30 protein-coding genes, 2 tRNA genes and 1 pseudogene (1 of these 33 only partly in view) are annotated in these 43,016 nt (G+C 55.0%); 12 read left to right on the top strand and 21 right to left on the bottom strand.

What is annotated here, in order from left to right; translation table 11 throughout:
- Positions 1-61 precede the first annotated feature (61 nt).
- The 5 genes from V7650_RS07810 to V7650_RS07790 form a co-directional block, all read right to left on the bottom strand.
- Complete coding sequence (locus tag V7650_RS07810; RefSeq protein WP_335655689.1) at positions 62-331, bottom strand: MerR family transcriptional regulator; 270 nt, start codon at positions 329-331, stop codon at positions 62-64.
- A gap of 367 nt (positions 332-698) precedes the next feature.
- A tRNA-OTHER gene (locus V7650_RS07805) sits at positions 699-801 on the bottom strand.
- 571 nt (positions 802-1,372) lie between these two features.
- Positions 1,373-2,290, bottom strand: a complete 918-nt coding sequence (locus tag V7650_RS07800; protein ID WP_335655688.1) for a FecR family protein — start codon at positions 2,288-2,290, stop codon at positions 1,373-1,375.
- A 59-nt stretch (positions 2,291-2,349) separates the two neighbouring features.
- Positions 2,350-2,796 (bottom strand): hypothetical protein, encoded by a 447-nt coding sequence (locus V7650_RS07795; RefSeq protein ID WP_335655687.1) that lies wholly within the window; start codon positions 2,794-2,796, stop codon positions 2,350-2,352.
- An 86-nt stretch (positions 2,797-2,882) separates the two neighbouring features.
- A complete protein-coding gene (locus V7650_RS07790) occupies positions 2,883-5,171 on the bottom strand; it encodes a CHASE2 domain-containing protein (protein ID WP_335655686.1) in 2,289 nt (762 codons plus the stop codon).
- 350 nt (positions 5,172-5,521) lie between these two features.
- Between V7650_RS07790 and V7650_RS07785 the strand changes: the two genes are divergently transcribed.
- From V7650_RS07785 to V7650_RS07775, 3 genes and pseudogenes are all read left to right on the top strand, one after another.
- The gene (locus tag V7650_RS07785) at positions 5,522-6,421 is read left to right on the top strand and encodes an alpha/beta hydrolase (protein WP_335655685.1); all 900 of its coding nucleotides are present in this window, start codon (positions 5,522-5,524) and stop codon (positions 6,419-6,421) included.
- 323 nt (positions 6,422-6,744) lie between these two features.
- Complete coding sequence (locus V7650_RS07780) at positions 6,745-6,978, top strand: hypothetical protein (protein ID WP_335655684.1); 234 nt, start codon at positions 6,745-6,747, stop codon at positions 6,976-6,978.
- Positions 6,979-7,105: 127 nt separating this feature from the next.
- Positions 7,106-7,309, top strand: a pseudogene (locus tag V7650_RS07775) (integrase core domain-containing protein); the annotation flags it as partial.
- Positions 7,310-7,354: 45 nt separating this feature from the next.
- Here V7650_RS07775 and V7650_RS07770 read toward each other — a convergent pair.
- From V7650_RS07770 to V7650_RS07750, 5 genes are all read right to left on the bottom strand, one after another.
- Positions 7,355-8,389, bottom strand: coding sequence for a rod shape-determining protein (locus tag V7650_RS07770; RefSeq protein ID WP_335655683.1), 1,035 nt, complete (start codon positions 8,387-8,389; stop codon positions 7,355-7,357).
- 390 nt (positions 8,390-8,779) lie between these two features.
- The gene (locus V7650_RS07765; RefSeq protein ID WP_335655682.1) at positions 8,780-9,097 is read right to left on the bottom strand and encodes a hypothetical protein; all 318 of its coding nucleotides are present in this window, start codon (positions 9,095-9,097) and stop codon (positions 8,780-8,782) included.
- 318 nt (positions 9,098-9,415) lie between these two features.
- On the bottom strand, positions 9,416-9,667 hold the full coding sequence (locus tag V7650_RS07760; RefSeq protein WP_335655681.1) for a hypothetical protein: 252 nt from the start codon (positions 9,665-9,667) through the stop codon (positions 9,416-9,418).
- Positions 9,664-10,827, bottom strand: coding sequence for a tyrosine-type recombinase/integrase (locus V7650_RS07755; RefSeq protein WP_335655680.1), 1,164 nt, complete (start codon positions 10,825-10,827; stop codon positions 9,664-9,666). Before V7650_RS07755 ends, V7650_RS07760 begins: the two co-directional genes overlap by 4 nt.
- A gap of 207 nt (positions 10,828-11,034) precedes the next feature.
- Complete coding sequence (locus V7650_RS07750) at positions 11,035-13,647, bottom strand: DNA-primase RepB domain-containing protein (RefSeq protein ID WP_335655679.1); 2,613 nt, start codon at positions 13,645-13,647, stop codon at positions 11,035-11,037.
- Between the two features lie 600 nt (positions 13,648-14,247).
- Here V7650_RS07750 and V7650_RS07745 point away from each other — a divergent pair.
- A complete protein-coding gene (locus V7650_RS07745) occupies positions 14,248-14,880 on the top strand; it encodes a helix-turn-helix domain-containing protein (RefSeq protein ID WP_335655678.1) in 633 nt (210 codons plus the stop codon).
- 128 nt (positions 14,881-15,008) lie between these two features.
- On the opposite strand, the gene V7650_RS07740 is transcribed toward V7650_RS07745, so the two are convergent.
- Together V7650_RS07740 and V7650_RS07735 are read right to left on the bottom strand one after the other, a co-directional pair.
- A complete protein-coding gene (locus V7650_RS07740; RefSeq protein WP_335655677.1) occupies positions 15,009-15,620 on the bottom strand; it encodes a DUF4230 domain-containing protein in 612 nt (203 codons plus the stop codon).
- A 72-nt stretch (positions 15,621-15,692) separates the two neighbouring features.
- Positions 15,693-16,085 (bottom strand): hypothetical protein, encoded by a 393-nt coding sequence (locus tag V7650_RS07735; protein WP_335655676.1) that lies wholly within the window; start codon positions 16,083-16,085, stop codon positions 15,693-15,695.
- A 207-nt stretch (positions 16,086-16,292) separates the two neighbouring features.
- Between V7650_RS07735 and V7650_RS07730 the strand changes: the two genes are divergently transcribed.
- From V7650_RS07730 to V7650_RS07720, 3 genes are read left to right on the top strand one after another with little or no spacing between them, the layout of a single operon-like run.
- On the top strand, positions 16,293-18,683 hold the full coding sequence (locus tag V7650_RS07730; protein WP_335655675.1) for a type I restriction-modification system subunit M: 2,391 nt from the start codon (positions 16,293-16,295) through the stop codon (positions 18,681-18,683).
- 3 nt (positions 18,684-18,686) lie between these two features.
- Complete coding sequence (locus V7650_RS07725) at positions 18,687-19,973, top strand: restriction endonuclease subunit S (RefSeq protein ID WP_335655674.1); 1,287 nt, start codon at positions 18,687-18,689, stop codon at positions 19,971-19,973.
- A 9-nt stretch (positions 19,974-19,982) separates the two neighbouring features.
- The gene (locus tag V7650_RS07720; RefSeq protein ID WP_335655673.1) at positions 19,983-23,093 is read left to right on the top strand and encodes a type I restriction endonuclease subunit R; all 3,111 of its coding nucleotides are present in this window, start codon (positions 19,983-19,985) and stop codon (positions 23,091-23,093) included.
- Positions 23,094-23,104: 11 nt separating this feature from the next.
- Here V7650_RS07720 and V7650_RS07715 read toward each other — a convergent pair whose 3' ends face one another.
- Entirely contained in the window at positions 23,105-24,043 is a 939-nt protein-coding gene (locus V7650_RS07715; protein ID WP_335655672.1) for a 5'-nucleotidase, read from the bottom strand.
- Positions 24,044-24,489: 446 nt separating this feature from the next.
- A tRNA-Thr gene (locus V7650_RS07710) sits at positions 24,490-24,565 on the bottom strand.
- A 190-nt stretch (positions 24,566-24,755) separates the two neighbouring features.
- Here V7650_RS07710 and V7650_RS07705 point away from each other — a divergent pair.
- Entirely contained in the window at positions 24,756-26,135 is a 1,380-nt protein-coding gene (locus tag V7650_RS07705; protein WP_335655671.1) for a PAS domain-containing protein, read from the top strand.
- A 190-nt stretch (positions 26,136-26,325) separates the two neighbouring features.
- Positions 26,326-30,999 (top strand): NAD-glutamate dehydrogenase, encoded by a 4,674-nt coding sequence (locus tag V7650_RS07700; protein WP_335655670.1) that lies wholly within the window; start codon positions 26,326-26,328, stop codon positions 30,997-30,999.
- Here V7650_RS07700 and V7650_RS07695 read toward each other — a convergent pair.
- From V7650_RS07695 to sciP, 5 genes are all read right to left on the bottom strand, one after another.
- Entirely contained in the window at positions 30,996-32,252 is a 1,257-nt protein-coding gene (locus V7650_RS07695; RefSeq protein WP_335655699.1) for a DUF445 domain-containing protein, read from the bottom strand. The two genes, V7650_RS07700 and V7650_RS07695, sit on opposite strands and share 4 nt — an antisense overlap.
- A 23-nt stretch (positions 32,253-32,275) precedes the next feature.
- Complete coding sequence (locus tag V7650_RS07690; protein WP_335655669.1) at positions 32,276-35,701, bottom strand: efflux RND transporter permease subunit; 3,426 nt, start codon at positions 35,699-35,701, stop codon at positions 32,276-32,278.
- 25 nt (positions 35,702-35,726) lie between these two features.
- Positions 35,727-36,905 (bottom strand): efflux RND transporter periplasmic adaptor subunit, encoded by a 1,179-nt coding sequence (locus V7650_RS07685; RefSeq protein WP_335655668.1) that lies wholly within the window; start codon positions 36,903-36,905, stop codon positions 35,727-35,729.
- A 248-nt stretch (positions 36,906-37,153) separates the two neighbouring features.
- On the bottom strand, positions 37,154-37,417 hold the full coding sequence (locus V7650_RS07680) for a GlsB/YeaQ/YmgE family stress response membrane protein (protein WP_335655667.1): 264 nt from the start codon (positions 37,415-37,417) through the stop codon (positions 37,154-37,156).
- Between the two features lie 147 nt (positions 37,418-37,564).
- Entirely contained in the window at positions 37,565-37,864 is a 300-nt protein-coding gene (sciP, locus tag V7650_RS07675; protein ID WP_067203167.1) for a CtrA inhibitor SciP, read from the bottom strand.
- Positions 37,865-38,505: 641 nt separating this feature from the next.
- On the opposite strand from sciP, the gene mnmA reads away from it, so the two are divergent.
- On the top strand, positions 38,506-39,642 hold the full coding sequence (gene mnmA, locus V7650_RS07670) for a tRNA 2-thiouridine(34) synthase MnmA (protein ID WP_335655666.1): 1,137 nt from the start codon (positions 38,506-38,508) through the stop codon (positions 39,640-39,642).
- 336 nt (positions 39,643-39,978) lie between these two features.
- Positions 39,979-41,301, top strand: coding sequence for a cation:proton antiporter (locus V7650_RS07665; protein ID WP_335655665.1), 1,323 nt, complete (start codon positions 39,979-39,981; stop codon positions 41,299-41,301).
- A 90-nt stretch (positions 41,302-41,391) separates the two neighbouring features.
- Here V7650_RS07665 and V7650_RS07660 read toward each other — a convergent pair whose 3' ends face one another.
- Entirely contained in the window at positions 41,392-41,760 is a 369-nt protein-coding gene (locus V7650_RS07660) for a hypothetical protein (RefSeq protein WP_335655664.1), read from the bottom strand.
- A 29-nt stretch (positions 41,761-41,789) separates the two neighbouring features.
- Here V7650_RS07660 and V7650_RS07655 point away from each other — a divergent pair, with 29 nt between their 5' ends.
- Positions 41,790-42,932, top strand: a complete 1,143-nt coding sequence (locus V7650_RS07655) for a serine hydrolase domain-containing protein (protein WP_335655663.1) — start codon at positions 41,790-41,792, stop codon at positions 42,930-42,932.
- 18 nt (positions 42,933-42,950) lie between these two features.
- On the opposite strand, the gene V7650_RS07650 is transcribed toward V7650_RS07655, so the two are convergent.
- Positions 42,951-43,016, bottom strand: the final stretch of a protein-coding gene (locus tag V7650_RS07650; RefSeq protein ID WP_335655662.1) for a PhzF family phenazine biosynthesis protein. The gene runs 729 nt beyond the window's last position; the window shows 66 of its 795 coding nt (coding positions 730-795); the start codon falls outside the window, past its right edge; the stop codon is at positions 42,951-42,953.

Genomic DNA, 43,016 nt, shown 5'->3' with positions numbered 1-43,016 from the left:
CGTATCCGCTTCATTCGTCCGTCCTTTCTTGGACCGGACTCTAATCACTTCTGGAGGAGTTTTAAGGGGTCACGTCATTAGTTTTGGCTTTAGCAAAACTCCAGTCCAATTTTTTCAAGACTGTTAGCGCCACCGAGTCATAACCAGCTACAAAATCCTGATTTCCAAGAGCAAATAACTTCACTTTCTCAGCTTCTACCTCATCAAATTTGCGCCATCCTCTGGCATCCCTTCTTGGCTCAGGAACTAAACCTTGCTTCAACCATCGAATTAATGTTGTCTTATGGATGCCAGCGGAATCGGCAACGTTTTGAGTGTTAAAGGTTTTCATATATCAAGTATACGCACCTATATGCACATAGGCAATAAGCGTTTGTATTTGCAATGGCATCGCTAACTCGAGGAAGATCGATAATTAGTGATCAAAGTAGAAATTATTTACGATCCCTGTGGTTGGCTGGCTTACCAGTTGCAATCGACACTGACGGTCTGGTTTTCCAGCAGCACCATATATACAAGCAAAAATTGAAAAATAAACTAATCGCTGCCCACGCCAATGTTAGCCTGTCGGCGAAACTCAAAAGAGTACTTTGCAACACTCAAGTTGCTAACCAAAGCACCACCCACGCCATACCCACGAGTACACCCAGATTTGGGCACACTCAGCAGTAAACTTGAATTTGCTAAGCTGAGAGTAGTGGTGCCGCTTAGAGGATTCGAACCTCTGACCCCCGCATTACGAAATCTTCTCAATCAAGTGCAGCTTATGAGGATTACGATACATTACTCCATCAAGCTGGCTGGCGTGTTCGCTTTTACCCACGGAATTCCCATAGTCCGTAGTCGGCCGGTGTGGGTGTTTTCCTATTGAAAACGCTTTGGCTCATTAGATTTCCGAATTTGGCCCACGGTGGGCCGACGCCATGGCGTTGGTGAGCAGTTATATGAAGGGCCATATTGAGACGCCGCAGTTGGGCCACTAGCGGACCGGCCGGTTATGGGCAGTCAATCCAGATAGCGGACAATAATTATTGAGCTGCTACAATGGCGGCTTCCGCCCCATTAGCGGTCAATTATCAGAACCCTTCCACAACCCATTAGCGGCCATTCGTCCCAGCATAAGCATCACCAGTTTTCTCCAAACTCACTAGTTCCGTCGTCAAAAAAGTTCGTACCATGGATTTCAACCGCATGTCGAAAAACAGTTTTGTCTCGTGCATTTGCATGATCAGGAGAGCGGAAAACTGGAACCCTTGCTGATCAAGCGTATGACTTTGCAAACGAATTGATCTGAAGAATAATGTAAGCGATTTAATCGCAGATTTCCGGTATCTGCAAAGCGGCCAAAATAGCGTGGCATTCATCAAATCAATCAGGGGCTAGTGGGCCTATCACTGTCACTATCAGACGCACCATTTCCGCTGCTCACTGCGATGAGGCCGCCGATCGAAAGTGCACCGAGTAGGGCGACCAAAGTAGTCCTGGATGTTCCGTCACTCGCGCTAGTTTCTTGCGATTTAGATTTTTTACCACGCGCAGTCGCCCCTGTTGGTTGGGGTATTGTTCGCAGCGCTGCATCAAACATGGCATAAGCTGCCATCGTTAGCGAAAAAGGATCGCTCGGATTTGCGGCCGGCCCAGGAATGAAAACCGCGGACCCCGCTGTATCGAGGGTTACGGTTGTACCATTGGCGGTCACATCGATAATGCCAGGTTTTTCACCCATTTGAGCACGCTTGCCGGGTCCGCGCAACACGATTAGTGTCGCAGTTTCGGCGTCCATTTTCATTGGCGGGCGAAAACCGGTTTGTTGGGTCATGATCGCAATGGCATCCTCGCCGACCGCGCCCTCAACCATCGTGCCCCGGATACCAATCGACGAAATAGGTGTCGTCAGCGAGGTTTGTCCCGGCTTATTGCGGGTCGATTTTCCTGAGAGGAAGCGGAAGGTGCCTTTCGCAAAATTTGCACCAACGGAACTTGACCGGCTTTTGGGATCAAATATGAATTTATCAACAGTGAAGCGCGCATTAGGGCCGACAGTAAGGCTCGATTTATCGAGCAGCAACACCTGCAACATGCTGGCAGAAGCAGTGCGAATCTCGTTACGCAGCGATACCTTTTGTTTCACCTTCGCTTGTCGCTCCTCTGCCGCCTTGGTCGATTTTACCTTGACGATATTGCGAACTGCAGAGTTGACCCCAACGGTTTGACTGGTTGCCACAACGGGCATGGCCAGAAGGGATACGGAGACCGCAATTCCGGCAGCGCGCATGATGTTGCTATTCATGATATTTCCCTTAGAAAAGAGTGTCCTTCTCTCTGATGATGAGCTGATTATAGCTTGCCTCACTGGGCTGCTACCGGTCGTGTCATCGGTCCGCAGGCCTTCTCAACATCGTTCCAGTCCGCATCGGCTATGGCTGTACCTGCCAGTTTCTTGAGTTCATATTCTGCAGCCATCTGGTCGTCGAGAAGGCACATCAAAGCAATATAATATGCTCGGGCTTCGGTGGAATTCGGGTCAGCTATAAGTGCGCGTTCCAAGGTTGTCGCTGCGCCTGAAACGTCACCTTCACCTACCTGAGATCGTGCGGTGTTTATCGCGGATTCCGGCGTAGCCGAATTATCGACTAAAGCTTCAATATCAAAGACTTCGGCATCAAGACCGGCCATCTGTTGATCTTCGGTCTGGACATCTGAGTCCTGCTGGTCCGAAACCTGTGCGTGCACCGTCCCAGCGGCCATTGCCGATACCAATACTGTGGCTAGCAATCTTGCATAATTAAAGCGCATAGCTTTTTCTCCCCCAAGACAGGCAAGCGACCTGCATTATTAGCATTCGGTCATAGAGGGCACTATAAGTCAAGATGGTATTATTTCTATTTCTCGGTTGCGGTAAAAACACCATCCCAATTTTCGCCTGGTGGGTTTGCCTTAAAGGCTGCAATGCGGCTGGTGTAGTGCGCATAAGTTTTGCCAAGTCCGAACTTAGCGCAATGATCTATCAACCATCCCAGGCAAACTTCCGCCTTATCCCATTTTTGCGCGACATACGCGGACATCATTTCGCCGTGCTTTGCTTGGAAAGCGACAAATTCTGACTGACCCGCCAAACTGTCATCCCCAAGAAGAACGCTAACAACCTCAGGCGTTTCGCGCCCTACAACTCTGACGCGGTCAATTTCCAATGTCGCAAAAGACGAAATATGCCGCTGCAAATCACTGCCAATCGCAATCTGAATTCCGTAGTATTTGGTCAGACCTTCAAGCCGGGAGGCAAGATTGACCGTGTCACCAATGAGCGAATAGGACAGACGCTGCTGAGATCCCATATTTCCGACGCAGCAAGGTCCAGAATTTATTCCGATCCCGATACTAACCTCATCGGGCCACGGGACATCGTCCTGACCCTGAAACGTGATATTCAGTTGTTTTAGGCGGGCTACCATTTCCAAAGCGGCGCGGGCTGCATTTTGATGGTGTTCTGGATCATCGAGCGGAGCGTTCCAAAAAGCCAAAATAGCATCGCCAATATATTTATCGATCGTCGCTTTGCGATCTAACATGAGATCCGTCATCGGCGTGAGAAATGCGATCAGAAATTCAATAATTTCGTTCGGAGACATGTTCTCAGAAATACTCGAAAAGCTTCGGATATCGCAAAAAAGAACACTCATTGGGCGCAGTTCGCCGCCAAGATTTAGCTGACTGGGGTCATCGGCGATGCGCTTGACGAGCTCAGGCGCGAGATATCGGTCAAACGCTTTGTGAATATAGGCTCGCTGGCGCTCCTCGCGGTAATATGTGAGCACTGTTACCAGCACATAGGCAACAAGGATTGCGAGCACAGGCCAACTTGGATTAAGAAGGTAATTATACTGCGAAAACGCCAGAAAACTGCCTGCGGCAATTGCAATCATTGCAGCACCTCCAAGCAACGCACCTTTTGCGGCGCCCAGCCGGGGTAACGCGAGTACCAAAATCGCGCCAAATATTATTAGCAGTGACCTTTCTAGACCAATTGCCCAATCCGGACGGTAGAGAAATTGCTTCAAGATCATCTGTTCAGTTGCCTCCGCATGAATCATAACGCCCGGCACTGCATCACTCATCGGTGTCGATCGCAGATCACGCAGACCAATGGCGCCAGTTCCAATAAAGACAATATGGCCACCAAAAAGGCGGCCCATTTCCTGATCTGTCAGCGCGCCGGACAGGATCTTCCAAGCAGGCACAACTCGCTCAGGCACCTGCTTCGTGTAGTGCATCCAAAGTTCACCGGCATAACTGGTCGGTACTTCGATATCCGAAATTTGAAGCGCAACTAAATCGCCTGGATTACCGTTTTCTCCGCTGCCGTCGGTTGTTTTGACGACAACCGATTCCGCCTGCAGCGCTACTCGCAATGCATCCAGCGAAAGCGACGGTAACAGCGTTTTTCCCTGCCGAGCAATCAGCGGTACGCGCCGAATAACCGAATCTGCGTCGGCCCTTATGCTCAGAAACCCGCTACCCGCTGCTGCTGCTTCCAGTTGCGGTAGATTTAACACGGCGTTGCGATAATCCACCACGGAATTGGGGGTAGTGCCAGAAACAACTATGCCAGCCTTGGGAACTGCTTGCTGCCCCTCTTTCTCATTAGTCAAAAAATAACCTGTGACCGTAGGAATCGCGGCGATAACCTGACTAAATTGCCCATCGTTGTCAGGCAGCGTACGAAGTGCGTCAGCTATGCTTGGGTCGGTGCTGGCAAAGCGATCCGCCAATTGTAAAGGTGATGTCCGATCTTCTTCGGAAAACACAATATCAAAAGCAACGGCTGCAGCTCCCGCTTGACCAAGAGCAAGGGTGAGGCGCGCCAGATCGGTTCGTGGCCACGGCCATTGACCATATTGGCGGATTGTCTCGTCATCAATATCCACAACGCGCACGGCCGCGTCCTGATATATGCGAGGACTAAGCCGTTGGTAGCTATCAAATATCGAAAGGCCAAAACGGTTAAGTGTGGAGGTGAGGAGCGGTACAGGCACGGTTTGGGCAATGGCAAGAATCCCGATTGCCAACAAACCAGCTATTGTCTGGATATTGCGACTAAGCCACAGGGGTGGAAACTTCGAGCTGAACAATGTGCTTCCCCCAAACCAGCCAAGCCGTATGCTCTCTATCATATCAGAGCTCGAGCCGAACGGCTGGAATGTATCGATTAGCAGGAAAGGTCAAGGGGAGTGGCTAACCGTGTTCTGATGACAGCTTAGACGACCTTGACTCCTCATGCTCTGGAGGGCCTGTGATCTAACCCCTCATCAGCAACAGGTTTTGCACCGTCCCACGACGAGAAATTGCAAGGTCAGCTTCCTATCATTTTCTCATTGAAAGCGGACAGTCGCAAAACCACCCATTTGCGGTCATTCGAACAGATTGGATTGAGAATAAAAGCGGCTGTTCGGCAACCGACCCCATTGACGCCGCTTCCTTAGCGTATATACCGAGGCCTAAATCCTGCCGAGAAGGGAAACCGATGCGCAAATTCGGATTGGCGCTTTGCGCCGCGGCCTTCCTCCCGTCTAATTTAGTGATAGCCCAAAATATTAGCCCGCGCGAAGTCGATGCCCTTCCCGCCACTGAGCCCAATGTAATAAGCAATTATGGGACTGACCCACTCCAATTCGGCGAGTTACGCCTGCCGGCAGGGGAGGGCCCGTTTCCAGTTGTGGTAATTATTCACGGTGGCTGCTGGACCGATGGCTATGCAACGAAACAAAATACGGCGCCGATAGCCAGTGATCTGAGATCGGCAGGATTTGCCACATGGAACATCGAATATCGACAGGTTGGAAGTGCTGGTGCTGGCTGGCCTGGAACGTTCCTAGACTGGGGAAATGCGACAGATCATTTGCGGACCCTTGCCAAAGACAATGGGCTTGATCTCTCTAACGTAACGGTAGTGGGGCACTCGGCTGGAGCCCATGCCGCACTGTTTGTGGCCTCACGCTCACGGCTTCCAGTCGAAAGCGAGGTTCGCGGAGAAGATCCGCTGCCAGTAAAAGCAGTCGTGGCAATTGACGGACCAGGCGACCTGGGTCCGTTTGTGGGGCTTGATGCAACAATCTGCGGCAAGCCCGTAATCGAGCCCCTTATTGGAGGATCAATTGACACCTATCCGAGCCGTTTTTCGGAAGCCTCGCCAGCGGCCCGGCTCCCGCTTGGCGTCCGTCAGGGGCTTATCTCGTCCTCCTTGGTTTTGTCGCCGGAAGTTGCAGAAACCTATCGGGCTACAGCAACTGAGGCAGGTGATAAGGTCGATGTGAGGGTCTTTGGCGACAGCGGTCATTTTGAACCAATCGCCCCGGGCTCATCGGAATGGCGCGTCGTAAAAGAACTGATCCTTACATTTGGCGGAATAGAGAAGCAGCGGTAACGAGGCGGCTGCTCCAGAAGCCGACCTTCCGCTAGCCACCCACTTGTTGCCGTTTGGACTGATTGTGTCGGACATAAAAGCGGCAGGTCTGGAAAAGTCTCAGGAGCGGTCGGCAGTTGGTATTTTCCTAATTACTTGGCCCCCCGCTGCGAATGAAAGAAGTCGACTTTCCAGCTCCCGTTCTCGCGAACGATTACAGCTGACTCAAGCCAGCGAACCGGCTGAAGGTCGGGTGGAATCCCGGCGCTGCCAACATTTTCCCATGCGGACCACGCCACATCGCAGCTCAGTTTTGTATCTATCGGGCCTATCGACCAATTGATTTGCACACCCTGAGCGTGAGCGCTTCGAACTACATCCACAAGCTCCGTCCTTTCAAAACGCTTGCCACCATCGAACGAGTAAAAGGAGTCGGTAGTAAGGCGTTTGAAGGACGCCTCATCATCCTTGCGAAGCGCATCGAAGAAATCATGGATGGTCCGGTTGATCTCGGCCTTGGCATTAACCGGAGCGTGGCAGTTGGGCTGACGCGCATGGGTGCACCCAGTCAGCACTAACGCCGTGGCAAGCACAAGGAATGAGCTGAAGGACTTCACACTTCAAACTCGCACTCTGGGTGGCACATGTCAATGACCGCTAACCACCCTATTCTGTTGAAAAACTCGAAGTCGTCAGAACTGATGCTGGCGCCAGCATTACAACACACTCCGCCCGCACAGCTCGCTGGGCTACAAGCCGCCAGCTCCAGAAACTATCTTGCCTCGCCCTGCTGGTCTGCCCTACGCTACGCTCCGGGCCGCCCAGCAGGGCGACCTTAACCGCCGGAACTCTAACTTAAACGATTTTGTTGATCGCGCGGTTCGCTTTCGAACGGTGCAGGAGGAATGAGCGCGTCGAAACTAAGTTAGGCATTGGACGGGATAGCGGACAGCGTTATGCTGGGACCAGCACATTGGCATAAAGCGGGTCTTCCAGTGCCCGACCCGCGCCGTTGGCGACACAGGTAAGCGGATCATCCGCGATGGTGACTGCCAGTCCGGTTTTTTCGGCAATATGTTCGTCAATCCGGCCCAACAAAGCGCCGCCGCCGGTCAACACTATACCTTGGTCCATGATATCTGCTGCCAGTTCCGGCTTGATATTCTCCAATGCACTAAGCACGGCATCGCTTATCTGAGCGACCGGCTCAGCAATGGCTTCGGCGATTTCCGCTTCGGTGACGGCAATTTTTCTTGGCATGCCCGTTACAAGGTCGCGACCCTTGATATGCCTGACCTGTCCGTCGCCCGATGGACTTACCGCGCTGGCAATTTCATGCTTGACCCTTTCTGCGGTGGTTTCACCGATGGCCAGATTATGCTTGCGGCGGATATGGGAAGTGATGGCATCGTCAATCCTGTCTCCCCCGATACGTTCTGACGCGCTGTAAGCCAGCCCTTGAAGCGATAATATGGCAACCTCGGTCGTACCCCCGCCAATATCGACCACCATCGCGCCGATAGGTTGGGTTATCGGGATCCCTGCACCAATGGCAGCGGCCATAGGTTCGTCGATAAAAAATATCCGCGATCCGCCCGCATTCGAAGCTGCATCGCGAATGGCGCGGCGCTCAACGTTGGTCGAGCCGGAGGGAATGCAAACCACAATATCGAAACGCCGCAGCATCCCAGTCTTTTGCCCGTGCGCTTTATGAATGAAATGTTTGATCATCTGTTCCGCCACATCAAGATCGGCGATGACCCCGTCTCTCAGCGGGCGAATGACTTTAATATTGCTTGGTGTTTTGCCCATCATCAGCTTGGCTTCGCTTCCAACCGCGAACACCTTGGTCACGCCGTCAATGGTTTCCAGTGCGACGACAGAAGGCTCGTTGAGTACGATCCCGCGATCCCGCACATAGACGAGCGTATTGGCCGTACCTAGATCAATCGCCAAATCGAGCGACTGGAGTTTGAAAATACTACGCATAAAACAGGGATGACTTCAAAAAGGGAGACCAAATTGCCAATGTGACATGATTGCATAGATTACGTGGAAGTGGCCCGATGAACCTTTACTGTACGGCCATCAGCGCCACAATCTTTCCATTCGTTATGATTTGCTATGCTGAACAATTTGGTTCCGCAACGAATGTAGCGACTACATCAGATGATGGCGGACGTCCGCTTTTCGCCGTTGGAATCCAAAACCGGACGGTCAACTAACCACCCAGTTGCTGCCGTTAACCGACAACAAATGTAGCGAGATGCGTTGCGGCGAGAACGCCAACTATTGACCTGTTCATATATGTTTCCTTTGAATTTTCGGCAAAAAAAAAGCGCCTCAGGGACGCTGCGATTGGTATTGGTGGATGGCTAGTCAGGTTCGGCACAGGGCCAGCAGTTCGGGATCGGTAGCTGGATGGTCTTGGACGAACAGACTGATACCGAACCCGTCATCGCTGATGATGTAGACGGCTTCGAACCAGCCACCGTGATCCTCGACCCATTCCCAGGAAGGGGTGAAAGCGGGATCACCGAAGCAGGATCCGTCGACAGGGTTGACCAGCAGTGACCAGCCGAGTTCGTGTTCCGCGTCCGCTGCCGTGTCTCCTGCCTGGATGATGAGGAAGTGCGTCAGGTCGCTCAGGTCGATGCCTTCCAATGCGTTGGTGAGTTGTTGAATCCGCTCGGTCAACAGGGATCGCAGTTGGTTGGCCCAGACTGTTCTCGAAACTCCACATCCAGTTCCTTCATAAATGTGATTTCGGGATCAATAATAATGTGCTGCATGGGAGGGCTCTCCGTGTATGTATTTCCGGTCCAATAGATTGGTACATCGAAAGCGAAATGACGGCAATCCACCCACTTGTTGCCGTTCGGGTGCGAGATAAATTGGCGTACGGAATGGCAGCTTTCGGGAATGAAGGTTGGCCCTTGGAAAGCCGAAAAAAATGGGAATGGAAAAATACCCGACCTCACACAGCTTCCGCCATGCAAGATCGGGGTTGGAAAGTTAGTCTTTGACCAGGCTATAAAGCCCGTCGGCATCGACGGTCCAATACTGATCGTCGCTTCCGTCACCATGCAGTGAAAGCTTAATGCCTACATGCTGTTTGTTACACCCTAATTCCGCCAGGTTCGAAGTGATATCGGCACCGCGCCGAATACCCATTTCGATACAGGCTTTAATCAAGGTAATAACCTTGTCGTGCTTGTCACATCCGCACTCTACAAGGAAGTCATACAATTTGTTCAAGCTATTCATAGTGTTTTACCTTTCATTTCTGCGGCGCCTGCCTCGACGGCTGCAAGGAGTGTGTCATTGGCGAGATGGGCGTAGCGCATGGTCGATTGGTGATCGGCATGACCGAGCACCCTGCCGACCGCGAACAAATCGATGCCAGCATTGATCATGAAGCTCGCGGCGGAATGCCGTAAGTCATGGATCCTGACATCGCCAAGCCCAGCCGCCGTTCTTGCGGTGTCCCAAGCCCTCTTCATTTCTGTGAAGGGTTTTAATGTTTGAGGGTTGGGCACCAGATATGGACAGTCATCGAACCGAGGCAGTTCTTCGATGATGTCCAATGCCGCCTGCGAAAGCGGCACGTGTCGATGCTTGCCGGTTTTCGACATTGGTATTAGCCAATGCTTTCTATCCACATCAACGTGCCGCCATTCCGCATTGAGCAATTCCGACACCCTGGCTCCGGTCAGCAGCAATAAACTGATGATGGAGCGAAGCTGGGTGTTCTTCGATGCGCCGCAAGCGAGCAACAACCTTTTTACTTCTTCCGGCGACAGGAAGCGATTTCGAGAGTTGTTGAATTTGGCCCGCTTGATACCGCGCACCGGATTGACGGTGACCCCGGCGAGCTGCCATTGAAGCGCAAGCTCGAAGGACCGGCTGAGGGTCGCCTTGATCTTTTCAACCGTCGCGGGAGCAAGTCCTTCGCGGTCCTTTTCCGACAACCATTTGGCGATATCCCGTTGCCCTATGTCGGACAGCCGCATCTTCCCCCAGCGAGGAACGATGTGCCGCTGAACATACATGCGGGTCGTGTCGTAAGCCCTCTGATAGGTCTTGGCGTGAGCGAGGTGCTGTATGGCCAGCTCGCCATAGGTTATGACGGCCTTGGCTTCAGCCTTCGCCTGAGATGGATCGCCGACGCCCAGGACAATGGCGGCTTTCAACTCCCTGGCCTTTTTGCGGGCCTGGTCGAAGCTGATATCGCCGTAGCGGCCTATCCTATATTGCTTCTGCTTTCCGCTCTGATCGGTGTAGCGGAGATAGAATGTCCGATTTCCAGACGGCCTCACCTCGACGGTGAAGCCTTTGATCTCTGTGTCGAAAAACTCTTCCTTCGACTTGCCGGGATCGCAGTAAATCAGGTTCACGAACTGGCTGGTCAATTTCTCTTTAGGCATGATGATTTCCTTTCTTGGTTGCGATAAACCCGAACCGCAGAGGGCGGCCGGACACGCGTAGGGGTTGGGGTGCCGGGGCGGCCGCGGCGGACCTCCCGGCTTCGAATTTAGGCAAATGCGGGCAAGCGCCGGGCTGTCTGCGCCGCTTCGAGGCGTCCGATGGGTGGGCATCGTCGGCGACGAAACGGCGCAAACTGGGCAGGGTGACTATCCGCGCGGTCCCGGCTCGAGGTCATCCGGCGAAACCGGCGTTTCCGCAGCCTCCGCTTTCACCACTTTTTCCGCCATCCAGGCGAGGCGGCCGTCGGCGCGGCCCGCCACAAACCTCAGTCCGCCGACATAGCGTTTGGCATGTTTGGAAATGTACCAACCAAGCTTGTTGTTGTTGATCTTTTCACCGTTCATAATCGGCAGATCTTCCAACGCTTCCCGCAATTCCGGATTTCGGTGGTCCGCCAATTCCGCAACTTGGCGAACGGTCTTGGGCGTACTGCCGAACACCTTGTGCCAAGCCTCGAGAAGAAACCCGAGCTTCTCCCCGTCACTATCGTCTTCCACTTGGTCAAAGAGGGACTGCGCTGGATCGGGCTCGCCGAGCCAAATCAAAGGATGGCGGCAACAATCAGCCCATTCTCCATTGTAGCTGGCGATCGGCGGAACCTTCGACCTTGGTGTTCCGGCGGCCTTCCAGGCTTCGATGATAGTGAGCACCGCACTGACCATTTCCATGCGTTTCTCCCGCACCAATGCAGCCGGGTTGCCGGTAAAGCTGGTGCTGATCCGTTCCGCCGACCGGGACGCCAGCTGGATAGTGATCACCCTTCTTTTCATGTCCCGTTCCGGTTCTACGTTGATCCCCGATCCGATGATAAACACTCGGGTGGAGACCGTGGCGGTTTTACTCATCCCAAGAATACGGTCGGTAATAGCCTCGCTCGTCAGCGCGCGATTCAAGATTGCGTGCGGTTTGAAGTTCGAAATCATATCATCATATTCAATGCACGGCGGGGATGATATCAGGAGAGCAAGCACCGATTTGGTCGCTTCAGCGGCATCCAAAGGAAAACTCGCCTTCGCCGATTCACCGCCAGCGAAACCCACGATCACGCTGTTGAGATAGCTCTTTCCATCCCCGCTTTCAGGCGCCGTCGTTAAATAGGCAGGAGCGACGGGCAGATACGTCCTGACCGTGGCCGTGATGACTGCAGAAAGTGCGGCTGCCTGGTCCGTCAGAGTTTCAAACACAAATTCACAGAACAGATCTTTAAGCTTCGCGAGTGCGGCTTCGGCATCTTCACGGGATGTGCCGGGAATAACAACCTGATCCCCTTCGAAAGCCCCGTAGATGCCGGATTTTTCATCATGTCCCGGTGCCGTGACCAACGACCCATCCCCCGGCCGGTAAAAAGGGTGCCGGGCTATGGCCACAATGTTTGGCAAAAAGCTATATTTTGAAGCACCCAACAGGGTACGAACAACGCGCTCGGTCGGATCGCAAGGCCGCCATTCTTTTTCCTTGCGGACGAAAGTTGTAAACGAGCATGCGCCCGCCAGCGCCATTGTCAGCTCGGCAGAGGAGGCCGGTTCCATCCGGTAATCACCGCCGTCACCCGATTGGCGCAGTATGACGATCACGCCTCCCGACTGAAATATCCTGCCGGTACCCGACAATACATAGTCGCATGCTTTCACGACCTGATCGATCGCTCCCGCCTCCACCCGAATTTGCGGCCGGTTGCGCGCCGAAGCTGGATCGACATCAACGTAGGACGAGAGATCACTGATGCTCAATCCCTCGCCGTGCGAATGATGACATTTGAAGCCGCCCAAAGGGAAAGCCGCGCTCGGTTCAAAATGGACCGAACCGCTGTCGATCTGATCGGTATGTTCAGTAAACCAGGGACACGTAACGTCGTGGACCCCCGGACTTATCTCGCCCTTATAAAGGCCGCGCGCTTTCAATGCGGTCACCACTGGGTTTTCATCCAGGGCCGGTTGGAAAACTGCGTGTGATAGTCCAGCGGGTTGCCGCCTAGTTGCCGCTGGAACCGAGATCACATGCCCCGGCGTTGCCGGAACGTTCAGCAGTCCGAGCCCTTCGTAGAGTGCGTCCAAGCTAAATCGTTTTTCTGGTGACCATTTATCCAACTGGCATTGGAAGAGACCTTCACCGTCGTTTTGATATTTAGGTTTCCCGTTCACGGCGAAAGGTAACCGTCCCCATCTGGCTAACCCAAAGGCTCCTGGATCACCAAGACCCGCCGCCGACACAGATTCCTGCAGAGCGGCAACCACGTTTTCATCTGCAATCGGCTCGTTTAAAACGTAGCCGTATTGATAGTTTCCCGGACTGGTTAATACTGAATAAGTCGGAGGGAAGTTCTCCAAGGCAGCGATTGGAACTTTCGTGCCCACGTCGTCCAGGACGAGCGTGTGATAGTTCGTGAAAAACTCCTTTTTCGCTCGTAACCTGCCACCTTCAGCCGATCGAAATGTCGAGCAATTGAAGTAGTTGTTGGCCGTCGGCGGGCAGGCCTGATTGACGTTATCGGCCGGTTTTGCTGTCCAGCCGCCGTCCGTTGGATCGCCCGTTTTCGAGCAAACTGCCACCAGTTCACCATCGTCGAGAGAAGGGGAAATCGCGGAAATGAACTGCGCGTTTGTGTCCGGCCGCGCTGGGTCGCTGGACGGCTCGGGTAAAGGTGGCGAAACCGGCGGCGTGGCGGAATTTTCACCACTTTCGCCGCTCTTCCTCGGGCGATTTTTGAGGCGGATGGAGCCGGCGGAAAGTGTTTTGCTATTCGATTTTGAGGTTTTCATGTTTTACGGTCCTTAATTAAAAGGCTGCCGCCTGAGATCGTTTGTGGGAATTACGCCTCAGACAACAACTGGTGTTTGCTATCGCTGAGAAGTTGCTCGCAGGGTGAAGGAGGCTTGTGTAAATCTGCAATGAAACCGGGCCGCTTTGCCAACCAGATCGAATTGAAGGATTACAATGTGGAGGCGGCCGATTTCGCTCGTGAGCGTCATTGAGCGGATGCTAATGCTAGCTTTCCGCGTCGACATGAACGCAGTGCGCGAACGACTCAAAGTTTTATCGTGGTAGTAATAAGTGCGGGTAAGGCTGGCGATTTTTGAAGGTAACCGCAGCTTCCAAATTCTACTTTTGCTGATGCTGGGATTTTCTGACGTATGCTTGTCGCCATTATCAGCAGTCGGTTGCGGCGGGGGGATTAGCAGTCTGTTTTTATAAGTCATATTAGGCGTTCCTCGTTTTATGCCGAGAGTGATTTTTCTCTGGCATGGGCCGCTTTACGTTGCATATTGTTGCTGTAAATCAATTACTTACTATTCAAGCTCTAACTGAATGCAGTAACTGCATGACGAGCAAAAGCAGGGCTGCTAAGAGCATTTTTTAAATTGAAAGGACGGACATTGTCTTCTTTGCGAATCGAATCGTTGCGACTGGTTTGGCTGGAAACATTCATTGAGGTTGCCAACGCTGAGAACATCTCGGAGGCTGCGCGAAATATGAGTATCGACCAGTCAACGGTCAGCCGCTATATGAAGGCGCTGCAGACTTGGTCAGGCAAAGCATTGATTGTTCCGGGGATGAACTCCGACCCAGAGGATCCCGGTATTAATGTTGCGCTCACCGAAGATGGGCGCGAATTTCATGACATTGCCGACACAGTTATTGGTCAACTGACTGGCTTCCGGACCGAAGAAGCGCAGTGTGCAGAGCTTCTGGGCAGGATAGAGAGAATGATCTCGACGATGCGGACCGACCTTAACAGCAAGAACCCATCTGAGACCGTGCTGTCGGTTCAAAGCAAGATCGAGCAACAAACGCTTTGGCTTGCTGCGCTACACAGCAGCAGATCGCTCATTGCTGTTAAGGGTTCCTACCCCTTTTTTCGTCGGTTCTTCGCCAATTACGAAACCGTATTACAAAGGGAGCGACGCAAGCGGAAGAGGCCTAGAACAAGTTCGGCCAAGAATATTGACATGTCGCAATTCAGGGGCAAGCAGACAAGCGCGCCCTTTCGGTAGGGTCCTAGATCGCTAAACGGCTGGTCGTTAAAGTCCTCAAGCCTGTCGCGAGTGGCTGTACGTATCTCCTTGAGTGGAAGGTTTGCGCCCGAGGATTTTGCCGCCGAGCGCTTTGCCTTTTTTGACCATCAATCGAAGGTGGCAACGACCCTGACAGCTTGGAGCCCGGCCGCTCGCAACGGGATTTCAAAGAGCCGTTCGATATTCTCGATTGCTCGGCCTTTGGCGACAGCCACCATCGCTGCTTGCTGTGCTTGTTTCACCATACCTTTGCGGGCGGTGCGATACGCGAGCTTGCTCAGTTCCTGCACGGTGTCATCACTGTAACTCAGCGATCCGCCGTTGATGGTCGTGGCTTCCTCCGGCTGGAAAGCGACATCGGACAGAACCAGTTTGGGCAGCCGCACCGTGACCAGTTTCGTTTCCTCATTGTACGTGGGCGAAAGAGCGCTGAGATCCAGCCGATAGTCGACGACGGCGGGCACGATCAGTTCCTGGGTACCGTTCAGTAGCCAGTACCGCTCTCGGTGGGCCCGCACCCGAACCGTGCCCTTGTACGACCAAACCACTAGGCTGTTTTTTGCCCTCAAGCTTTCGACGGTGGCGGCGAGGATCTTTGTCGTGTCGATCTGCAGGAAGCCGGTGTGCTTCACTTCTTCGTCCAGCAGTTCCTTGGGTGCTACCCAGTAGCCGATCCCGAATATGGTCAGGGCCAGTGTCGCGATGATTGGTTTATCCATGTTGATTTCCTTTTGATTGGGCAAAAAAAAGCGCCCTGGAGGGCGCTGCGATTGGTGCTTGTTGGGGGTTCGTCAGCTGCGGCACAGGTCCAGTAGCTCGGCGTCGGTCTCGGGATGATCCTGGACAAACAACGTGATGCCGAAACCATCATCGCTCATTATGAACACGGCTTCAAACCAGCCGCCGTGATCCTCGATCCATTCCCAGGAAGGGGTGAAAGCGGGATCGCCGAAGCGTGCACCATCCACAGGATTGACCAGCAGTGACCACCCGAGTTCGTGTTCCGCATCCGCCGTCGTGTCTCCAGGCTGGATGATGAGGAAGTGCGTCAGGTCGCTCAGGTCGATGCCTTCCCAGGCGCTGGTCAGCTGATCGAACCGTTCTGACAGCAAGGCTCGCAACTGGTTATCGGCAAGCAGCGAAATAGTGCTTTTGACCGCCGTAGCTGTGCGTAGGGTTATCATGGTGTATTCCTTTCGGGCATGAAAAAGACCCCCGGAAATAGATCCGGAGGCCCGTGTTGGTGAAAGGAGATGGCGGGTGTGCCTATCTCATGTAAGATGCCCGATTTTGCGCGACCGGCCGTTATTCACTGCAATACCGCGGGTTCTTATTGCTATAACTGTTGCTCCTGTTAGTCGTACCAACTCATTATTTTGCATGGGATAACAATGGATCAAGCGGCGCATAACAAACTTGTTTCGTTTATCTGGTCGATTGCTGATGACTGCCTTCGCGATGTGTACGTTCGTGGCAAGTACAGAGACGTCATTCTGCCTATGGTGGTGCTACGCCGCCTCGACACCCTTTTGGAGCCGACAAAGGAAGCGGTACTGGCGGAGGTGGCTTTCCAGAAAGACGAAATGGCCGCAACCGAGCACGATGATGCCCCTCTAATGGCGGCGTCAGGCCATGTCTTTTACAATACTAGCAAATGGACGCTGAAGCAGCTGCACAGCACTGCCACCAACAATCAACAAATCCTGTTGGCCAATGTCGAAGACTATCTGAATGGCTACAGCGACAATGTGAAAGAGATCATCGAACGCTTCAAGCTGAGGGATCAGATCCGGCACATGGCGGCTAAAGACGTGCTTCTCGACGTTCTAGAGAAGTTCGTTTCGCCCTACATCAACCTGTCGCCTAACGCTGGCGAAGACCCGGACGGCAAGAAGCTTGGGCCGCTGACCAACTTGGGCATGGGCTATGTTTTTGAAGAGCTGATCCGCAAATTCAACGAAGAGAATAATGAAGAAGCTGGCGAGCATTTCACCCCGCGTGAAGTGATCCAGCTGATGACGCACCTGATCTTCGATCCCATTAAGGATCGGTTGCCTCCAGTGATGACCATCTACGATCCTGCTTGTGGCAGTGGCGGCATGCTGACGGAATCGCAGAACTTCATCAAAGACGTTGAAGGCCAAATCCGCGCAACGGGTGATGTCTATCTATATGGCAAAGAGATTAACGACGAGACGTACGCCATTTGTAAGTCCGACATGATGATTAAGGGCAACGACCCTGAGAATATCCGTGTCGGGTCCACACTATCTACGGATGAATTTGCCGGTAAGCGCTTTGACTTCATGCTGTCCAACCCGCCCTATGGCAAAAGCTGGGCCAGTGAGCAGAAATACATCAAAGACGGCAAGGACGTCATTGATAGCCGGTTTGAGGTAGAGTTGACGGACTATTGGGGCGAGAAAGGCACCGTTGATGCTACCCCGCGCTCCAGCGATGGCCAGCTCCTGTTCCTTATGGAAATGATCACCAAAATGAAGTCGACCAAGGACAGCGCCATCGGCTCGCGCGTCGCCTCGGTGCACAATGGCTCCAGCCTGTTCACCGGTGACGCTGGCGGCGGCGAAAGCAATATTCGTCGCTATATTATCGAGAATGATATGCTCGATACGATCATTCAGCTGCCTAACAATCTGTTCTACAATACAGGCATAACTACTTACATTTGGCTGCTCAGCAATGCGAAACCAGCCGAACGGCATGGCAAGGTCCAGTTGATTGATGCCAGTCTGTTGTTTGAGAAGCGGCGCAAGAATTTAGGCGAAAAGAACTGTGATCTCGCACCTCATAATATCAAGGAAATTACCGAGGCTTTTCTGGCCTTCAAGCCAATTGAGCGCGAAGTCGATCCCAACAACGATCCCGTTGGTATCGCGGCACAGATATTCGACAGTGAAGATTTTGGCTATCACAAGGTCACGATTGAGCGCCCCGACAGGAGGATGGCGCAGTTCAGTGCCGAACGCCTTGCCCCCTTGCGGTTCGACAAAGCCCTGTCTCCGCCGATGGAGCATTTTTATGGAGAGCATGGCGATAGCGTCTATCAAACCGGCTGGTTGAAGGAGCATGCTAAAACGATTGTGCAATGGTGCGAGGACAATGAGATTTCTCTCAACACCAAGAACAAGACCAAGCTGACGAGTACGAGATATTGGGAAAAGCTGCGCGACCTGCATGATGCCGGTGCAACTCTGATGGCCGTCATTGGCACCGCGCAATTTCGCGATTTCAATCTGTTCAAGCGCGATGTCGATGCTGCAATCAAAGCCGCAAAGCTGACGCTTTCAGCGACCGAAAAGAAGGCGATTCTGAATGCCGTCAGCTGGTATGACGAGAGCGCGGAAATCGTCCTCAAGAAGGCCATTAAGCTATCTGGTGACAAGCTCGACGAAATGCTTAAGCATCTTGGCTGTGAAGAGGCCGATCTGGCGGACTTTGGCTACTATGCCACCGGCAAAGGCGAATTTCAGACTTATGAACCGTCCAGCGAGCTGCGCGATAGCGAGAGCGTACCGCTGGCCGATGACATTCACCGCTATTTTCTGTCCGAGGTAAAGCTGCATGTGGGCGAGGCCTGGATCAATATGGACAGCGTGAAAATCGGCTATGAAATCAGCTTCAACAAATATTTCTATCGCCATAAGCCGCTACGGACGCTGGAAGATGTGGCTGCTGATATTTTGGCATTGGAGCAACGGGCGGATGGCCTGGTTGCCGACATATTAGGTGTTTCCAGCATTGCCAAGCTGTTGGGGGACTAAGCAATGCAAATTGATGAAATCCCGAAATATGAGAGCTATGAGGATAGCGGCGCTGATTGGGCACAAACACTTCCTTCAGAGTGGGCTGTCGAGAAGGCCAAATGGTTGTTCCTGAGAGCGGATCGAACCGTTCACCCTGATGATGGAATTGTAACCTGCTTTCGAGACGGCGAGGTCACGCTACGCAGCAATCGGCGGACCGATGGCTTTACCAACGCCCTTAAGGAGCATGGGTACCAAAGAATCCATGAGGGTGACTTGGTAATCCACGCGATGGATGCATTTGCCGGAGCAATCGGCGTTTCCGATTCCACAGGCAAATCTACACCTGTATATTCTGCCTGTGTCGAGCGAACTTCGAACACGCTAAACGCTTATTTTTACGCTTATTATCTGCGCAGTTTAGCGTTGTCTGGCTATCTGAAATCATTGGCAAAAGGGATACGCGAAAGATCAACTGATTTCCGTTTCGCAGATTTTGCGAAGTTAGTTTTAGCTTTCCCGCCTATCGACACACAGAACACCATCGTCCGCTTCCTCAACGAAAAGGCGGCTAAGATTGATAAGGCGATTGCGATTAAGGAGCGGCAGATTGCGCTGCTGAAGGAGCGCAAGCAAATCGTCATCCAGAATGCCGTCACCAATGGTTTAAACCCTAATGCCCCAATGAAAGACAGCGGCGTCGATTGGATCGGCCAAATCCCTATGCATTGGGAGGTTAAACCCGGACTTGTGGCTTTTACAGAAAACCGACGAAATAATGTTGGCCTACAGGAGCAGCGTGTCCTCTCGTTAAGCTACGGAAAGGTTATCATAAAGTCATTAGACAAAATGACAGGCCTCGTGCCTGAGTCTTTCGAGACTTATCAGATCGTATACCCGGATGATGTGATTATTCGCGGAACAGATTTACAGAATGATCAAAAAAGCTTGAGAACAGGGCTCGCAAAGGATCGAGGGATTATTACGAGTGCTTATATATGCCTTAGCTTAAAGAATGGCTATAATGCCGAATTTTTCCATAAGTATCTGCATGCTATGGACATTTCTAAGTCTATCTATCGTTTTGGCACCGGATTGAGACAGAATTTAAGCTATGCTGACTTTAAGCGGATGCCAATTCTAATTCCTCCCCGTGATGAGCAAGCGACCATAATACGAGATGTCTCAAAACTAGAAGAAAAGCTGGAAGACGCTATCAGTATTATGAATAAGCAAATTTTGGCTTTGCTTGAATACAAAGCAACCCTGATCAACAACGCCGTGACTGGCAAAATCAAGGTGGTGTAAAGGGGCGATATGGTTAGTCGGACAAATGAAGCGGCGTTGGAAGCCGCAATTGAGAAATGCCTGACCGGCGTCAACCGCGAAGCTATAAAGGACCAGATTGAGTGGACGCAGCTTGGAGATCAGTTGATCAGCAATCTGGTCTCTCTTGATCCCGTCAATCATGGCTTTGAAATGGGCTATTCATTCGATTTCAATGCGCAATATGCGATTGACGAACGTTTCTTCTGGCGCTTTCTGGAAACCACCCAATCCAAAGAGCTGGACAAGCTACGCCGCAATGACGCGACTGACTGGAAGCGCAAGGTGTTGGAGCGTTTCGACCGGCTGATCAAAAAACATGGGCTTTTGCATCTGCTGAAAAAGGGCTTGGCCGTCGATGATGCGTTCTTCGTGCTGATGTACCCCGCTCCACTCGCCAGTTCCAGCCAATCTGTCCATGATGATTTTGCCGCCAATATCTTCAGCGAAACGCGGCAATTGCGCTATTCCCTGGCCAATCCGGCGCAGGAAATCGACATGGCGCTGTTCCTGAACGGTATTCCACTCGCCACCATCGAACTGAAAAACGCTTGGACCGGCCAGAACGCCCGCTATCACGGTCAGAAGCAATATCGGGAAGACCGCGACACCAGCCAGCCCTTGTTGCAATTCGCCCGCTGCATTGTTCATTTAGCAGTGGATACAGACGAGGTCTATATGACCACAAAGCTCGCAGGGCCGGGCACATTTTTCCTTCCTTTCAACAAGGGCCACAATCACGGCAAGGGCAACCCGCCTAACCCAAACGGCCATAAAAGTGCTTATCTTTGGGAAGAGATTTTCACCAAGGACAGTCTTGCCAATATCATCCAGCATTTTGTCAGACTGGATGGGGCGGCCAAAGACCAGTTGAACAAGCGGACGCTGTTTTTCCCGCGCTATCAACAGCTCGACGTAGTGCGAAAGTTGATTGAGGATGCTTCGAATAATGGCGTAGGGCAGACATATCTGATCCAACATTCGGCAGGTTCCGGGAAGTCCAATTCAATCACCTGGGCAGCTTATCAGCTCATTGAAACTTATCCAGCCAGCGTCACAACGCCCGGAGCTAGAGGAATAGATCAGCCGCTGTTCGACAGCGTGATCGTAGTCACCGACCGGCGGCTGCTAGATAAACAGCTTCGTGACAACATCAAAGACTTCTCCGAGGTAAAGAACATCGTTGCCCCGGCGCATAAATCCTCAGATTTGAAAGCGGCTTTGGAAAGCGGCAAAAAGATCATCATCACCACGATCCAGAAGTTCCCCTTTATCGTTGATGGCATCTCTGATCTGACCGACAGGCGGTTTGCTGTAATCATTGATGAAGCACACAGCTCACAAAGCGGCTCTGCTGCGGGTATGATGAACCAAGCCATGGGCGGCGATGTTGATGCCGAAGACGCGCAGGATTTGATCCTGAAGGCCATGCAAGCACGAAAAATGCGGGGCAATGCCTCCTATCTCGCCTTCACCGCCACGCCGAAGGGCATTACGCTGGAGAAATTCGGGGAGAAGCAGTCCGATGGCTCATTCAAACCGTTCCACCTTTACAGCATGAAGCAGGCAATTGAGGAAGGCTTCATCCTTGACGTTCTGGCCAATTATACGACCTACAAAAGTTATTATGAGATAGCAAAATCGATTGAAGACAACCCACTGTTCGACAAGAAAAAGGCACAGAAGAAACTGCGGGCCTATGTCGAACGCAGCCAGCAGACGATAAATACCAAAGCTGAGATCATGCTGGACCATTTCATTCCAAGCGTGGTTAATGCGAAGAAGTTGAAAGGCCAAGCGCGTGGCATGGTCGTTACCCAGAATATCGAAACCGCTATCCGCTACTATAAGGCGATTGACAAAGAGCTGGAGCGGCTGGGTTACCCGTTCAAAGCGCTGGTCGCCTTTTCTGGCGAAAAAGAATTGGAAGGTATTACGTATACCGAAGCGGGGATCAACGGTGTTTCCGATGATAAAACGAAAGAGTTTTTCGACGGCCATAGCCGAGATGGCAAACCGATCATTCACAACGGGAAATCTATCGAGAACACATACCGATTGCTTATTGTGGCCAACAAATATTTAACCGGCTTTGATCAGCCGAAACTGGCAGCAATGTATGTCGATAAGAAGCTTCAGCATGTCGTGGCGGTCCAAGCTTTATCTCGCCTAAACCGCTCAGCAATGAAGTTGAACAAAAAGACCGAAGACCTTTTTATCCTAGATTTCTTCAATACAGTAGATGACATAAAGACGGCCTTTGACCCTTTCTATACGGCCACCAGCCTATCCGAAGCGACAGACGTAAATGTTCTGCACGAACTAAAATCCGCCCTAGGCGATGTGGCCGTGTACGAATGGCAAGAGGTAGAGTCATTTTCGGCAAAGTATTTCGGAAACGAGGATGCTGAACAGCTGAGCATTATCATCGATGTGGCGGCAAACCGATTTAACGACGAGCTCGAGCTCGAGAATGATGCAAAGATCGATTTCAAGATCAAGGCAAAGCAGTTCGTGAAGATTTATGGGCAAATGGCCTCAATCATGCCATTCGAAGTGGTGGAATGGGAAAAGCTTTTCTGGTTCCTGAAATTTCTTATTCCAAAGCTCAAAATTGAAGACCCTTCGAAAAAATCGCTGGATGCATTACTGGATTCGGTCGATCTCTCATCCTATGGATTGGAACGGGTAAAGCTGAACGATTCTATCATTTTGGATGCTTCAGAAACTGAGGTTGATCCGCAAAACCCCAATCCGAGAAGCGCGCATGAACCCGAAGAGGACAAAGATCCAATCGACGAAATCATCAAAAGCTTCAATGAGCGATGGTTTCAAGGCTGGAGCGCAACGCCGGAAGAACAGCGCGTAAAATTCATCAACATCATGGAAAGCATTAAAGCGCACCCTGACTTTAGCGAAAAGTATCAAGACAACCCCGATCCGCAGAATCGCGGCATAGCATTCGATAAAATGCTGAAAGAGGTCATGCTGATGCGCCGAAAAGATGAATTGGAGCTATATAAGCTCTTCGCAAACGACCCTGCATTCAAAGCGTCTTGGCAACAGAGTCTGGAACGAATGGTCAACCAGCCGCAAGCGTGAGTTAAACTGCTTTATTCTTGTAACTTCTCTTGGTTTCGAATTCCAAATGGTATGTGAACGCAGGGGGTATTTTCAGCCGCTGGTTCAAGATGCCCTAGTTGATCGTCAAAGAAAATTTGAGGTTTCAGAACATCTAGAATATTTTTCTTTTCAATCCCACCCATTAAGAATAGCTCGTCAATCTCAATGCCTTCGTGCTTCAAGGTATTCATCATTCGTTCGTGCGCCGGAGCGTTACGAGCAGTTATGATAGAGACTCGCACAGCCTTTTGAGGATCATTGGCCCGGTCTAAGCGGCGTTTCTCTATATCTTGAATGTTAGAAATTTTTTGGAGTAACGGCATCAAGGGGCCGCCTTTCAACGGTCGATCCTTGTTGGTCGTTTCATGATGGTGGAACAGTGGTAAATCCCCATCTACAAATTGACTTTCCGCTTCGTCATCGACCAAGACTCCGTCGAAATCAAAAGCAATCCGAAGTTGATTGTCGAGATCGTCATTCGATGTAACGCACGGTAAGACATATCCTGCAGGATGGCCCTCTTCGACGGCTGCCTTCACCTCATTTTTGTTTGTCGAGAGGTATAGGCAGGCTTTGACTGCCTTCATGTAGGGATATGGATCGGCTCCCGAAAGCCAAAATGCTCGAGAAATGTCTAATCCATACTCTGGCAGAGCATCCATCATTCGCAAGCCTGCTTCAGGATCATTGCGAGATAAAATCACAACCTCCACAGGCGCCTCTTCAGCAAAAATACGGTTGAGATTCAGCAACCGCTTAATAAATGGAAATGCTGCGCCAGGTGCTGGCAACTTTTTGCGATTTTCCTTTTGAAAAAGACGGAATGCTTCGACGCCCTCCTCAACGTATATCTGATGTTCATGTGCAAAATCAAAAAGGGCTGTAGAAGTAATGCCGACGACAAGTTTTTGATCTATTGGATAAGCCATTAGCATCTACCAATCTCTATAACCTTTAATAAATAGCGCTGCGGCTTTAATTTTCAATACCACGGAGAACAAAATAGGCATCAAGTCTCGACCTTCCAGCTCTCAACTGATCGAACCCCTTTCATTTATTTACAAAAACGCAAATAGCGTTTCAATTGCTGACATCAAGCAGCGCGATATAGAACTGTAGTTCGAGCCAACTGAACGACCCTCCCGCTTCAAATTACGCTTTTTGCGGGACGAATCTGTGCGCTTTGAGTGTTGGAACCTCACCCCTGTATAGCAAATGATTGCTTCCTATCCAAAGCGCCACCCACGGCATACCCACACAACACCCCCTCAACACCGGCCGGTTGGCTGTTTATTGCGCGTAAATTAGGCAATCGGAGAACACTGAGTTTTCCGCACTTTCGCTAGGAATGTCCGAAATCTGCCGCTGAGAGTGATGGTGCCGCTTAGAGGATTCGAACCTCTGACCCCCGCATTACGAATGCGATGCTCTACCAACTGAGCTAAAGCGGCATCGATAAAATGGACGAGCGCTGATGCTCTGCAATTTTACTGATCGCGCGCCATTACCAGCAGAGCAGGGCCGTGACAAGACTGCCTGATCGTTATTTCGAACGGCTGCGTTGCCGCTCGACGTTCCCGGGGCGTGGCAGGCCCGAGGCCCGAATTTACCATATATTTACCATGAGGGGTGCAAAACAGCATGGAACAGACGCAACCGCACTGGGGCAGCATGGAAAACCTACAGAATTATGGCGAAATTGGCGATCAGGACCCGACCACGGTGCCTGACTATGTCGCTTATCCCGACGACGATGGTGCGGTTGAAGCGCCGCCCTCCGTTGGGCAGGATGAACGCCGGATGCATGTGCGCGCGTATAATTTCTGGGCAGGGCTTCTGGGAGATCGGCTGTTTCCGAGCGTCGAGGATCTTTCCCCCGAAACCGACGATGATCTGGGCCCGAACAGCGTTTTGCTGGACTTCACCGATGGCATCGAAAATCCGACCATCCAGTTTCTCGGCCGCGCGCTGCGGGAAGAGTGCGACATAGATGCCTCGATGACGGCGGTGGCCGATGTGCCTGCCCGTTCGCTGCTGTCGCGGATCACCGATCATTATCTCCAAATTATCGCCAATCAGTCACCAATCGGTTTTGAGGCGGAATTCGTCAATCAGCGCGGCGTCACCATCATGTACCGGGGTATTCTGCTGCCCTTTTCGACCGATGATGAAACGATCGATTTTATCTATGGTGTGATCAACTGGAAAGAAATCGCTACGGATGCAATCCAGCAGGAGATTGAAGACGAGGTCTCCGAAGCGCTGCTATCGGCGCCGGATCGGCACATGGCGGGACCGGCCTGGGAAGACGGACCACATTCCACGAAAATCGGTGGCGACGAGCCGGCCATGCCGCTTGAGCTCACCGCGCAGGAAATCATCACCGTTGAGGATAGTCCGCATGTTGCTGATCCGGAAGAGGGAGCCAGTCTCGCCGACTGGCTGTCGGTTGCCCGTATCAGCGCGGACAATGCAGCGGATGGTGAGCAACGCAGCCGCGCTGCGCTTTATGCGGCCATCAGCCGCGCCTATGATTTCTACCTGATGACCAAAGAATATCCGGACGATTACCGGATGCTGCTCGACGATTCCGGCCTGGTGGCGCAGAAGCGCGCACCGATGACGCCAATCGTCAAGCTTGTATTTGGTGCAGGCTATGACAAAACGCGCCTCACCGAATATGCCACGGCGCTGAAATTCGCGGTGCGCAATGAAGTCGAAAAGGGCGCCTACGCGGCGTTGCTCGGCGCCTATGACGGCGGGCTGAAAGCCATCGTCCAGGCCGAACGCAAAGCGGGTCGACCCCCGGCGGCCAAGGCCAAGGCGTCGGCCATCGACGAAAAGCTGTTGGCGAAACTGCGCTCGGCACCATCCCGGCAGTTGCAGGACATCGACGCCGGAGATTCGGAATTCGTTGTACTGGTGGCGCGCCAGGGTCCGAACGGCGAATTGTCGATCGTCGGTCCGGTGCACGGCAATGACAGCCTGACCGGACAGGCGCTCCGGCATACCGACTGTTGACGATTACCGCAGCACTGCAGTGTTTCACCGGGCCTCATAGTTGCATCTGTAACGAAAATACCACTATCGGAAGTTTTTGCCGGTGCCGACGGGAAAGCGCCGGCTAGACCCTTGAGCCTGCGCGGCAATAAGAGCATAGCGTCCTGATGCTGACGAGAAATTCACTCGTCTTGATCCAATTGGGGGCGAAATGGCGGCCAACCGCAATCAGAAATCCACATTATCCGATGCCGACATCAGCAACCTGGAGCAGGCGCTAGTAGCAGCATTCCGGGAAAGTGCCTTGCCAGGCGAAAACACGGGCTTTGATGAACGCGCCTGCGAAGAGGCGGCCCGCTTCACCCTGCGTTGCGCGCAGGAACGGCAGGACAATGAAGCCAACGTGTCGTTGGAAAGCGTCAGCGGCGACCCCAATCAAAGGCATTTGCGTCTTGCGATTGTAAATGACGACATGCCGTTTCTCGTCGATTCGGTATGCGCGACCATCGCCGGCTTCGGCCTGACGATCGAACGGCTGATCCACCCGGTTATCCCCGTCGAGCGCGATACCCACGGCCAGCTCGTGCAGTTTTCCGCACAGGGAGATGACCAGAAGCGCGAATCCATCATCTATATCGAGCTGGAACGAACCGACGCGCGCGTTCGCCGGGAGCTCGTCAAGACGCTCCGCGCGAACCTCAAGGATGTGGCCGCAGCCGTCGAAGACTGGCTGAAATTGCAGGCAGTCCTGCAGAATCACGCCGAGGCGCTGCCCGAAGGAGAAGGCGCCCATTTGCTGCGGTGGTTCCTCGATCGCAACCTGACGCTGCTCGGTCACGAGATTGTCGACCGTGACGGCGACCGAACGGGACGTCTCGGCGTCACCCGGATGCGGGCACAGCCGATTCTTTCGGAGGAAAGCCGAAGGCGGGCCTTTCAATGGTTTGAAAAGGGGGGACAGGCCCCGCTGATCATCAAGTCGAATCAGCTTTCGACGGTCCATCGCCACGTCCTCATGGATCTGATCATTGTGCCAGCAACCGACGACACGGGGATCACCGGGCTGTCGATCACGTCCGGCATGTGGACCAGTGCCGCACTGGCCGCTCCGCCGGAAAACATACCGGTATTGCGGACCCAGCTCAGCCGGCTGCTGGACAAGTTCGAATTTTCCGTCGCGGGCCACGCGGGGAAAAGCCTCACCCATGCGCTGACTTCGCTGCCCCATGACCTGCTCATCACCTTCGCGCAGGATGATCTTGAAAAGCTCGCTCTCATCTCGATGTCCCTCATCGACCGTCCGCGCCCCAAGCTGCACAGCGTCATCTCGCCTCTGGCTCGTCATCTTTTTGCCTTTGTCTGGCTGCCGCGCGAGCAGCTGTCGACCGAACGGCGACAGAATGTGGAGAAAATGCTGACGGAAGCGACCGGAGCGCGAATATTGAGCTGGTCCAACACGCTGGAAGAGGGCGGGGTATCCTCGCTGCGATATACGCTCGATATGGGGGCCGATGGCAGAATTCCGGATCCCGATCTGCTCGACCAGGAGCTCGAGAACATGGTTCGGGGCTGGAAGCCGGAGGTAGAGAGAAATTTGCGGCTGGCCGGTCAGGAAAACCGGTCTGCCGTCCTCGCGCAACGCTATGCCGATTGCTTTCCCGGGACCTACCAGTCGACCTATGGAGCCTTGGAAGCGGCAAAGGATATCCTGCGGCTGTTCCGGCTGGAACGGGGCGGGCAGCGGTCGACGCGGCTCTACCGACTCGCCAGCGATGCCGATCATCTGCTGCGATTGAAAATCTATCATCTCGGCGGGGCGTTGCCGCTATCCGATGCGGTGCCGACGCTCGAAAATTTCGGCTTCACCGTGTTGGAATCGGTTCCGACCCCGCTGGATGGCGGCCGACTGGGATATATTCACGATTTCCTGCTCGAACTGCGGTCCGAAGAGCGATGCGAAAAGCTCATCGAGCGGGCGGAGGAAATTGAGGCGGCGATCACCGGCGTTCTGGAAGGCGAAGCGGAAAACGACGCCTTCAACCAGCTCATTGTTTCGGCGGGCATAGACCCTCGCTCGACGGTTTGGATGCGTGCCTGGTTCCGCTATCTCAGGCAGACGGGCCTCAGCTACGGTCTGGCCACGGTTGTTGAAGCCTTGTCGGAAGCGCCCGACGTCACATCGGCCATGATCAAGCTTTTCCGCGTTCTGCATGATCCCGATTTCGGCGGCAACCGCGAGGAATCAGCGCTTGCCGCGACCCGCGACGTCGAAGCGGCCCTGGTCAGCGTTCATGCGATCGACGATGACCGGATCCTGCGGTTGTTTCGGGCGGTTGTTGAATCGATTTTGCGGACCAATGCATTTGCCTACGGGCCCGGCGAAGCGCTGGCCTTCAAGATTGAAAGCGCAAAGATTCCCGATCTGCCGGCGCCGCTGCCCTGGCGGGAAATTTTCGTGTACAGCCCGCGGGTAGAGGGCATCCACTTGCGCGCCGGTCCGGTCGCCCGCGGCGGCTTGCGCTGGTCGGATCGCCGGGATGACTTCCGCACCGAAATATTGGGCCTGATGAAAGCCCAGCGGGTCAAGAATGCGGTGATTGTCCCGACCGGAGCGAAAGGCGGCTTTTTCGCCAAGCTGCTGCCGCCTGCCGATGATCGCGATGCGTTTCTGGCGGAGGGCATCGATGCTTACAAGATCTTCATTTCCGCACTGCTGTCGGTCACCGACAATATCGTGGAAGGCAAGGTCGTCCCGCCGGCGCGGGTCCAGCGCCTGGATGACGATGACCCCTATTTTGTCGTGGCTGCGGACAAGGGCACTGCGAGCTTCTCCGATATCGCCAACCAGATCGCTGTCGAGCGTGGTTTCTGGCTGGGCGATGCGTTCGCCAGCGGTGGCAGCAACGGCTATGACCACAAGGCGATGGGGATTACGGCGCGCGGCGCATGGGTCTCCGTGCAGCGCCATTTCGCCGAATCGGGCGTTGACGTGCAGACCGCACCCGTCCGGGTTGTCGGGGTCGGTGACATGTCGGGTGACGTATTCGGCAACGGCATGTTGCTATCGAAGAGTCTGAAGATCGTTGCGGCCTTTGATCACCGGCATATCTTCATCGATCCCGAGCCTGATCCCGCAAAAAGCTGGGTTGAGCGGAAAAGGCTGTTCGATTTGCCCCGGTCGAGTTGGGACGACTATGACAAGCAACTGATATCAAAAGGCGGAGCCGTATTCTCGCGCAGTTCCAAGACCATCAAGATTTCGAAGCAGATCGGCGAGCTGCTGGACCTGCCCCACGATGCCGACACCACCCCTTCGAAACTGATGTCCGCCATCTTGGCATGCAATGCCGATCTGCTGTGGTTTGGCGGCATTGGCACCTATGTGAAGGCTGCAGCCGAAAATCATATCGAGGTCGGCGACCCGGCCAATGACAAGATCCGGGTCAATGCCGAGCAGCTTCGCGTCAAGGTGGTCGGGGAAGGCGCGAATCTCGGCATCACCCAGGCTGCGCGGATCGCCTTTGCGGCTCGGGGCGGACGGATCAATACCGACTTTATAGACAACAGCGCGGGAGTCGATTGTTCGGACAATGAAGTCAACATCAAGATCGCGCTGAACGCGGAGCTGGTCAGCGGCAAGCTGAAGCCCGCGGCGCGCAATAGCCTCCTGGAATCGATGACCGACGATGTTGGCAGGCTGGTGCTGGAAGACAATCGTCTGCAGGCTCTTGGCCTATCGATTGCGGAAATGGGGGGCGTGAAATCTCTGCCCTGTTATGTTCGTCTTATCGACCAGTTCGAGGAGCAGGGGCAGCTGAACCGGTCGGTCGAAGGGCTCGCCAGCAACGAGGACCTGATCCGCCGCAGCCAGGAAAAGCGTGGGTTATACCGCCCGGAACTGGCGGTGCTGATCTCCACTGCCAAGCTGGCGCTGCAGGACGCGATCGAGAATAGCGATTTGGGCGATGATCCCGGCCTGAATAGCGAATTGCTTCAGGCATTTCCCGCTGCGATGCAGGAACGGCACGAATCGGCGATTCTCAACCACCAGTTGCGCCGCGAAATCATCGCCACAAAACTCGCCAACAGGATGATCAACCGGCTCGGCCTGATCGATCCATTCGAACTGGCAGAAGAAGAAGGAAGCTCGCTGGCAGAAGTCGCCCGCGCCTTCGTGATGGCGGAGCGCCTGTTTCATGCAGATGCTCTTTGGAAGGCGCTGGAGGACGCGCCGATTGCAGAAGATATCAGGATTGTGCTCTTTGACCGCCTTGCCTACGTCCTGCGCTCGCATATGGCGGATCTGATGCGGATCGGCGTATCGGACGCCCGAATAGAAGAAACCGTGGACATGCTGGCTCCGGGCGTGACCGCCCTCAATGACAATGTCGATGATCTGATAACCGCCGAAGGCAGGCTGCAAGCCGCAAATCGGATGGACGCGCTGATTGCCGATGGCGCCACCCCTGAAATTGCTGACAAAATTGCCAATATCTACAAGAATGACGGGGCGGCCGGTATCGCCTATCTCGCTCATAGCCGCGAAATAGACGCTCTGGATGTTGCCAAGGCCTTCACCCAGCTGGGCAGTCAGCTTGGTTTGGACTGGGCACAAATGACGGCGACCCGGATCAATCCCTCGGACCCCTGGGACCGCTTGCTGGTTGCCGGTCTGGCGCGCGATTTTCAGCAGATGCGGCTCGATTTTCTCCGGCGGACCAGAGGCAAGGACATGCAGCAATTCGTCAACAGCTGGGCAGACCGCAATATAGATCGCGTGGCTCAGTTCAGAAAGATCATGGATCGTGCCCAGCAGACCCCAAAGCCCTCGATAGCCATGCTGGCGCAGATCGCGGGACAGGCCCGGCTGCTGCTTTCGCGTTAGATCCAGTATCCAAGCAAATGGAGAGTAAGGCCGACGAGCCCGCCGACCAATGTGCCGTTCACGCGAATGAACTGGAGATCGCGGCCTACGGCATTTTCGACCCGGTCGGTGATCGTTTGTGTGTCCCAGCTGCGAATGGTCTCGGAGACCAGCTTCACGATATTGTCGCCGTAACTGTCGACGACGCCGATGACCGCCCGGCGACCGAACCGGTTGATCTGTCGATTCAACTGTCCGTCCTGCTGCAGGCTGTTGCCGAGTTGAACCAGCGCATCTCCGAACTGCCCGGCCAGAGCGGCGTCGGGATCGCGGGCGGCGCGTAACAGCGCTTCCCGGCCCTGTTCCCAGATGCCATCAAGCCACGAGGCGATCGCCGGATTCTCGATCATCTCGAGTTTCCATTCGTTCACTTTCTGACGAAGGGCCGGGTCCTGCCGCAGTTCAGCCGCCAGATGCGCCAGACTTTCCTCGGTTTTCGCGCGCACGGGATGCAGGGGGTCGGCCGCCATGTCGGCAAGAAGCTTGTAGAGACCGTCCAGCACTTCGTTCGCGACCCGGTCGTCGAGGCCCGTCCACCGCATCACCGCATTGGCACGGTCGGTCACGATGTTGCGGATCACCATTTCGTTGGTATCCAGCGTTCGGTAGGCCCAGCGGATCGAGGAATCGATCAGGGGCCCGTGCCGATTTTCTGCCATGACGGCTTCGAGAATCTGGCCAAGGGGTGTCGCTATGTCCAGTTTGACCGCCTGCTTTTTCACGGCGCCTTTGAACATCGTCCCTAGGCGATCCTTGTCGAGCGAAGCAATGGCATCGCCCAGCAGGCGCGAAGCGCCAAATTTCAGTCGCCCCTCGCCGCCGCTCGGCGATTGCAGGAATCGACCAATTCCCCCGGCCAGGTCGACATTTCGCATGCGCTGCGCGACCAGACGGGAAATCAGGAAATTGTCCTTGAGGAAATTTGCCAGCGTGTCGCCGATCCGGTCCTTGTTGCGGGGAATGATAGCGGTGTGCGGAATCGGTAGCCCCATGGGATGCCGAAAAAGGGCGGTTACCGCAAACCAGTCGGCCAGACCACCCACCATCGCCGCCTCGGCAAAAGCGCGCACGAAACCAATCGCCGGATGCACGTCTTCATAGCTTTTTGAAGTCACATATATGATCGCCATTAGCACCAGCATGCCGGTGGCGATGATCTTCATATCCTGCCCAGCATTGCTGGACGTGGCGGTGGAACGCGCTCCGCCACCCATGGCTGTCTGGGACGTTATGGGCTTCACTCGGCGGGTTGCACCTCTCCATCGGGCCGATCATGACGGTCATCGCCAGGCTTGTAGGTGAGCATCCGCGTGCGCAACCAGGGGCCGGCCCGGCGTTCGAATCCATCCGCTAGACTGAAGCCGGCAGGAACGATCACCAGGGTCAACAAGGTCGACACGATCAGGCCGCCGATCACGACAATGCCCATTGGCGCGCGCCAAGCCCCATCGCCCGAAAGGGAGATGGCGGTGGGTACCATGCCCGCGGTCATGGCCACGGTCGTCATCACGATGGGCTGTGCACGCTTGTGCCCGGCGTCCATGATGGCTTCGAATTTGGGTACGCCCTTCTTCATTTCCTCGATCGCAAAGTCGATCAGCAGGATGGAGTTTTTACTGACGATGCCGAGCAGCATCAGGACACCGATCAATACCGGCATTGAGAGAGATTTGCCGGTCGCCCAGACGAGGAATATGCCACCCAGCGGTGCCAGTGCAAGCGATCCCATGTTGACCAGCGGCGACATCAGCCGCTTGTAGAGCAGCACGAGGGTTGCAAAGACGAGCAATATGCCGGCGATCAGGGCGATGACAAAATTGACTGCCAGTTCCTGCTGCCATTCATCCTCGCCGAACGCTTCGTTCGATACGCCGGTGGGCAGGTTCTTCATGATCGGCAATTCGTATATCTTGCTCATCGCCTCGCCCTTGATCACATCCGGCGCCAGATCGGCTCCGACAAATGTCCGGCGGTTCTGGTTGTAGCGCTGAATGGATGTGGGGCCGGAGCCGAAGCTTACCGCGGCCACCCTGCTGAGGGGGACTGTGCCGCCGCTGGCAATGGGAATCGGTAGGTTTCTGATGGTTTCCAGATCGGATCTTGATTCGAGTGGCAACATGACCCGAATCGGAATTTGCCGGTCAGACAGCGAGAACTTGGCTGCATTCTGGTCAATCTCGCCAAGCGTGGCGATCCGGATCGTCTGGCTGAGCGAGGCCGTGGTCACGCCGAGTTGCGACGCCAGATCCATGTACGGGGTGATGATGATCTCTGGGCGGCTTAGGTCGGCCGCGATACGGGGAGCCCGCACCAGATCGATGCCCTTCATCTCTTCGACCAGCTGCGCCGCCGTCGAATCGAGCAGTTCCGGGTCGGACCCGGTGAGCATGATGGAAATGTCGCGCCCGGTACCGCCACCCCCGCTCTGCGACTGGAAGGAAATGCGTGCATCGGGTATTTTCTGGAGTTCTGGCGACAGGCTTCGCTCAAATTCGATCGAGGTTTTTTTCCGGTCTTTCTTCAGCGTCACGAATACGGTCGCATTGGTCTCCCGAACGCGGGTGAGCGCCCGCTCGACTTCGGGCTGCGCATACATGAGATTGGAAACCCGATCGGCAATCTTCTCGGTCTGCTGGAGGGTCGTGCCCGGCACCACCTCTATCTGGATGCGGCTGTTGTCTTCATTGGTGGTTGGCTGGAATTCAGCCGGCGTGATGGCAAACAGGATCACGGTCAGACCAAAGGACACCAGTCCCGCACCCATCATCCAGATGCGATGGTCATAGGCTCGCGCCCGGAACCGGCCCGACCGGTAGGCATACCAGAGAGCAAATCGCTCCCCTAGCAAGCCAACCAATCGCTTGATCAATTGCACCACGAGAAATGCCGCGACGAAGCCTACGGCGAGCCCACATGCGAGGCTCAGTATTGCCCGCAGAAAGTCGCTCGGGATGATAGCCGGAATCGCGCCGCTGATCGTCATTCCGACGATCGACGCCGTTCCGATGAATATAACGACAATCAGGGAAAACAGAACGAAGCCAATCAGATACTGCCACCAGGCGGCCTTCGCAGGTACCAGCGTCTGTCGAATGCGGTCGGCCTGGGACCGGTCCAGCACCCACTGCAGCAGACGCATGTAGCGGTCCATCCAGACTCCTTCGCCATGTTCGGCATGGCCTTGGGCCTTGAGGAAATAGGCTGCAATCATGGGCGTTATCATGCGCGCGACGGCCAGGCTCATCAGAACCGAGACCACGACCGTGATGCCGAAATTCTTGAAAAACTGACCCGAAATCCCGGGCATGAGTCCCACCGGAAGGAACACGGCGACGATGCAGAAGGAGGTGGCCACAACCGCAAGCCCGATTTCATCCGCAGCGTCGATGGACGCCTGATATGCGGATTTCCCCATACGCATATGGCGAACGATATTCTCGATCTCGACAATGGCATCATCGACAAGAACCCCCGCCACCAGACCGAGCGCGAGCAGCGAAAGAAAGTTGAGATTGAAGCCCAGCAAATCCATGAACCAGAATGTAGGGATTGCCGACAAGGGGATGGCGATGGCCGAGATGACGGTCGCACGCCAGTCGCGCAAGAAGATGAACACCACGACGACCGCCAGAATGGCGCCTTCGATCATGGCCAGCATCGAGCTTTTGTACTGCGACTTGGTATAGGTGACGCTGTTGAACAGGGGAATAAACTCGATGCCGGGGACTTCCGCCTGGATTTTATCCATGATTTCGACGGCATCATCAAAGACCGTGACATCGGACGCGCCGCGCGCTCGCGACATCGCGAAATTGACGACCTCGACCCCCTTGACCTTGCTGATCGAACTGCGTTCGCCGAAGGAGTCGCTGACTTCTGCGACGTCGCTCAACTTTACCGTTCCACCATTGCCCAGCGATATTTGCGTCTGCGACAGTTCATACGCGTCGTCAGCATTGCCGAGGACGCGCACCGATTGGCGGGTGCCTCCCACTTCTGCGCGTCCGCCGGCCGCATTTATGTTGACCTGGCGGAGGGCCGCGTTGACCTGATTGGCTGTGACGCCAAGCGCCTGCATCCGTTCGGGGCGGAGAATGACGCGGATCTCCCGGTCGACGCCGCCAAACCGGTCAACGTCTGCCATGCCGTCGACCGATAGCAGCCGCTTGGCGACTGTGTCGTCGACGAACCAGCTGAGCTGCTCGACGGTCATGTCGTCCGCTTTTACCGCAAAAAATGCGATCGGCCCGCCCACGGCATCGACCTTGGCTACTTGTGGTTCAAGGATGCCGTCGGGCAGGGATCCCCGAATCTGGTCCACTGCATTTTTTACTTCGTTGACGCTGTTGTTTACATCCGCGCCAATTTCAAATTCCACAAAGGTCCTGCTGCTGCCCTCGCTTGCGGTCGAACTGATGTTCTTCACGCCGCTGATTGACCGGACGGCCGCTTCAATTCGCTGTGTAATCTGGTTCTCGATTTCCGTCGGGGCGGCGCCAGGTTGCGAGATCGTGACATTGACCGCCGGGAACTCCACGTCGGGATTGTTGACGACGTCCATGCGGTTGAAGCTCAGCAAGCCGGCGAAGAGAAGGGCCGCGAAAAATACCAAAGGCGCGACCGGATTGCGCGTGCTCCAGGCTGAAATATTGCGAAGATTCATCGATCAGGCCTCAAATTTGCGCCAATCACGCGCCGTCCGCTTTTTTCTGGAGCTTGGGCTGAACGGTTTCGCCAGGACTCAGGAAGCCACCGGCGCGCAGAACAACCTTTTCGTTTCCGCTCAGGCCGGACGTGATGGATATACCGGCATCGGATACGGATCCCAGAACGACGTCCCGGCGAACCGCCTTGTTGTCCGGTCCGACGATATAGACGAAGCTGCCCTTGCTGTCATTTTGCAGGGCAGATTCAGGCAATACCGAGACCTCTGAGGTGCCGCTGCGAATACGGGCGCTGGCAAAGCCGCCGGGCCTCAGCGCGCTGTCATAACCCAAGGCGATCCGGGCGATGCCCTGACGCGACTGCGGATCAATAACCGGCGCTATCTGCCATATCTGGCCAGTGAGTTCCTTGGTGGTTCCGACCGGGGTAACCTGCGCGGTGATGCCCACCGACACATTGGCCAGATCGCTCTCGCCAAGGCGGGCCTGAAGTTCCATCTCTCCGTCCTGCGCCAGCAGGAACAATGTTCCGCTGCCTTGGGTTACGGTTTGTCCGGGCTCGACGTTGCGTTCGAGGACGAATCCTGCCTTGGGGGCAACGATGTCGAGGCGCGTGTTTCGCGCACGGGTTTCGTTCAGCTGAGCCTGGGCTACCCGCAAACGGGCGGCTGCCGAATCCCGGGTCGCCGTCAACCGGTCGATATCCGCCTTCGAAATAAAACCGCGGTCCACCAGCTGAGCAGCGCGGTCGAGATTCGCCTGCGCGAGATTGAGGTCCGCTCGCGATGCTCCCACCGATGCCTCTAGTCCCGCTGCCTGCTGGGATTGGACCGAGCGGTCGATGCTGGCCATGACCTGGCCCTGCTTCACCCAGTCGCCAGCGTCGACATAGACATTGGTCACGCGGCCGCCTTCACCGACCACGCTGACGGGAATTTCCCGGCGTGCGGCCAGCGTGCCCGTGGCATTGATGGTTCGAGTCACCAGCTGCTTGCCGGGTGCCATCACCGTGACGGCCGGCGCCTGGCTTGCAGTGTCGTCTTCAGCGCCCGCGCCGACAAAATAATTGTAGCCGATATAGGCGAGCAGCAAGAGCGTGACCACTGCCGCTGCGATGATCAGCCGCTTTCGTGTGGAACTCCGCGCCTCGGCGTCGTCAGCAATTGCGATATCTTCGCTGGGAATGGTGGATTCATAGTTCATCGTTTTACTCTTCAGTCCAGCTCTTATCGCAATATCAAATGGCGATACACAAAAGAATCGCTGATTTCGCCTCGATCCAGGTTTTCATCAACTGTATTAGATCAATACGGCACCAGCGGCAAGCGGGAACAGAATTTTGCCCATATTTCAAGCTGCGGTTCGATCAATGACCGACGAGAGCTGACGAAAGGGCCGATTGCCACCGAACCGGCCCTGTCGCCGCATGTTCTATTCATTCAAGTCTGGTCTTAGCGTACTCTGCCGCGCTGGATCAGGTTCAGGATCAGCAACAAGACAACCGCTCCGACAAAAGCGGTGAACAGACCTGTGATGGAAAATTGCTGAATGCTTCCGCCGAAGCCAAAATAGCCCCCGACGAAATTTCCGATGACCGAGCCGATGATACCGACAATTATGTTCAGGAAGATTCCCATGGACGCATCACGGCCCATCACCATGCTGGCAAGCCAGCCTGCGACGCCGCCAACGATCAATGCAATAATCAAACCCATATATTCCTCCTGGTTCCATGGCGCTGGAACATTCCTTACGCCTGTAAATACAAGACCATATAGGATTATCCGACGGACTAGAAGGAATAAAAAGGGCCGCTGGAGTTAGCTCCGCGGCCCCTTGATGTCTGGATTGGTACTTCTGGGTCAGTATTTCTGCTGACGCTCGTATAAATCACGATAATGCTGGATACGGGTCACGCGCAATCCGGGCATGCCTGATCGGTCAACCGCACGCTGCCAGGAAGCAAATTCTTCCAGCGACAGATCATAGCGGTCACAAACTTCGTCCACCGACAGCAATCCGCCGTTGACCGCGGCAACAACCTCGGCCTTGCGACGCACTACCCAGCGCGTGGTTCCGGGTTTCGGCAAATCATCAATGGTGAGTGGCTCACCAAGGGGCCCGACAACTTGCGCTGGTTTAATTTTTTGGTTTTCAATCATACTACCCTCAATTTTGCCTTTCGGCATTTTGCCCCGTTGCCCGTTACGTCTGGCCTTCGTAGCGGCGGAGCTTTTCGATTACCTGAACTGCCAAGGTAAACATCACGTTCATAAGTTGGATTATTTCTGCATTTTGTCTGTTTCCTGCTTTACCAAGTCCGGCCGGAAACAACCGGTCCGGAACAAGATGGAACCTTTGGAAGGGCTGCGGCCCAATTCAATCCGTCCCGCGAAATAAGCCATCCGCTCATCCAGAAAGGAAGCGCCAATTGCACCCGGGTCATCGCTGATCCGGCTTTCCGCAGCCCGAAAGACCTGTGCCGATTCACTGGATGACTGCCGCGCGATCGCTCGATTGAGCAGGGCCTTGCGTTGCGCCCGTGCGGAGCGAAGTTTTCGGCCGCCGTCAGTCGGGGACTGGCGCGGCTTTTCATGGGGGAAATTCATATCCATAGCCGCTGGTCTAGCAGCGAACATATAAGCTTATGTAAAAGGGCCGTTTACATGGCCTTAGGAGAGGTTAAGCATTTCTTCCTTGTTTCGTCGCTCGCCGTGCCAAAATGGAGCGTACAGGAACCTGAAAGAGGAAATCTTCGCTGCACTGGTGCTTTCCGGGAGATGTCTTTAAGGACGCAATCGATATGACGGATCGAATCAAGGAAAATTTTCAGCTCGGTGACGACCTGACCGGCAAGCGCATTGTCGTCGCCATGTCCGGCGGCGTCGATTCGAGCGTGGTTGCGGCTCTGGCGGCGCGGACCGGTGCGGAAACCATCGGCATCACCCTGCAGCTTTATGATCATGGCGAGGCCGTCGGTCGCGTGGGTAGCTGTTGTGCGGGGCAGGACATCCGCGACGCCCGCGCCGTGGCGGATCGGCTTGGCATCGCGCATTATGTTTTTGATCATGCCAGCCGGTTCAAGGATTCGGTGATGGATGTGTTCGCCGACGAATATATGGCGGGCCGGACGCCGATTCCCTGCGTGCAATGCAATATGGGCGTCAAGTTTACCGACCTGCTGCAACTGTCCCGCGAACTGGGAGCGGATTGCCTTGCCACGGGGCACTATGTCCGGCGTGTTGTGACACCGGAGGGTGCGCAGCTGCACCGCGCTTTGGACCCGGCCCGCGATCAGAGCTATTTTCTATTCGCGACCACCCAGGATCAGCTCGACTACTTGCGTTTCCCGCTCGGCGACATGCCCAAGACCCGGGTTCGCGAGATTGCCGAGGAGATGGGACTGGCCGTGGCGTTCAAGCCCGACAGCCAGGACATTTGCTTCGTTCCCAACGGGGACTATGCCAGCGTCGTCCGCAAATTGCGGCCGGACGCTGATGATGACGGAGAAATTGTCCATATTGATGGCCGGTCAATGGGGCGACACAAGGGTCTGATCCATTATACCGTCGGGCAGCGCAAGGGCCTGGAAATCGGCGGTCAGGCGGAGCCGCTTTATGTGATTCGGCTGGAACCGGAAGCCAAGCGCGTCGTGGTCGGCCCGAAAGCGGCCCTAGCAGTCGCTTCCGCGTCGCTGCGCGACATCAACTGGATTGGTGGCGACCATGTCGGGCCGGTCGAAGTCAAGGTCCGCTCCATGGCCAAGCCGACGCTGGCTCGTCTGGAGGGACAGGAGCTGCAATTCCACAATCCCGAATTTGGCGTTTCTCCGGGTCAGGCGGCGGTTTTCTATCACAAGGACCGGGTACTGGGAGGGGGCTGGATCGACGGCACCGCTGCCCTGGAACAGCAATGGCTGGCCGGGGTCGAAGCGCAGTGAGCCTGTGGAACGGACTCCCGTCGCCACACCTATGGGACGGTCGGTGAAAGGGGGGCGGCTCGTAGTGATCCGCCGTACCCCCGAGTTTGCCTTCAATTGACGTCGAACCGTTTGGAACGATTGTCGCGGGGAACCGCAGGCGGGTGACGCGCGTATATGCCTTGTGGAAGCCACATATCATCATGCCGGCTGCCGGACCGGCCTGAATGTTTTGCCCTCGCTCTCCCATCGGAAGATAGGCAGATTGTCTGGATCGGACGATAGCGATGGCCGACCGGGCAGGATGACTATGCTCGGTCCTTGCATTGCTGGCAAATATCATCCCGGGATCACCTCATGACGGCGGCATCACTGATCATATTGGCAGCAACAGGGGGCACCGCAACCTCCGATCCTGTCATGCAGAATGAAGTGGGGAGGGACATGGTCTCGCTCTATATTCCGCTGCTGCTGGGACTGGGTTTGCTGATTTTGATGGTGGCCTGGCTGCCCTTGGTCTTGCGCCGGCTGCCGTTGAGTCTGCCCATCATATGCTTGGCACTCGGCATGGTGATATTTTCCTGGCCCCCGTTTTCGGACTATTCCCCCCATCCCACGGAAACGCCGGTAATCATCGAAAAGGCCACGGAACTGATCGTGATTATTTCCTTGATGGGGGCGGGGCTCAAGATTTCGCGGCCCTTTGCGCGCGATGGATGGGCGCTGCCCGTCCGGCTGCTCGCGCTGACCATGCCGCTGACGATCCTCTGCCTGGCATTTCTCGGCGGCTGGCTATTGGGGCTTCCGGTGGCCACCGCCCTGCTTCTCGGCGCGTGTCTCGCGCCGACGGACCCTGTTCTGGCATCGGATGTCCAGATCGAACGCCCGGCGAATACCGACGAGGACGAGGTTCGCTTTGCCCTGACGGCCGAGGCAGGGCTGAATGATGCGCTGGCTTTTCCGTTCGTCCATCTGGCCATTGCCGCCAGCATTGCGGGTTTCGGGATGGATGTCTGGAAAGACTGGGCGATTGACGATGTCGTTGTGCGCGGCCTGGTGGGTGTCGTGGTCGGATTGATTTTGGGCACCTTGCTGGGCAAGGCCATCTACAAGCTGCCCACCGGCACCCGTCTCTCGCGCACTGGTGACGGGTTTGTTGCCCTTGGGGCGACGCTGATCGTCTACGCGTTGACCGAATTTCTCCATGGCTACGGATTTCTCGCGGTATTCCTGGCCGGGCTGAGCTTGCGCCGGGAAGCGGGTGATCATGAATATAATGTACGCCTGCATGATTTCGCCGACGAAACCGAACGATTGCTGATGATGATCCTGCTGGTCTGTTTTGGCGGGATGATCATTGGCGGCGGCCTGCTTCAGGCAATTGGCTGGCGCCACCTGCTTTTCGCACTGCTTGTGCTTCTGGTCGTTCGACCGATGGCGGGCTGGCTGAGCATGGCAGGCATAAAGCGCTCCGCAGGGGAACGGGCCATCGTCTCCTTTTTCGGCATCCGCGGTCTGGGTTCGGTCTTCTATCTCGCCTATGCGCTGAACCATGGCGAGTTTGGCGCCGGCAACGATCTGTGGCCGGTCGTGTCCCTGGTCATATTCTTGTCGATTCTGCTCCATGGCGTCGCCGTGACGCCGACCATGAGGCGACTGGACAAGGCGAAATCAGATTAGGCTCCGCGGCCTATATGCGGTGCGGCCGGCTGGACGATTATGGTCGGTGTCCGCGACTGGCAGCCATCTGGAAGATGGCAACCCGCCCCTTCATTCCTGTTCCAGCTGTGATTCGGTAAGCATCACACAGCCCCAGCCCTCGCGAAACTCGGCTGTTGCGGAAGCGATCATCAAGGCAGATGCGGTCACCCGCTTGCGCTCCTCGTCGAGGCTCAAACCGATCACTTCCATGCCGGGTTCGAAATCCTTTTCGCAATCCTTGAGGTCCCGCCCGCCGATATAGTGACAGGAACAGGCGACCCGCGCGCCATAGGCGGTGCCGACGTTCAGCTGTCCCTTTATGAAGGAAAAATTATAGGCCATGACGGCGAGCAAAATCATCAGGAAAAATGCCGCGATATACAAGGCTATCCGCCTTTTGCTCGGCTGCGAGCGCGAAGTGGTTTTTACGGTTGCCATGGCGGCGTCTATTGGTGCAACGACGCGCCATGCACAAGATTAAACTCGCAATATTGTCCGCCGTCACGATTGCCCTTTCCGGTTGCGGGGGCGCGGGGGATCCTGCGCCCGTGCCGGAGAAAAGTGCGGCGGAGCTGGCCTATATTTCAGATTCCAGCCCGATGGCCAAATCCCGGCTGGACGCGGCCATTGCACCGCTGTTCGACGACCCGGCCATGGCGGAAACGCGGGCCTTGCTGGTGATGCATCAGGGTAAGATCATCGCCGAGCGCTACGGCGATGGCTATGATGCCGACACGCGGTTCATCAGCTGGTCGATGGCGAAGAGCTTTACCGGCGTACTGATCGGTTTTCTGGTGGCAGACGGTCGCCTGGTGCTTGACGATCCCGCGCCGGTGCCGGCGTGGCAGAGAAGCGGAGATCCGCGCGGCGAAATCACGCTGCGGCAACTGCTCCAGATGTCGTCCGGGCTGGATCACACCGAAACGGACGAAGACGAAGGCAAAACAGTATTTGAGGCGGACACCAATCGCATGCTGTTCCTCGACGGTGCCCAGGACGTCGCGGGCTATGCAGAAGCCCGTCCCATGGAGGCGCGGCCGGGGGAAAAATTCGAGTATAGCACCGCCACCTGCATCATATTGTCAGACATCATAACCCGCACCCTGACCAGAAGCAGCGACCCGCAAGTCCGGCGCGATGTGACCTTGCGCTTCATCCGGGGCCGGTTGCTCGAACCCCTGGGGATGGATGGCACCTATCCGGAATTCGGGCCGAGGGGCACCTTTCTGGGCGGCAGCTTCCTCCACGCGACCGCGCGCGACTATGCCCGGTTTGGAGAGTTTCTGCGGCACAGGGGAGCGCGAAAGGGTGCGCAGCATCTGCCAGTCAGCTGGGTGCGGTTCATGACGACATCGTCGGAAAACGATCCGGCCTATGGTGGCCATATCTGGCTGAACAAGAAGCGTCCGGACGGCCGCAACCAAGTGCTGTTTCCGGACAACGGTCCCGACACCATATTCGCGGCGCTCGGTCACCTGGGTCAGCAGATTGTGGTATCGCCGGAGCAGCAGCTCACGGTGGTTCGGCTCGGCAAGACTCAGGACGATGTGCTGGCGCCGATGAGCGCGCAGATCGGCCGGATCATGGCGCTGTTCCCGGTGAGGGGCTAGTCTTTCAAGGGCGGAGCGCTACAGGCGAAACAAGCCTTCGACCACCGTCACGCATGTCCCGCCTAGCCAGGCGCGGTCCCCGTC

It is taken from the genome of Parasphingorhabdus sp. (assembly GCF_036964565.1).
GTDB lineage: Bacteria > Pseudomonadota > Alphaproteobacteria > Sphingomonadales > Sphingomonadaceae > Parasphingorhabdus.
The sequence above is the reverse complement of the archived record's forward strand: the minus strand, read 5'-3'. Positions and strand labels throughout refer to the sequence as shown.

Excerpts from the sequence above, each read along its gene's own strand:
- V7650_RS07700 (WP_335655670.1), top strand. The coding sequence starts at position 26,326 with ATGGCGGCCAACCGCAATCAGAAATCCACATTATCCGATGCCGACATC.
- V7650_RS07750 (WP_335655679.1), bottom strand. The coding sequence starts at position 13,647 with ATGAAAACCTCAAAATCGAATAGCAAAACACTTTCCGCCGGCTCCATC.
- V7650_RS07790 (WP_335655686.1), bottom strand. The coding sequence starts at position 5,171 with ATGATAGAGAGCATACGGCTTGGCTGGTTTGGGGGAAGCACATTGTTC.
- V7650_RS07695 (WP_335655699.1), bottom strand. The coding sequence starts at position 32,252 with ATGGGTGGCGGAGCGCGTTCCACCGCCACGTCCAGCAATGCTGGGCAG.
- V7650_RS07755 (WP_335655680.1), bottom strand. The coding sequence starts at position 10,827 with ATGCCTAAAGAGAAATTGACCAGCCAGTTCGTGAACCTGATTTACTGC.
- V7650_RS07705 (WP_335655671.1), top strand. The coding sequence starts at position 24,756 with ATGGAACAGACGCAACCGCACTGGGGCAGCATGGAAAACCTACAGAAT.
- mnmA (WP_335655666.1), top strand. The coding sequence starts at position 38,506 with ATGACGGATCGAATCAAGGAAAATTTTCAGCTCGGTGACGACCTGACC.
- V7650_RS07735 (WP_335655676.1), bottom strand. The coding sequence starts at position 16,085 with ATGATAACCCTACGCACAGCTACGGCGGTCAAAAGCACTATTTCGCTG.
- V7650_RS07810 (WP_335655689.1), bottom strand. The coding sequence starts at position 331 with ATGAAAACCTTTAACACTCAAAACGTTGCCGATTCCGCTGGCATCCAT.
- V7650_RS07760 (WP_335655681.1), bottom strand. The coding sequence starts at position 9,667 with ATGAATAGCTTGAACAAATTGTATGACTTCCTTGTAGAGTGCGGATGT.
- V7650_RS07665 (WP_335655665.1), top strand. The coding sequence starts at position 39,979 with ATGACGGCGGCATCACTGATCATATTGGCAGCAACAGGGGGCACCGCA.
- V7650_RS07770 (WP_335655683.1), bottom strand. The coding sequence starts at position 8,389 with ATGCGTAGTATTTTCAAACTCCAGTCGCTCGATTTGGCGATTGATCTA.
- V7650_RS07740 (WP_335655677.1), bottom strand. The coding sequence starts at position 15,620 with ATGGATAAACCAATCATCGCGACACTGGCCCTGACCATATTCGGGATC.
- V7650_RS07795 (WP_335655687.1), bottom strand. The coding sequence starts at position 2,796 with ATGCGCTTTAATTATGCAAGATTGCTAGCCACAGTATTGGTATCGGCA.
- V7650_RS07690 (WP_335655669.1), bottom strand. The coding sequence starts at position 35,701 with ATGAATCTTCGCAATATTTCAGCCTGGAGCACGCGCAATCCGGTCGCG.
- V7650_RS07715 (WP_335655672.1), bottom strand. The coding sequence starts at position 24,043 with ATGGCTTATCCAATAGATCAAAAACTTGTCGTCGGCATTACTTCTACA.
- V7650_RS07720 (WP_335655673.1), top strand. The coding sequence starts at position 19,983 with ATGGTTAGTCGGACAAATGAAGCGGCGTTGGAAGCCGCAATTGAGAAA.
- V7650_RS07685 (WP_335655668.1), bottom strand. The coding sequence starts at position 36,905 with ATGAACTATGAATCCACCATTCCCAGCGAAGATATCGCAATTGCTGAC.
- V7650_RS07730 (WP_335655675.1), top strand. The coding sequence starts at position 16,293 with ATGGATCAAGCGGCGCATAACAAACTTGTTTCGTTTATCTGGTCGATT.
- V7650_RS07785 (WP_335655685.1), top strand. The coding sequence starts at position 5,522 with ATGCGCAAATTCGGATTGGCGCTTTGCGCCGCGGCCTTCCTCCCGTCT.
- V7650_RS07660 (WP_335655664.1), bottom strand. The coding sequence starts at position 41,760 with ATGGCAACCGTAAAAACCACTTCGCGCTCGCAGCCGAGCAAAAGGCGG.
- V7650_RS07800 (WP_335655688.1), bottom strand. The coding sequence starts at position 2,290 with ATGAATAGCAACATCATGCGCGCTGCCGGAATTGCGGTCTCCGTATCC.
- V7650_RS07725 (WP_335655674.1), top strand. The coding sequence starts at position 18,687 with ATGCAAATTGATGAAATCCCGAAATATGAGAGCTATGAGGATAGCGGC.
- sciP (WP_067203167.1), bottom strand. The coding sequence starts at position 37,864 with ATGATTGAAAACCAAAAAATTAAACCAGCGCAAGTTGTCGGGCCCCTT.
- V7650_RS07680 (WP_335655667.1), bottom strand. The coding sequence starts at position 37,417 with ATGGGTTTGATTATTGCATTGATCGTTGGCGGCGTCGCAGGCTGGCTT.
- V7650_RS07655 (WP_335655663.1), top strand. The coding sequence starts at position 41,790 with ATGCACAAGATTAAACTCGCAATATTGTCCGCCGTCACGATTGCCCTT.